At 41.8% G+C, this 57,671-nt stretch carries 54 protein-coding genes and 1 pseudogene (1 of these 55 running past the window's edge); 47 read left to right on the plus strand and 8 right to left on the minus strand.

Annotated features, from left to right (window positions below; genetic code table 11):
- The 33 genes and pseudogenes from QR40_RS25685 to QR40_RS25830 form a co-directional block, all read left to right on the plus strand.
- Positions 1-337 (plus strand): annotated as a pseudogene (locus QR40_RS25685) (IS1634 family transposase); the annotation flags it as partial.
- A 309-nt stretch (positions 338-646) separates the two neighbouring features.
- Positions 647-826, plus strand: a complete 180-nt coding sequence (locus tag QR40_RS25690; protein ID WP_044297446.1) for a hypothetical protein — start codon at positions 647-649, stop codon at positions 824-826.
- A gap of 236 nt (positions 827-1,062) precedes the next feature.
- Complete coding sequence (locus QR40_RS25695) at positions 1,063-1,254, plus strand: hypothetical protein (RefSeq protein ID WP_160295875.1); 192 nt, start codon at positions 1,063-1,065, stop codon at positions 1,252-1,254.
- A 281-nt stretch (positions 1,255-1,535) separates the two neighbouring features.
- Positions 1,536-1,748: a helix-turn-helix domain-containing protein gene (locus tag QR40_RS25700; protein WP_044297448.1), complete on the plus strand. Its 213-nt coding sequence runs from the start codon at positions 1,536-1,538 to the stop codon at positions 1,746-1,748.
- Positions 1,749-1,812: 64 nt separating this feature from the next.
- Positions 1,813-2,004, plus strand: coding sequence for a hypothetical protein (locus QR40_RS25705; RefSeq protein WP_044297449.1), 192 nt, complete (start codon positions 1,813-1,815; stop codon positions 2,002-2,004).
- Positions 1,985-3,037 carry a virulence RhuM family protein gene (locus QR40_RS25710; protein WP_044297450.1) on the plus strand — a complete coding sequence of 351 codons (1,053 nt, stop codon included), beginning with the start codon at positions 1,985-1,987 and terminating at the stop codon, positions 3,035-3,037. Before QR40_RS25705 ends, QR40_RS25710 begins: the two co-directional genes overlap by 20 nt.
- Positions 3,038-4,113: 1,076 nt before the next feature.
- Positions 4,114-4,317, plus strand: a complete 204-nt coding sequence (locus QR40_RS25715; protein ID WP_044297451.1) for a hypothetical protein — start codon at positions 4,114-4,116, stop codon at positions 4,315-4,317.
- A 134-nt stretch (positions 4,318-4,451) separates the two neighbouring features.
- Positions 4,452-5,603, plus strand: coding sequence for an HNH endonuclease domain-containing protein (locus QR40_RS25720; RefSeq protein WP_044297452.1), 1,152 nt, complete (start codon positions 4,452-4,454; stop codon positions 5,601-5,603).
- Between the two features lie 42 nt (positions 5,604-5,645).
- The gene (locus QR40_RS32725) at positions 5,646-6,068 is read left to right on the plus strand and encodes an oxidoreductase (RefSeq protein ID WP_276325464.1); all 423 of its coding nucleotides are present in this window, start codon (positions 5,646-5,648) and stop codon (positions 6,066-6,068) included.
- Positions 6,046-6,717, plus strand: a complete 672-nt coding sequence (locus tag QR40_RS32730) for an oxidoreductase (protein WP_276325465.1) — start codon at positions 6,046-6,048, stop codon at positions 6,715-6,717. Before QR40_RS32725 ends, QR40_RS32730 begins: the two co-directional genes overlap by 23 nt.
- 262 nt (positions 6,718-6,979) lie before the next feature.
- Complete coding sequence (locus tag QR40_RS31120; protein WP_052431060.1) at positions 6,980-8,869, plus strand: sensor histidine kinase; 1,890 nt, start codon at positions 6,980-6,982, stop codon at positions 8,867-8,869.
- Positions 8,870-9,087: 218 nt separating this feature from the next.
- A complete protein-coding gene (locus QR40_RS25735) occupies positions 9,088-10,227 on the plus strand; it encodes a PP-loop family protein (protein ID WP_027294408.1) in 1,140 nt (379 codons plus the stop codon).
- 148 nt (positions 10,228-10,375) lie between these two features.
- Complete coding sequence (locus QR40_RS25740; protein ID WP_044297453.1) at positions 10,376-11,359, plus strand: 1-aminocyclopropane-1-carboxylate deaminase/D-cysteine desulfhydrase; 984 nt, start codon at positions 10,376-10,378, stop codon at positions 11,357-11,359.
- 133 nt (positions 11,360-11,492) lie between these two features.
- Positions 11,493-11,969 carry a GNAT family N-acetyltransferase gene (locus QR40_RS25745; protein WP_044289408.1) on the plus strand — a complete coding sequence of 159 codons (477 nt, stop codon included), beginning with the start codon at positions 11,493-11,495 and terminating at the stop codon, positions 11,967-11,969.
- Between the two features lie 298 nt (positions 11,970-12,267).
- Positions 12,268-13,032: a Fe-S cluster assembly ATPase SufC gene (sufC, locus tag QR40_RS25750; RefSeq protein WP_044297454.1), complete on the plus strand. Its 765-nt coding sequence runs from the start codon at positions 12,268-12,270 to the stop codon at positions 13,030-13,032.
- A complete protein-coding gene (gene sufB / locus QR40_RS25755) occupies positions 13,029-14,435 on the plus strand; it encodes a Fe-S cluster assembly protein SufB (protein ID WP_044297455.1) in 1,407 nt (468 codons plus the stop codon). The genes sufC and sufB overlap by 4 nt, the downstream gene beginning before the upstream one ends.
- A gap of 15 nt (positions 14,436-14,450) precedes the next feature.
- Positions 14,451-15,548: a SufB/SufD family protein gene (locus QR40_RS25760; protein ID WP_044297456.1), complete on the plus strand. Its 1,098-nt coding sequence runs from the start codon at positions 14,451-14,453 to the stop codon at positions 15,546-15,548.
- Complete coding sequence (locus QR40_RS25765; RefSeq protein ID WP_044297457.1) at positions 15,538-16,752, plus strand: aminotransferase class V-fold PLP-dependent enzyme; 1,215 nt, start codon at positions 15,538-15,540, stop codon at positions 16,750-16,752. The genes QR40_RS25760 and QR40_RS25765 overlap by 11 nt, the downstream gene beginning before the upstream one ends.
- Complete coding sequence (sufU, locus tag QR40_RS25770; RefSeq protein WP_044297458.1) at positions 16,742-17,161, plus strand: Fe-S cluster assembly sulfur transfer protein SufU; 420 nt, start codon at positions 16,742-16,744, stop codon at positions 17,159-17,161. The genes QR40_RS25765 and sufU overlap by 11 nt, the downstream gene beginning before the upstream one ends.
- A 241-nt stretch (positions 17,162-17,402) precedes the next feature.
- The gene (locus QR40_RS25775) at positions 17,403-17,735 is read left to right on the plus strand and encodes an MmcQ/YjbR family DNA-binding protein (RefSeq protein WP_044297459.1); all 333 of its coding nucleotides are present in this window, start codon (positions 17,403-17,405) and stop codon (positions 17,733-17,735) included.
- 72 nt (positions 17,736-17,807) lie between these two features.
- Positions 17,808-17,954, plus strand: coding sequence for a hypothetical protein (locus QR40_RS32120; RefSeq protein WP_176731142.1), 147 nt, complete (start codon positions 17,808-17,810; stop codon positions 17,952-17,954).
- A gap of 41 nt (positions 17,955-17,995) precedes the next feature.
- Entirely contained in the window at positions 17,996-18,670 is a 675-nt protein-coding gene (locus tag QR40_RS25780; protein WP_200889771.1) for a uracil-DNA glycosylase family protein, read from the plus strand.
- Between the two features lie 21 nt (positions 18,671-18,691).
- Positions 18,692-19,456 carry an alpha/beta fold hydrolase gene (locus QR40_RS25785; protein WP_044297460.1) on the plus strand — a complete coding sequence of 255 codons (765 nt, stop codon included), beginning with the start codon at positions 18,692-18,694 and terminating at the stop codon, positions 19,454-19,456.
- 21 nt (positions 19,457-19,477) lie between these two features.
- Positions 19,478-20,344: an AraC family transcriptional regulator gene (locus QR40_RS25790; protein ID WP_044297461.1), complete on the plus strand. Its 867-nt coding sequence runs from the start codon at positions 19,478-19,480 to the stop codon at positions 20,342-20,344.
- Between the two features lie 119 nt (positions 20,345-20,463).
- Complete coding sequence (locus QR40_RS25795; protein ID WP_044297462.1) at positions 20,464-21,807, plus strand: glycoside hydrolase family 30 protein; 1,344 nt, start codon at positions 20,464-20,466, stop codon at positions 21,805-21,807.
- A 97-nt stretch (positions 21,808-21,904) separates the two neighbouring features.
- On the plus strand, positions 21,905-22,903 hold the full coding sequence (locus tag QR40_RS25800) for a LacI family DNA-binding transcriptional regulator (RefSeq protein ID WP_027294395.1): 999 nt from the start codon (positions 21,905-21,907) through the stop codon (positions 22,901-22,903).
- 117 nt (positions 22,904-23,020) lie between these two features.
- Positions 23,021-23,143 (plus strand): hypothetical protein, encoded by a 123-nt coding sequence (locus QR40_RS32735; RefSeq protein ID WP_255348045.1) that lies wholly within the window; start codon positions 23,021-23,023, stop codon positions 23,141-23,143.
- A 1,135-nt stretch (positions 23,144-24,278) separates the two neighbouring features.
- The gene (locus QR40_RS25805) at positions 24,279-26,210 is read left to right on the plus strand and encodes an alpha-glucuronidase family glycosyl hydrolase (RefSeq protein ID WP_044297463.1); all 1,932 of its coding nucleotides are present in this window, start codon (positions 24,279-24,281) and stop codon (positions 26,208-26,210) included.
- A 44-nt stretch (positions 26,211-26,254) separates the two neighbouring features.
- Complete coding sequence (locus tag QR40_RS25810; protein WP_242858583.1) at positions 26,255-27,232, plus strand: ABC transporter permease; 978 nt, start codon at positions 26,255-26,257, stop codon at positions 27,230-27,232.
- A gap of 14 nt (positions 27,233-27,246) precedes the next feature.
- Positions 27,247-28,119, plus strand: a complete 873-nt coding sequence (locus QR40_RS25815) for a carbohydrate ABC transporter permease (RefSeq protein ID WP_044289514.1) — start codon at positions 27,247-27,249, stop codon at positions 28,117-28,119.
- A 120-nt stretch (positions 28,120-28,239) separates the two neighbouring features.
- On the plus strand, positions 28,240-28,497 hold the full coding sequence (locus QR40_RS25820; protein ID WP_276325466.1) for a group II intron maturase-specific domain-containing protein: 258 nt from the start codon (positions 28,240-28,242) through the stop codon (positions 28,495-28,497).
- A gap of 150 nt (positions 28,498-28,647) precedes the next feature.
- Positions 28,648-30,345 (plus strand): type 2 periplasmic-binding domain-containing protein, encoded by a 1,698-nt coding sequence (locus QR40_RS25825; protein ID WP_044297464.1) that lies wholly within the window; start codon positions 28,648-28,650, stop codon positions 30,343-30,345.
- A 97-nt stretch (positions 30,346-30,442) separates the two neighbouring features.
- The gene (locus QR40_RS25830) at positions 30,443-31,333 is read left to right on the plus strand and encodes a helix-turn-helix domain-containing protein (protein ID WP_044297465.1); all 891 of its coding nucleotides are present in this window, start codon (positions 30,443-30,445) and stop codon (positions 31,331-31,333) included.
- A 4-nt stretch (positions 31,334-31,337) separates the two neighbouring features.
- Here the strand turns inward: QR40_RS25830 and QR40_RS25835 are convergent, their stop codons facing one another.
- Entirely contained in the window at positions 31,338-32,249 is a 912-nt protein-coding gene (locus QR40_RS25835; RefSeq protein WP_044297466.1) for a helix-turn-helix domain-containing protein, read from the minus strand.
- Positions 32,250-32,564: 315 nt separating this feature from the next.
- Here QR40_RS25835 and QR40_RS25840 point away from each other — a divergent pair, with 315 nt between their 5' ends.
- The 10 genes from QR40_RS25840 to QR40_RS25885 all read left to right on the plus strand — a co-directional run bounded on the left by QR40_RS25840 (position 32,565) and on the right by QR40_RS25885 (position 45,548).
- Positions 32,565-33,314, plus strand: a complete 750-nt coding sequence (locus tag QR40_RS25840) for an ABC transporter ATP-binding protein (protein WP_027295043.1) — start codon at positions 32,565-32,567, stop codon at positions 33,312-33,314.
- A 123-nt stretch (positions 33,315-33,437) separates the two neighbouring features.
- The gene (locus tag QR40_RS25845; RefSeq protein ID WP_044297467.1) at positions 33,438-34,970 is read left to right on the plus strand and encodes an AMP-binding protein; all 1,533 of its coding nucleotides are present in this window, start codon (positions 33,438-33,440) and stop codon (positions 34,968-34,970) included.
- Positions 34,967-36,055 (plus strand): ABC transporter substrate-binding protein, encoded by a 1,089-nt coding sequence (locus QR40_RS25850; RefSeq protein WP_052431062.1) that lies wholly within the window; start codon positions 34,967-34,969, stop codon positions 36,053-36,055. Before QR40_RS25845 ends, QR40_RS25850 begins: the two co-directional genes overlap by 4 nt.
- Before the next feature lie 18 nt (positions 36,056-36,073).
- On the plus strand, positions 36,074-36,859 hold the full coding sequence (locus QR40_RS25855; protein ID WP_044297468.1) for an ABC transporter permease: 786 nt from the start codon (positions 36,074-36,076) through the stop codon (positions 36,857-36,859).
- A gap of 36 nt (positions 36,860-36,895) precedes the next feature.
- Positions 36,896-38,329 (plus strand): MBOAT family O-acyltransferase, encoded by a 1,434-nt coding sequence (locus QR40_RS25860; RefSeq protein ID WP_044297469.1) that lies wholly within the window; start codon positions 36,896-36,898, stop codon positions 38,327-38,329.
- 11 nt (positions 38,330-38,340) lie between these two features.
- A complete protein-coding gene (locus tag QR40_RS32125; RefSeq protein ID WP_027295041.1) occupies positions 38,341-39,486 on the plus strand; it encodes a hypothetical protein in 1,146 nt (381 codons plus the stop codon).
- Positions 39,487-39,498: 12 nt separating this feature from the next.
- A complete protein-coding gene (locus QR40_RS25870) occupies positions 39,499-40,182 on the plus strand; it encodes a response regulator transcription factor (RefSeq protein ID WP_027295040.1) in 684 nt (227 codons plus the stop codon).
- Complete coding sequence (locus tag QR40_RS25875) at positions 40,175-41,698, plus strand: sensor histidine kinase (RefSeq protein ID WP_044297470.1); 1,524 nt, start codon at positions 40,175-40,177, stop codon at positions 41,696-41,698. The genes QR40_RS25870 and QR40_RS25875 overlap by 8 nt, the downstream gene beginning before the upstream one ends.
- Before the next feature lie 251 nt (positions 41,699-41,949).
- Positions 41,950-42,741: a ZIP family metal transporter gene (locus tag QR40_RS25880; protein ID WP_027295038.1), complete on the plus strand. Its 792-nt coding sequence runs from the start codon at positions 41,950-41,952 to the stop codon at positions 42,739-42,741.
- A gap of 188 nt (positions 42,742-42,929) precedes the next feature.
- Complete coding sequence (locus tag QR40_RS25885) at positions 42,930-45,548, plus strand: sensor domain-containing diguanylate cyclase (protein ID WP_052431063.1); 2,619 nt, start codon at positions 42,930-42,932, stop codon at positions 45,546-45,548.
- A gap of 82 nt (positions 45,549-45,630) precedes the next feature.
- Here QR40_RS25885 and QR40_RS25890 read toward each other — a convergent pair whose 3' ends face one another.
- From QR40_RS25890 to QR40_RS25910, 5 genes are all read right to left on the minus strand, one after another.
- Positions 45,631-46,842, minus strand: a complete 1,212-nt coding sequence (locus QR40_RS25890; RefSeq protein WP_027295036.1) for an ABC transporter permease — start codon at positions 46,840-46,842, stop codon at positions 45,631-45,633.
- A 2-nt stretch (positions 46,843-46,844) separates the two neighbouring features.
- On the minus strand, positions 46,845-47,618 hold the full coding sequence (locus QR40_RS25895; RefSeq protein WP_027295035.1) for an ABC transporter ATP-binding protein: 774 nt from the start codon (positions 47,616-47,618) through the stop codon (positions 46,845-46,847).
- An 18-nt stretch (positions 47,619-47,636) separates the two neighbouring features.
- Positions 47,637-48,389: a DUF3169 family protein gene (locus QR40_RS30340; RefSeq protein ID WP_027295034.1), complete on the minus strand. Its 753-nt coding sequence runs from the start codon at positions 48,387-48,389 to the stop codon at positions 47,637-47,639.
- The gene (locus QR40_RS25905; RefSeq protein WP_027295033.1) at positions 48,376-48,594 is read right to left on the minus strand and encodes a helix-turn-helix transcriptional regulator; all 219 of its coding nucleotides are present in this window, start codon (positions 48,592-48,594) and stop codon (positions 48,376-48,378) included. Before QR40_RS25905 ends, QR40_RS30340 begins: the two co-directional genes overlap by 14 nt.
- 141 nt (positions 48,595-48,735) lie before the next feature.
- The gene (locus QR40_RS25910) at positions 48,736-50,634 is read right to left on the minus strand and encodes a PfkB family carbohydrate kinase (RefSeq protein ID WP_044297471.1); all 1,899 of its coding nucleotides are present in this window, start codon (positions 50,632-50,634) and stop codon (positions 48,736-48,738) included.
- A gap of 439 nt (positions 50,635-51,073) precedes the next feature.
- Between QR40_RS25910 and QR40_RS25915 the strand changes: the two genes are divergently transcribed.
- The 4 genes from QR40_RS25915 to QR40_RS25930 are packed head-to-tail and all read left to right on the plus strand — an operon-like array spanning position 51,074 to position 55,226.
- The gene (locus QR40_RS25915; protein WP_044297505.1) at positions 51,074-51,985 is read left to right on the plus strand and encodes a nucleoside hydrolase; all 912 of its coding nucleotides are present in this window, start codon (positions 51,074-51,076) and stop codon (positions 51,983-51,985) included.
- Positions 51,986-52,016: 31 nt separating this feature from the next.
- Positions 52,017-53,468 (plus strand): sugar ABC transporter substrate-binding protein, encoded by a 1,452-nt coding sequence (locus QR40_RS25920; protein ID WP_044297472.1) that lies wholly within the window; start codon positions 52,017-52,019, stop codon positions 53,466-53,468.
- A 19-nt stretch (positions 53,469-53,487) separates the two neighbouring features.
- Positions 53,488-54,381: a carbohydrate ABC transporter permease gene (locus QR40_RS25925; RefSeq protein WP_052431066.1), complete on the plus strand. Its 894-nt coding sequence runs from the start codon at positions 53,488-53,490 to the stop codon at positions 54,379-54,381.
- Positions 54,378-55,226: a carbohydrate ABC transporter permease gene (locus QR40_RS25930; protein WP_027295029.1), complete on the plus strand. Its 849-nt coding sequence runs from the start codon at positions 54,378-54,380 to the stop codon at positions 55,224-55,226. The genes QR40_RS25925 and QR40_RS25930 overlap by 4 nt, the downstream gene beginning before the upstream one ends.
- A gap of 65 nt (positions 55,227-55,291) precedes the next feature.
- On the opposite strand, the gene QR40_RS25935 is transcribed toward QR40_RS25930, so the two are convergent.
- Together QR40_RS25935 and QR40_RS25940 are read right to left on the minus strand one after the other, a co-directional pair.
- Positions 55,292-57,448 (minus strand): beta-propeller domain-containing protein, encoded by a 2,157-nt coding sequence (locus tag QR40_RS25935; protein WP_044297473.1) that lies wholly within the window; start codon positions 57,446-57,448, stop codon positions 55,292-55,294.
- Between the two features lie 24 nt (positions 57,449-57,472).
- On the minus strand, positions 57,473-57,671 hold the final stretch of the coding sequence (locus QR40_RS25940) for an RNA polymerase sigma factor (RefSeq protein WP_044289507.1). 305 nt of this gene lie beyond the right edge of the window; only the last 199 of its 504 coding nucleotides appear in the window; its start codon lies beyond the right edge, outside the window; its stop codon occupies positions 57,473-57,475.

Below are 57,671 nucleotides of genomic sequence, written 5' to 3' on the forward strand. Positions count from 1 at the left end.
AGACTGCTTCAGAACCATGAAAACAGATTTTGAGGCAAGACCGGTTTACCGTGGAAGTGATGACCGGATAAAGGCCCATTTTCTCACATGCATCCTTGCAGTATTACATTTCAGGCTGCTGAAACGCACCTTAAAGGGTACCTATACCACAGAGCAGCTGCTTCAGGTGTTAAGGAGCATCAATTTTGCTGATATAGAAGAACAAGGCTTTATGCCTGTATATGAACGGCAGGAAATAACAGACGATCTGCACAAGGTCTGTGGTTTCCGAACAGACTATCAATTTTTAACGAAACGTAAGATGAAAGAAATTCAGAAAAAAAGTAAAAACAGATAGAACATTACTATATTTCATGTATGGGGCATAAAGTGCCACAAACCCATTATTTTCAAGGGGTTGTGGCACCTATAAATCCCTACATGTGTCAAAGATGGGATTATAACACTTTTTCTGTGCTTTTGCCAGAGGTAAAGAAGAATAATCGTGCGGATAGAAAGAAAAAATCGCAAGAAAGAAAACTCTCTTTAGAAGTAAAACAAATCATATCTCATCGTCTTAGATGGACATTAGGACGGTGGGATGCATAAAGAAAATCGGAAAACAGCGAGAGCTGTGCGGAAATTCGATGTACCACCGTAATTCGTCATGCCCATTTCAGCATACGGAGCCGGTGCATTGAAATTCATAGGTTCTTTTGCATCCTGCCGGACCTCTCCCTCAGACGGTAAAGGAACGAAGATGCAAAAGAAAGAAAATCTACAGACAAGCAGTGAAAGCAAACAGTATTACATTCCTATGGAGCTAACAGCAGAAACGTGCTATTAAGGTTGCTGTATCAGAGGAGCAGTATTACGAGAATATGCGTTCTCTTTGGCGCAAGGACAAGCGTCAGCAGAGAAAGGAGCCTAAGGCATCGCTGGACAAGATGTACGAGGAAATAGAGTACGAAGCCACCGATACCTCAGACCTTGAAGCTGATATTATGAAGAAATTCAGCAATCAATAAGGTGCTTGGCGGCAAGCAGAGGGCTATCACGGTTCTGAAAACGAATATCTCTGAGGTGCTTGGCAATGCCTACAGTGAGGAACTGGAGCGTATCAAAAAGCAGATTGAAAAGCAGACGCTTCTTGTAAAAATGACGGTGGCATCAGAGGATTATTCAGAGGTAGTGGATAAGATTTACGTCCGGCAGAAGGAGCAGGAAGAATCGGTGGCTAATGTGAATTACAAGGCGGGAAAGGAACGGATTTAGGAAATGATTGAATATTTCAAGTCACCGCCTACGATGAACAGTTGGTGCGTAAGCTGATTGAGAAAATAACGGTGTATGACGATCATTTGGACTTTCTGTTCAAATCAGGGATTTAGATTGAGATTAAAGGATAAACAAATAGAATTACGAAAGTTGGTACTCTGCGGGAAAGCGGGGTGCTTATTTTTTGGGAATGCATTGAAAAAAGCATGGAAATACAGTATAATAAATTATCTGATAAGTATAATTTGTTAAAAACAGTGCAGGCAGTGGAGATTTGAATGTTGAAAAATAATATAGAAGTAGACGTTAAGGTTAAATGCATAGAGAGCGGTATGACACAGGCACAGCTTGCGGAGAAGATTAAAACTACGAGTCCGTATGTCAACCGCATCATCAAAAAGCAGGACGGTGTTGTGAACAAGACTTTTGTGCAGATGCTGGAAGCCCTTGGGTATGATATTGAAATTAGCTATGTGAAGCGAGAAGAATAAAAAGTAAAGTCACGAAAATGAACTGTTGTAAAATATGCAACCGTTCAAAATGAGGATAAGAAATATGAATACTGAAAAATTAGCGAATAAGCCACTCATAGATATCAGCAAACGGAGTGCAGATGATATGAATGCGGTAATTGAAATAGGTTACCAGGATATGTTAGCGGGCAAAATAGTTCCTGCTATAAAGGCATTTGCAGATATAATAAAAGATTATGGACTGGAGGACTACCATGTCAAAGAAGAAAGATGAAATAACAATACACAGCTCGGCAGCTGAATACCTTACCTATGTGGCCGCTGTCGGTGACAATGCAGACAGCATGGAAATGCGCTATGAAGATGAAAATATATGGCTGACGCAGAAGATGATGGCTGCGTTGTATGATGTAGATGTGAGGACTGTCAATGAACATATTAAAAAAATATATTTGGATGGTGAACTTACAGAGGAGGCAACTATCCGGAAATTCCGGATAGTTCAAACCGAAGGTTCAAGGCAGGTGAATCGTGAGGTTATCCACTATAATCTCCAGATGATTATTGCTGTCGGCTTCAAAGTCAACAACGACCGTGCAGTACGTTTCCGTAAGTGGTCAGGGCAAATCGTAAAAGATTACACGATCCAAGGCTGGACAATGGACAAGGAACGGCTGAAAAAAGGTCACATGTTCACAGATGAATATTTTGAGCGACAGTTACAGAATATTCGTGAGATTCGCCTTTCTGAGAGGAAATTTTATCAGAAAATCACTGACCTATATGCTACAGCCTTTGACTATGATAAAGATGCAAAGACTACCAAACGTTTTTTTCAGACCGTGCAGAACAAGATGCACTGGGCGGTTCACAGACATACAGCAGCAGAGTTGATTGTGGAGCGTGCTGATGCTGAGAAAGAACATATGGGATTGACCACTTGGGAAGCTGCTCCGGAGGGAAAAATTGTCAAGTCAGATGTGTCTATTGCAAAGAATTATTTGAGCGATAAGGAAATGTCCTACATGGAAAGAATTGTATCCTTGTACCTTGATTATGCGGAGTTGCAGGCTGAAAGACAGATTCCTATGAGTATGGAGGACTGGGCGAAAAGGTTAGACGGTTTCTTGGAATTTAACGGTAATGAGATACTGACAGACGCAGGTAAGATCAGTGCGGAGCAGGCAAAACTTCATGCAGAAACTGAATTTGAAAAGTATCGTATTGTGCAGGACAGAATGTTCATGTCTGATTATGATAAGTTTTTGCTGGACTTGGAAGAACAAGCAAAAAATGAATCTGATTAAGGATAAAATACAGTAGTTGCAAATTTTGTAACTATTGTGGTTATTAACAACATGATATAGGATTAGTTGTGAAATAGACCAAGAATCTACCTGTCGGAAATTCCGACAGGTTGCTGAAAAGAAATTTTGTAATGCAAATATGATAAAGTGACTGGAAGGATTGAACTGAAAAAACTGGAAGTTTTTTAGAAGAAAAATAGAGGATTGGCAGGAAGCCTATATGGACAGGCTCAATAAGGAATATATAGAATTACTAAGTGAAGATGCAAATCCATCAGATAAATTTTGGAGCCTGGAGGAGCGGATAAAAAAGATAAGAAGAAAAATGGTGATAGAGCGGAAATGAGTCGGTCGAACCTGATTTAAAATATTATTTCGCTTATGAATGAAAGCGCAATTTGTTTTGAAGATCTCGGAGAATTTAGTGATCAGTTAAGGGAAACAGTGAGATCTATTGTTGAAAAATAGTTTGGTTATATGAAATTTAGAGATTGAGTCGGAATTGTAAATAGAGTGAATGCAAAATCTGTAAAGAATGTTATGTTGATAAAAACAGAATAGGAATTGAGTTATGAATTAATTAATAAAACCAATATAAACACAGTATAATGGATATAGATTCAGAAGTAGATTAGAGGCAAGATGGGTTATTTTATTTGACACAATTAATCTTAAATATGAGTATGAAATGAAAGGTTATGAGATGGAAGAAATTCGATATCTTCTGATTTTTACATATCTAGCCTTGATAGATGGTTTGAAATCAAGGGCAAGTCATTGAATAATTATGAAATAAAGAAATGAGAAGGATTTTGTTCTAGAAAGGACAATAAGAATATTAATTTTTTTTTAGTTTTAATTGAGGCATATCCGACTAGTTAAGAAAATGACAATGAAAATTGTTCGCTGGGAACAGAATGTTGCATCAGATTTTGTTGATGATATTACGGAAGATGGTAAAGCGACTGTCAGTGATAACAGATAATGCTCCTACATACGAAGTAAGTGTAGCATGAGAAAAAGTAGATCCTTGGTTTTTGTTTGACAAACTGATTAGAGATTTTTTCCTATATACTATGAACAGTTTTGATTCAATAAGCCAGATAATCAATGCAGGTTTATTGGCAAATAAAAGTAAAAAAGTTGATTCTGTGGATATTCAGATAATGGTTAGGTACTTTGGACAGCAGACATATAGACAGGTATTCCTCAAGGCTCTGATAATGCTATCAAAACTACCTGCTCAGACCATGAAGAGCACGAAGCCGCCAGATGGTTAACCAAAGAAGAATTAGATAAAGTAAACTGGCTTCCAGCAGATGTTGAGATCGTTCATATATTAAAAAGAAACATGTAATTAAAGTATTTGTGTTATATCATTATAGTTTAATTTACAAAGAAAGAAGGGATAAAAATGCCCAATCCGCCCATCCATCAAATCCTCCCAGTATCTACAACCGTGGAATCCGGCTACTTGGAAAGTATGCTGGATAAGTTCTCTTCCAGTTACAAAATTTATTGGTTCAAAGGAATTTTCACAGAAATACGAAAAGGTGAAAGAATTCTGGAATACAAAAGACTTGTAGCCAGAATGATAGCTGCGGCATGGTATCCTGTAGTGTATTATAATTTAAGTCTTGGGCATTCAGATAAATTGGCAGATGCTATTTGGTATATTCACAGAGAATTAAAGGTTCCCAGAGAAGAGCAGGAAGAAAAGATCGTAGAGTTTGTTTATTGTAGTGAAGATAAGCTTTTATTAAAAAAAGTAAAAGACTTTACCAATATGGTACCTTATAGATTAATCCGGCCATTTTATCAACGGGAAATTGAATTTGAAAAGAAAACGGATCATACTTTCAGAGATAAAGATGTAAACGGACTGATTGAAAAGTATAATAAGAATGATCACAATCATGCTTTGTACGTAATGGACCGAATAAATGATACCCTTACGGTTTCGAAAAGCTGGTCTGATTATATCAAGACCAATGCTGCAGTGATAGAAGGGTGGATGCATTACAAATTAATTGAGTATATTCAGGCACGCAATTTGAATGTTCCTGCAATTCCGTTTAAAATATTTCCACCTATACAAAGGAAATTGTCTGAAGCGTCAAAATATTGGGAACTGGTACAGGAGAGAGAACATTTACCGGACTTATACACTGGGCAGCCATTTACGAAAGAAAATAAGGAACGGTTTGGAACGGTTAGCATCGACCATTTTATACCCTGGAGCTTTGTTTTACATAATGAAATATGGAATTTATATCCGGCGTTTAAAAATGTAAACAGTCAGAAGGGAAATAAATTGCCGGACTTGGACCGGTATCTTAATGGCTTTTGTCAGTATCAGTTTCAGGCCTTTCTAGCTGCAAAGAAGATACCGCAGATCAACAAAAAGACTATGGATCAGTTTCTTACAATCAACCGTGATATACGCCACATCGATAATTGCGCAAGGGGACGTGATGCCTTTGTCACATCCCTTAGACAAACAATAGAACCCCTGTATCAGATTGCCAATAACCAGGGCTATGGAATCTGGTGGTACGAGCAGTGACGCATTTATCTCAGTAATTAAAATGAAAGCAGAGGTATCAAGATGGATCAATTATTCCAGCCATTTCATATAAAAAATCTCAAAATTAAAAATCGTATCTGTTTTCCACCTGTAGTATGTTACAGTGCAGGGAGGGAAGATGGTTCTGTTACAGAGCAGCACATTGAACATTACAGGAATATAGCAAAAGGAGGGACTGGCTTAATTATTCAGGAAGCAACCTGCGTAGATGAATTAGGCCGCCTGTCCAGACGACAGCTTGGTATCTGGAAAGATAGTCAGATAGAAGGTCTTTCTGCCATTGTTCAGGCTGTACATCAGGAAGACTGTCCAATATTTATACAGATACATCATGCAGGTGTTGCAGGTGTGGAAAAGGAGCTTTTGTGCCCTAGCAATTATCGCTTTCAGAAAAACGGGGGGCGAAAACGCTGGAAGAGAAATGACGTTGGAGGAAATACATAGGACCCAGCAAGCGTTTGTGGATGCTGCAGTCCGCGCTTACAAAGCGGGATATGACGGAGTGGAATTACATGGCTGCCACCAATATCTGATGTGTGAGTTTTTTAATTGCAGGGTAAATAGAAGAAAAGATGAGTATGGAAGGTATCCCCAGAAATTTGCGGTTGAGATTTTAAGAGCTATTAAAGATAAAGTCCCTTCAGATTTTGTGGTGGGTATTCGTTTGGGAGGATTTGAGCCTGATTTGGAGGCATCACTGAGATTTGCAAAAATACTGGAAGAGGAGGGCATTGACTTCCTGGATATTTCTTATGGATTCTCTGGTGAAGATGAACCGGCTGCACCAGAAGAATTTCCTTTTCAGCCATGCATTTATGCGGCTCAGGAGATTAAAAGGGCGGTATCAGTACCGGTATTTGCAGTTAACAGTATTATGAGCCCGAAAATGGCAAAAGACGTACTTCAGAAAACCAATGTAGATTTAGTAGATATTGCGCGGGGAATCATGGTAAACCCAAACTGGGCAAAAGATGCACTTGAGGGTCGAAATCCTGGTAAATGTCTGCATTGCAAAGAGTGTACCTGGAGCAGGGAAAAGGAGACGTGTAAAGGAAGGATACTGCTTAAAAGGCAGAGGGAAATTGTTCAATAGAATTGTTTGTTACGGATGCCTTTCGTTTAGTAGAAATCTTTATCCATAAAGTTTTTCCTCTAATATAATTGTTGGGCAGTCGGGGGCTGGCTGTCCAGCGTAATAGAGTCAACTTCGGAAGAGAACAATTTACGAGTAACACTCACTTTTAACAAGTTCTGTAGTATGCGTGATTTATAAGAAGAGAATAACACATAAAAGGAAATGCGGGAGACTTTAAGGGGTTTTACTCCATCGATGGCTTTCGCTGAAGGACGGATTGATGAAAAGGAAAGCACTTTTTTGGAGTACGCTGATTGTAATTGTTATATTTTTTCTACTTTATTTGTATAGTTTTACAACTACTAATGCCAGCAATTTGTATTTAACCGTTGACTATGAAAATAACAATGGATGGGAAATCTCAGGTGTTGAAAACGGAGAAGAAAAATCTTTAACTGCCACTCAGGCAATAGACTATACAAAAACAGTTTTTTTACGAAGAACGATATTAGAAAACTGGGCATCGTACAGCAAAATTTATATTGATACTGGCAGAGCCGTTTTAGTTTTTGTAGATGAAAGTTTAGTGTTTAGTAACTATCAAACGGATTTATCCGTACCGGGAGAATTGCCACGGATGCAAAAGCCTCAAAATCAACCTTTTTCTTTGGTATTTTCTTTTAATCCCTCGTGGGTGGGTAAAACCATTACTGTAGTAACGAGGGTGTATGACAATGAGCCATATGGATCTATTGGTTTTGAGCTGGTGAGTGATGATGTTCTTTTGTTTCAGCATGAAGCATGGGTAAATCAACATGCTTTGCCCGGTGCCATTTATGGAATCATTTCGGTGCTGTTGTTTGGCTTGTTTTTGTTTCAGCTTTCAACCTCGAAAAAAGGGTTTCCTATTTTATTACTCGTTTTTGCCTCCTTACTGCAAATGTTTTGCTATATGAGTGTCTTAAATGAAAACCCATTGCCGATGATAGATAGTGGCCTGGCGACGGCATTTTATTTTTTGTTTCCCCTCTTATATTTGGGAACTAAAATGACCAATTTAAGAAAAATGTATTTTATTACGATTCTTTCTGTCTGGAGCATTTATTTTATCCTCTATACAGCCACATTTGTATTACATTTGCCCTTGCCATATTGGTTTGATAAAGTAGAATTGTTATGCTTTATACTCCTTGGGATTATGTTGTATTATTGTTTAAAAGAGCGGCGGACAAATACTTTTTTACGATACTTTTTGTCATTGCTTGTTGTGTTTTTGGCAGGGTATACGATGTTGTTTTTCGCCTCGGCAGCGCTTAATAAGCCTCTAAATCAGTACATGATTATCATATTTAAAGAAGCATTTCGTTTATACTGCAGACCACTTTTGTTTTGGGTGTTTACTACGATATTGTTTGCGCTGTTTATTCTTGCAGTGTGGGAAGTTTTGCAGGATAGAATTTGGGTAGCAAAACAACTAGAACGTATGAAAAGTGAACAAGCTATGCTAGATTTACAAATAGAAGCCGCGAAGGAGCAATTGAATGCCTTGCGTACCGCCAATGAGCAGACAGTCATCTACCGCCATGATATGCGCCACCATTTATCACTGCTTTCCGGTTTTGCCATGGATGGCGATATGCAAAAAATAAAGGAGTACCTTGTGGCAGCTGAGTCTGATATTAACGCAGTAACCCCTGTGCGTTACAGTGAAAATGAAACTGTGAATTTAATTTTATCCTCCTTTGACGCTAAAGCGAATAAAGTGGGTGTATCCCTGTGTGCGAAGGTTCAGCTGCCTGCAGTGCTTGAGGTCAACGATACAGAGATTTGTTCATTACTCTCCAATGGACTGGAAAATGCCATTACTGCCGCTGCAAAGCTGCAGGATGAAACGCTGCGTAAAGTAGATATCCGTGTCTTTGTCAAAGATGGAAAGCTCCTGATTTCCATCAAGAATGCCTATGCGGGTACCCTTGAAATGGAGGGTAAGTTCCCTAAAACACAAAATAGGGAAGAAGGTCATGGCTTTGGTATCAAAAGTATGATTGCCATTGTAGAACGGTATGGTGGATTGCACTCTTTTAAAACTGTAGATGGGGTTTTTGTCATTCAACTCGTACTGCCGATCATACAGCGGTCAAAAGTCAGCCTTGCTGTCAATGAACCTTAAACAGTAAAATATAGTCTGGAAAAATAAAGGGTGATCTTTCCCATAGCCTGTCTTCATACAGACAGGTTACAAATTGACAACCACCCCCAGGAAGTGTATAATATGTTATCCTAGTATTTTAATAGGAAATAACAATATAAATAAACGGCCTTTTATCACATTGCTTAAAATGTTAACCATGAAGCAATGATAAATTGGAACGGTTAAGGATGAGCATAATGGAATCTATAAATATTGAAGAGTTAGAATTAATAAATCAAAATGAACGTATAATTATTGATATAAGAAACAGAGAAGATTATGAAAAAGAAACCATGCCGGGGGCGATCAACATTCCGCTGGACGAATTTGATGCCTCTCTTTTAGATATCAATCAGGCAAAAATGGTTTATGTTCTTTGCCATACGGGAGAACGCAGCAGAGATGTGGTGGATACATTGCAGCTTGCAGGCTATCAGGCATTTAATATAGAAGGCGGCTACCGCTCTTACCTTCGCCTGAATTTAAGCAGACTAGTTCAAAAAGATGATGAGATAAAAGAGCGCAGGTCAGATATTGAGCGAAGTATCATAAAGAAATATAAGAAAACCGTATGGAGACAGTTCACCAAAGGAATCAATGAATATGAAATGATTCAGGACGGTGATAAGATAGCGGTCTGTATTTCGGGTGGTAAGGATTCCATGCTGCTGGCAAAGCTTATGCAGGAATTGAAAAAGCATGGCAGGAATAATTTTGAGGTTGAATTCCTGGTGATGAATCCCGGATATAATGAAGAGAATTGGACGATTATTGAGAATAATGCTAAGCTGCTGGGGATTCCGATTAAGGTGTTTCATACCGAGATTTTTGACATTGTAGCAGGTGTGGATGACAGTCCCTGTTATTTATGTGCACGTATGAGAAGGGGCTATCTGTATTCGAAAGCAAAGGAGCTTGGGTGTAATAAAATTGCTTTGGGACATCACTATGATGATGTGATTGAAACGATATTGATGGGTATGATGTACAATGGGCAGATTGAGACTATGATGCCAAAACTGCATAGCGCTAATTTTGAAGGAATGGAGTTAATTCGTCCTTTATATCTGGTAAAAGAGGCAGCAATCAAGGCATGGCGTGATACAAATGATTTGCATTTTATTCAATGCGCCTGCAGATTTACGGAAAATTGTGCAAGCTGTGGTGGAGCAAAAGGGTCAAAACGGGATGAGATGAAAGAACTTATTCAACAGTTCAGAAAGAAAGATGAAATCATCGAAAAGAATATTTTCCGCAGTGTAGAAAATGTAAATCTTGCAAAAGTGATAGGATACAAAAAAGATAAAAAGAAATACAATTTCCTTGAAAACTATTAAATGAAATGCCTTTACAGGTCCCCGCACAGCATTCGCAATGCAATTTCCCATAATGAGGCTTTTATGACGGATTTTGGTTAGGAGTTATCATTCTATTCCCTGACAGACAGGCATATGATGAACAAATCGTATTTGGAGGTCAGTCAGAATGAGAAAACCGGACAGACTTGAGCTCGCCAATTTACCAACGCCAATATGGTCTCTTGATGGGATGGACTACTGCAGGGAAAATGCCAGACTTTTTATGAAAAGGGATGATTTTACCGGATTTGAGATGGGTGGAAATAAAGTACGTAAGCTGGAATATGCATTAAAACAAGGGATGGATCAGGGGGCAGAGGTATTTATTACCTGCGGAGGGATCCAATCAAACCATGTCAGGGCAGTTGCATCGGCAGCGGCATTGTTTTCCAGAAAGGCGCATCTGGTTTTGAGTGGCAGTGATATGCAGCCGGATGGAAATTATTTTCTGGATCTGCTTTTTGGTGCCAGCGTGCAGTTTGTTTCAGAGGAGGATTATAAATACCGCAGACAGCAGCTTATGGAGGAGATCAGGGCTTCTTATACCCGAAGGGGGATTCAGGCATATATTCTTCCGGAAGGAGCTTCAAACGGAATCGGATTTTTTGGGTATTATCAGGCATATGAAGAAATTATGATGCAGGAACGTCTCTTACGGGAGCCGTTTGACACGATTTGTGTGGCGGTTGGGTCGGGAGGAACATACGCCGGGCTTTATGCGGCAAATGAGATGTATGGATGCCGGAAACGGATTGTGGGATTCAATATCTATGATAAGAATGCAGATGCAGAAATGCAGATAGCCGGAATTATTGAAGAGGGGCTGCGTGTAGGTGGGTGCCGTAACCGGATAAGTTACGACCGCATTCATATAGTGTATGATTATGTGGGAGAAGGTTATGGGATAACTTCATCTCAGGTGATGGATTTTATCCATAAAACGGCGCTTCAGACAGGCATCCTGCTGGATCCTGTGAATACCGGAAAAGCCCTGTACGGGGTGGTCTCCGAGTTATATAAACGAAATCCGCTTTTGACAGGAAATGTGCTCTACATACATACCGGTGGCCAATTTGGCATATTTCCGCAAAAAAACAGATTTTGTTTATAACTTTACTTATAAAACACTAAAAATACCGGAATAATTTGGAAGATTTCAAACGTTACCAGGCTGATTCGGTTGTCCAAAGGACAGGGCAGGTGTTATAATACAGTACAGCTTGAGCTATTAAGGGGGTATAAGTATGATTATCAGAAAGCTTAAACCGAAGGAAAATAATATTTTGGAAGAGATGTTATATAATGCAATCTATCAGCCGGACCAGGAACCAAAGCTGCCCAGAGAGGTTATCTATCAACCTGACTTATACCACTACATAGAGAATTTTGGAAAAAAGGATGATCGATGCCTGGTTGCAGAGACAGAAGGGAAGATTGTCGGGGCAGTATGGACCAGAATTTTAGCAGGAGCGGATCCGGGTTATGGAAATGTTGATGCAGTTACCCCGGAGTTTGCAATTTCCGTAAATAAAAGTTACAGAGGTCAGGGAATCGGAACCCGGCTGATGGAAGAGATGATACAGTTGTTGAGGGAAGATGGTTATGCTCAGGCATCCTTAAGCGTGGACAAAGATAATTATGCTTTGAAGATGTATGAAAAAACGGGATTTCAAATAATAGAAGAAAAAGAAGAAGATTATTTAATGTTATTGAAACTTTAACCAGGTCACAAAACTTAATAAGAATGAGAATAGAAGAACAAAGAATAAAGTACAGGGAATAAAAAATAGAGATTAGCAAATAGAGAATAGAAGAACAGAGAGCAGTGTATAAAAAACAGAGAACAGGCAGCGGGGATTCCATATACCTCAGCTTCTGTTCTCTATTTTTGTCCACGATCTTTAAATTTTTAGAAGTTGCCTATTGCTAATTTTAAAGAAGGGGATTATAATGTAAGTAAATTAATTCCCAGTAAAATACTCGGAATTAAAATATACACAAATACAGGAGGTTTTTAAAATGTCTAAAGAGTTACTACAAATAAATGATTTATCCGTAAGTATAGATAACGGTCTGATTTTACAGCATGTGGACCTGAAAATGAAAAAGGGGGAAACACATGTCTTAATGGGCCCAAACGGCGCCGGAAAATCTACTCTGGGAAATATCCTGATGGGGAATCCACAGTATCAGGTTGATCAGGGTTCCATCTTATTTGAAGGCAGGGACATTACAGAGGAGTCCACAGATAAACGGGCAAAGATGGGAATGTTTCTTTCTTTCCAGAATCCGCTGGAGGTTCCGGGAATTTCACTTCAGAGTTTTATCCGCAATGCCATTCATCAGCAGACCGGGGAGAAGTTAAAGCTGTTATCCTTTCAGCGTTCCATGAATAAAGCTATGGAATTGCTCCAGATGGATCCTTCCTATGCCGAAAGAGATCTGAATGTAGGATTTTCCGGCGGAGAGAAGAAAAAATCGGAGATCTTACAAATGCTGATGTTAAAGCCCAAACTGGCAATCTTAGATGAAACGGACTCCGGACTTGATGTGGATGCGGTCCGGACTGTATCTAAAGGGATTGAGGAATACCAGAAGCAGAAGGATGGTGCACTTTTGATTATTACCCATAGTACGAAAATTCTGGAATATCTGCATGTGGATTATACCCATGTTATGTTGAAAGGGAGACTTGTGAAAATCGGCGGACCAGAACTGGTAGAAAAAATTAATAAGCATGGATTTGAACAGTTCTATGAGGAGATGGGAGATGAGCCAGCATGAAAGAAAAGACCTATGTAGATGATATCGACAGAAGTATATATGATGTAAAAGATGATGAAAAGGACTTTTACCGGGTACGGGAAGGTCTGACACCGGAAATTGTGGAGCAGATATCAAGAGAGAAGAAAGATCCTGCATGGATGGAGTTGTTCCGCCTGCGCTCTCTTCAGATCTATAACCAGATGGAAGTGCCCCAGTGGGGACCTGCACTGGATGGCTTACATATGGATCAGATTGTTACCTATGTAAGGCCTAATACTGCTATGAGCGGTAAATGGTCTGATGTTCCCAAGGAGATTAAAGAGACCTTTGAAAGACTGGGGATTCCAAAAGCGGAGAGGAAATCCCTTGCAGGAGTGGGAGCCCAGTATGATTCAGAACTGGTCTATCATAATGTGAGACAGGAAGTGCTGGAACAGGGCGTCATCTATACGGATATGGAAAGTGCGCTGAAAGGTGAATACGCAGATATGGTGAGAAGGCATTTTATGAAGCTGGTAACACCGAGAGACCATAAATTTGCAGCGCTCCATGGAGCAGTGTGGTCAGGGGGATCCTTTGTTTATGTTCCACCGGGCGTATCCGTAACCATACCGCTGCAGTCCTATTTCCGTTTAAATGCACCGGGTGCCGGACAATTTGAACATACACTGATTATTGTGGATGAGGGCGCAGACCTGCATTTTATCGAAGGCTGTTCTGCACCGAAATACAATATAGCAAATTTACATGCAGGCTGTGTGGAGTTATTTGTAAAGAAGAACGCTAAGCTTCGCTACTCTACTATTGAAAACTGGTCAAAGAATATGTTTAATCTGAATACCAAACGTGCCATGGTAGAAGAAGGAGGAACCATTGAATGGATTTCCGGTTCTTTTGGTTCACACGTGTCTTACCTGTATCCTATGAGCATTCTGAATGGTGAAGGGGCAAGGGCAGAATTCACAGGGATTACCTTCGCGGGAAATGGACAGAACCTGGATACGGGAGCTAAAATGGTGCATAAAGCGCCCCATACATCTTCTGTTATCAATACCAAATCAATTTCTAAATCGGGTGGAAACAGCACTTACCGCAGTTCGGTAACGGTGACGAAAGAAGCAAAGCACAGCAAAGCCTCGGTATCCTGCCAGTCTCTGATGCTGGACAGCGAGTCCAGGTCAGATACTATACCGGCAATGGATATCCGGACTTCGGATACGGATATCGGACATGAAGCAAGAATTGGTCGGATCAGTGATGATGCTGTATTTTACCTCATGTCCCGAGGTATCAGCGAAGAAGAAGCAAAAGCAATGATTGTCAGTGGTTTTGCCAATCCGGTATCCAAGGAACTTCCACTGGAATATGCAGTGGAAATGAATAATCTGATCCGCCTTGAGATGAGCGGATGTATCGGATAGAACGGAGGATTAAAAATGCAGATAGTATGTAATAAAAAGGTGAACAGACTTCCGGTTCCCACCTGGAACTGGTTAAAAATAAATGATAGTCAAATGGATTTTAATATCGATGCGGTACAGGAAAAAATGGAGTGCAGTTTTGAGATTCCAACTGGAATACGTGTTATGGAAACAGAGGAACTGCAGCGTTTCATGCCTGCTATGGAAGGCATAGAAACAGGAATGGGTGAGGAAACCGGTGAATTTCTTCAGGAGATGCAGACAGAGATTACCGGATATCTGGCTGAAAAGGAATGTCGGGTGGCGGACCCCCTGTTTTTACATTATACCAGCCAGGATCATGGCGCAGCTTTTGAAGATCAGCTGATATATGCCCGGGAAGGCAGCGAAATGACGATTATTATGGATTACCATTCCCGAAGTGACAGCGAAGCACTGTTTGGGATTCGTACCAGGATTTATGCGGAGAAAAATGCGGTAGTGCGTATCATTAAGCTGCAGCTTCTGGGGCGGGACGTTATACATTTCGATGATATGGGAGCCGTTTGTGAGGAACAGGCAAGGGTTGAGGTAGTTCAACTGGAGATCGGAGGAAACAGGGGATGGTCAGGCTGCCATACCCGGCTAAAGGGATATAAAAGCAGTTTTGAAAGCGGAACCGGATATCTTTGCAGAGCGCAGCAAAAGCTGGATATGAATTATGTGGCAGTGCATGAAGGAAAGAAGACTGACAGCCGAATGGAGGTAAAAGGAGCACTGCTAGACCAGGCAGAAAAGGTGTTCCGGGGTACGATTGATTTTAGAAGTGGTGCAAAAGGCAGTGCAGGTGAAGAGCAGGAAGAGACTTTGCTATTTGGCAGGGACGTAGTTAATAAGACAATTCCCCTGATCCTGTGCCAGGAAGAAGAGGTTGATGGAAATCATGGGGCAACCATAGGGAAAATTGATGAATCACTTCTATTTTATATGCAGACCAGAGGAATTACGGAAGATGAGGCTAAGGAAATGATTATTCGTGCCGGTATAGATGCAATCTGCCGCCGGATACCCGATGAAGCTTCCGTAAAAAAGGTTCAGTCCTATATAGAGGAGGTGTTTCAATATGAAACATAATTACAGAGAAGATTTCCCTATCCTGCAAAACAGGGAACTGATTTATCTGGACAGTGCAGCAACTTCTCAAAAGCCCCGTCAGGTAATGGATGCGATGACCCGTTTTTATGAAGCAGAGAATGCGAATCCAATGCGGGGACTGTATGGACTTAGCATACGGGCGACGGAGACCTATGAAAGGGCCAGGCATACGATAAAAGAATTTATCGGTGCCAGGCATGACTGTGAAATAATATTCACCAGAAATACAACAGAATCCATTAATCTGGCGGCATACAGCTATGGGCTCTCTAATATAATGAAAGGAGATGAGATCGTGGTGACCATTATGGAACACCACAGTAATCTCCTTCCATGGCAGATGGTGGCTAAGCAGACCGGTGCGAAACTGATTTATCTGTATTGCAGCGAGAATGGAAGTATCCCCTGGTCTGAGGTGCAAACTAAAATCGGCAGCCGCACAAAACTAGTGGGGATTGCCCATGTATCGAATGTAATCGGATGTACGAACCCAGTGAGGGAAATCATCGCATATGCACATAAAATGGGTGCCGTTGTATTAGTGGACGGTGCCCAGGCAGTTCCTCACATGGCAGTAGATGTACAGGATCTGGATGCTGATTTCTACGCTTTTTCCGGGCATAAATTACTGGGGCCCATGGGGATCGGTGTACTGTATGGCAAAAAGCAGTTGTTAGAAGAAATGCCTCCATTTTTGACCGGTGGTGAGATGATCGATACGGTTAGCCAGCAGGATGCTTCATTTGCACCGCTTCCCCATAAGTTTGAAGCCGGAACGGTAAATGCACAGGGAGCAGCAGGATTAGAGGCAGCGGTCTGTTATCTGAAGGAAGTGGGATATAAGGAAATTCAAAAACGGGAAGAGATTTTAGTAGAAAGAGCAATGGAAGGAATCCGTAAAATTCCCCATGTGCATCTCATCGGTTCCGGAAATCCAAAGGAACATAGCGGTATTCTGACATTTACCATAGACGGCGTACATCCTCATGACATAGCGTCTATAATGGATTCTGCACATATTGCAATTCGGGCAGGGCACCACTGTGCAGAACCGCTGATGAAATTCCTAAATGTGAATGCCACGGCGAGAGCCAGCGTATACTTTTACAATACGGAAGAAGAAATCGATATTTTTCTGGAAAATTTAAGACAGGTAAGGAGGTGGCTTGGATATGGGGCTTAGAGAATTATATACCGAAATTTTAAATGAACATAATCTCCATCCAACCCATAAAGAAGAGATGGAACACCCTACAAAGGTATTAAGAGGTGTGAATCCTAGCTGTGGGGACGATATTCTATTGCAATTAAAAATCGAAGACGGTGTAATTACAGACGGGACTTTTACCGGAACAGGATGTGCCATTTCCCAGGCATCCGCAGATATGATGCTGGATTTAATCATAGGAAGAGAGGAGCAGGAAGCCCTGGAACTGGCGGAGTTGTTTGGGAAAATGATAAAAGGAGAAGCAAAGGAAGAAGAGCTGGAGGTATTGGACGAAGCTGCGGCGCTGAAAGATATTTCCCATATGCCGGCACGTGTAAAGTGTGCGGTACTTGGATGGCATACTATGAAAGAAATGATTTCCTAGTCGGACAGTATCATATGTGCCAACGGTGTACCAGATTACTTGTCTCTCGTGTCATTCGCCGAATGAACATGCAAGCATTCCGCTTGGTTGTCCGGGGAAATAAAGTATTTGAAATATTTGTCAAAATGTGCGAAAATAGGATTGTCAGAAAAGGCAGGAAGAATTTCTGTGTAAGTAGTTGAGCTTGTCTGTAAGCAATTCTAACAGGCTTTAGAACAGATACGCGATCTAAAGGAGAAAAATGGAGACAAGAGAAGAGGTTATCCGGTTTTGCCAGACATTTCCCGGTGTCTATGAAGATTATCCATTTCATGATGATAACTGGACTGTTATGAGGTGTGGAAAAAATAAAAGAAGTTTTGCATACATCTATGAGAGAAACCAGCGAATCTGGGTAAATATTAAATGCAGTCCTGAATGGGTTACATTCTGGCAAAATGCATTTCCATCCGTAGTGCCGGCATATCATATGAATAAAAAGCATTGGAATTCACTGATTCTGGATGGAACGATACCTGATAAGGAAATCAAAAGGATGCTGGCTGAAAGCTATGACCTGGTAAAAGACAGGTAACGGACTATGATTTTTCTAAAATATCTGAATAAATATGCTTCACTTCAGCCATAGTAATACTGAGGTGATGATATGAATAAAAAAGAGTTGGAACATCAGAATAAAAAGAAGAATCTGGAAGAATTCAACAGTGTAACCCAGAAGGTGAAACCAGAAAATCAAAATCAGACGCACAATGTAAGAGAAGAAGCAGTAAATCCAAAAATCAGGCAGGTATAAGCACCCGAAAGGGTGCTTTTATCAGGAAAGGGGTGGGAGACATGACGGATCATAAAGGCCGGATATCAGATAATAAATGCTGGACAGCAGATCATAAAAGCCAGATATCAGATCATAAAAGCCGGATTATCAGAGAAATAAAATACCGGGAACTTCGCAGACAGATACGGGAATGCCGTGCCTGTGAGGAATTGTTTGGTTATGAACCCCGTCCTATCCTGTTTGGAAACGCAGATGCCAGAATCATGCAGATCAGCCAGGCTCCGTCCAGGCGGGTCCATGAAACGGGTAAGCCTTTTAACGATGCCAGCGGACAGAAGCTGCGTCATGATTGGTATGGCATTACGGATGAAGAATTTTATAATCCGGACTTCTTTTATATTGTTTCAGTTGCCCACTGTTTCCCAGGAAAAGCTTCTGGAGGAGGAGACAGGAAGCCTCCGAAGGTATGTGCCGGAAAGTGGCTTTTGCAGGAAATGGAACTGGTCAATAATGAGATTTATATCCTGGTTGGCAAATATGCAGCGGACTTTTTCTTCCCTAAAAGCAATTTCACGGATTTGATTTTTGAGGATCAGAGGCTGAATGGGAAACCGGCATACGTTCTCCCCCATCCATCTCCACTGAATGTAAAATGGTTTTTAGACCATCCTGCATTTGAAGAAAAAAGAATAAAAGAAATACGTTATGAGATTCACCGGATTTTAAATAAGTAATCAGAAAATGAGGCATAAAGAATGAAGTCCAAAATGAAGATGAGTTTATGGAAAAAAATAGCCATAATAACGGCAAGTGTGCTGGTAGTTATGGCGGGAGCATTTTTTATTTATACAGGGAGTTACTATCATGCGGAACATCCTGTTTTAACAGAAGCGCTGGCGCAGGCTGACGGCAGCAAGGGTGTGGACATTACAAGTAAGGGAAACAGTTATTTTTTTACTCCATCCGATCAAAAACCGGAAACGGCGCTGATCTTTTATCCAGGAGGAAAGGTAGAGTATACTGCATATGCAGATCTTATGCAGATCATAGCGAAAGAAGGATACCTTTGCATATTAGTGAAAATGCCGTTTAATCTGGCTGTCTTTGATATGAATGCTGCCAAGGATTATATGGATACATATGATACAATTAAAAACTGGTATGTGGGAGGCCATTCTCTGGGCGGTGCCATGGCTGCAGAATTTGCAGCAAAGTATAGCAGCCGGCTGGCGGGGCTTATCCTATTGGGCGCTTATCCAGCATCCGATCTTAGCAGCAGCAGTCTGAAAGTACTCAGTATGTATGGAAGCATGGATCAGGTCATGAACCGGGAGAAGTTCAAAGAAGGTCTGAAAATGATGCCAAAAGTGCATGAAGAAATCGTGATAGAGGGAGGAAATCATGCCCAGTTTGGCAGTTACGGAAAACAAAAAGGAGACGGCGAAGCTGCAGTTTCCCAGGAAGAACAGCAGAATACAGCAGCAAAAGAGATTACCGGATTTATGAGTGATAATCCGTAACACAACAAAGGAGAAATGATTGTGGAGTCCTATACACATGAATTTATAGAACCGAATGATGCGATTGACATTAATCTGAATTATTCTATTGACGAGGGAAGTGTAGTTCCCAAACACTTTCATGACTGGATTGAGATTGTTTATCTGGTGAAAGGCAGTTTGGAAGTGTATGACAACAACCGGATGATTCCTTTGAAAGAAAATGATTTCGTGATAATTAATACAATGAGCATCCACTCCACCAGATGCATTGGCGGGAATCAGGCTATTTTACTGCAGATTCCCATTGCATTTCTGAAAAAGTTTATGCCGGATGTGGTAAATTACAGCTTTGAAATAGACCTCGATACGGAGGATGAGCGAGTGAAAACCAGACTTAACAGAATCCGAATGCTTATGCAGGACCTGCTTCTTGCATATGAAATAAAAGCAGAAGGATATATATTTCGCTGTTATAGCCTGGTCTTTGAACTGCTCTATATCTGTATACATTCTTTTTCGCGGCGGATAGATGAAGTGACCATGATGAAATCACAGAAAAACCAGCTTCGGATGCGGCAGATTATGGACTATGTGAACCGGCATTATAACGAAGAAGTTACGCTGCATGATATCGCGGATACAGTAGGGTTAAATCAGATATATTTCTCCAGATTTTTTAAACAGCAGACAGGGATCACATTTCTGGAATATCTGAATACAGTTCGAATGGAGAAAATCCACAAAGAGTTGCTGTATACCGATTATTGTATCAAAGATATCCTGGAAAAAAATCATTTTTACAATTACAAACTCTTTATGAGAATGTTTAAAAATGCCTATGGCTGTACGCCAAAAGAGCTTAGAAAACGTATCTCAGCCGGAAATCCGGAAACAGGCCGATTTTAAAAGTTAAAATCGACCTGTTTTTTCGTTTGATTTGAACCTACACAAAACGGAGGATAATTGTTATATTAGGACTAACAAAAACAATTAACCGGATAGATATTAGAAGGGAGAAGCAATATATGAAAACTGTGACCCATGTAATGAGCAGGGAAAGTGATTATTGGAAAGAAGTGGAGGTGCAAAGCGGGGGAGAAAGTAAAGATACCCTTTTGCTTACAACAGATTACCGCCAGAAAGTACTTGGATTCGGAGGCTGTTTTAATGAACTGGGATGGGATGCACTGCAAAAAACAGATGAAGATACAAGGGAAGCTTTTATCAAAGAATTATACGGAGAAGAAGGCTGTGCTTTTTGTATGGGAAGGGTTCCCATTGGCGCCAACGATTTCAGTCTGGAATGGTATAGCTGTGATGATACCGATGGGGATTATGAACTGAAGGATTTCAATATTGAAAGAGATAAAAAATATACACTGCCCTTTATTAATGCCGCCCGTAAGTATTGTCCGGATTTAAGTCTTTTTGCATCGCCCTGGAGTCCGCCCATCTGGATGAAGACAAAGAAAGCTTATAATTTTGGAAGAATCCGTATGGAAGAAAAAGTATTGGATGCCTATGCCAGATATTTTGTGAAATTTGTGGAAGCATACAGGGAGCAGGGGATACCTGTGGATATGGTTCATGTTCAGAATGAGCCGATGGCGGATCAGAAGTTCCCTTCCTGCCTCTGGTATGGTTCTGATATGCGGGACTTTATCAAAGGATATCTGGGGCCGGAATTCGATAAGAGCGGACTGGACACCCAGATCTGGCTTGGAACTATTAACGGGCCTTTTGTAGATTTCAGATGGCCGGGAAACGGTGCCCCTTATCATGAATTCTATGATCAATTTGCCAATACCATACTGTCAGATAAGGATGCTAGAAAATATATCACTGGTGTGGGTGTGCAGTGGGGCGGCAAACATCAGCTGGAGCAGATCGAAGCAAGTTTTCCTGAAATGCATATCATGCAGACTGAGAGTGAGTGTGGAGACGGCTTAAATGAGTGGGAACAGGCGGAATATATTTTTATGCAGATGTGGTATTATTTCCGCCATGGTGCAGAGCGTTATACATACTGGAATATGGCATTGCCGGAAGGGGGTATCTCTACATGGGGCTGGTGCCAGAATTCCCTTGCAACCGTAGATCCCGAAACAGGAAAATTAACCCTGCAGCCGGAGTTCTATCTGATGAAGCATTTTTCCCATTTTGTGAAACCGGGAGCCAGAATAATCCGTACGACCGGATACTGGACCTCCAATGCTATTGTATTTGAAAATCCAAATGGGGAAGTGGTCATAACCCTGATGAATAGTATGGACCGTGACCGGGAATTTACCTGTGAATATCCGCAGGGGCAATTTACGGCTGAGATTCCGGCACACTCTATTCATACCTTTGTTGTTAAGCCGGAATAATGTAAGGGGCGCTTTGGCGCCTCTTTTAAAATCTGTTTACATATTTTCCAGCCCGTGCTAAAATGAATGAAACATATTTCATAAGGAGTTGGTAATTATGGCAAGTATTCGTGATGTGGCTAAAAAGGCCAATGTGGCAGCCTGTACAGTTTCCAGAGTATTAAACGGTACAGCCCATGTGGCACCGGAGACGAAAATGAAGATAGAGCAGGCGATGAAAGAATTAAATTATATTCCAAATGAGCTTGCCAGGGGAATGTTTCGGCAGCGGGCAGGGATCATTGCTATGTTAGTGCCGAATATCCGGCATCCGTTTTTTTCGAGTCTGGCTGGATATATGGAGAAAGAGCTTTATGAATGCGGATATAAGCTGATGCTTTGCAGTACAGATGATGATTTGGAACGGGAACAGGAATACATGAATATGCTGAAATCCAATATTGTGGATGGCGTAATTATGGGAGTGAACAGTCTGGACGACAGTGAATACGAGTCTTTTCAAAAGCCTTTGGTCATGTTGGATTATCAGGTAAATCAACAGATTCCGGTAGTTGCTTCCAATCATGGACTGGGCGGCAGGCTTGCAGCTGAAGAATTTATCAGAAGCGGATGCAAATCAGTGATTCATATCTGCGGAGAGTCGAAGAAAAAGGTTCTTTCTTATGAATCACATGAAGAATTGGAGCGGGTACTTCAGGAGCACAAAATTGCATGCAGGAGAGTTACTATCCCCTGGAACGATTTTGATTTTGACGGATATCTGGGCCTGGCGAAAACAATTTTGCAGGAATCTCCGGAGATAGACGGTCTGATGTCAGCAGACATGCCCTGTACGGCGTTTTTGAAAGCAGCAGTGCAGTTAGGAAAACGAATCCCGGAAGATTTCTGTGCAGTGAGCTATGACGGAACCTATGTAGTAAATATGAATCTTATAGATATCACAACAATAAAACAGCCGGTAAAAGAGATAGCAAAGCAGACGATTGCCGTATTGAAATCCTTGCTTGAGGGAAAAGCCCCCAGGCAGAACAGGTATGCATTAAAGGTATCTCTGGTAAAAGGCAGTACCACTAGGACTGCAACGAACAGTTTATAGTGGCTTATGGCTCATGATTCAATACAATTTTATGGGTTATTACTTGGATTTGAGACTCCTGCTGGTTTATTATATTTGGGTTTTGCTGAGGAAGGGGACGCTTTGTAGATGTAGGTAGTGTACGGAAAGATGGGTGTGGGAAACTGGCATGGGCTCCGTCAGCTGGCCGCAGAACTGGTATTTTCTAACCTTTCCGAAGCGCTTTTTGGCGGCACGCGGGTATTCACCGAGAAATCCTGATGCATTTCTCGGTTCAGTACCCGCTTAGTATCCGATGGGAGCCAGTCGAATACTATCCGCCAAAAAACACTTCGAAAAGGTAAGTAAATACTCAGCTTTGCTCTACGCTTCCTACGCCCATACCAGTTTCCCACACCCATCTTTCCGAGATAGCATCCGTTGATACAAAGCTGGTTTTCTCAGCCTGGTGGAGACCCTTGGGTTGTGACTGTCTGTTCGTTTTTGGATGCGGCAGAGTGTGTTACGGCAGTTCAGTGTGAAAGGGGGATGATAAGACGAAATTTTACCTGCTTTCCTGATCACAGACTTAACTGGATGTAGGTTCTATAACCACAAATATACTGTAGTAGAATTTAGAGACAGTTCACAGTGATAACATCCAGCTGGTTTATTGGTTTTTAAGTGTTCTATGCCAATAGCGTACAGCATGCCACAACCCCAGGGTCCCATCATGTTGAGAAAACCAGCTTTGTATCAACGAATGCTATCTCGGAAAGAGAAGGGGGCGGRCCAGGACATTGGTTTGGAATGCGTATAGCAGAGCTGAGCATTTACTTACCTTCCCGGAGTGCTTTTTGGCGGATACAATTCGACTGGCTCCCATCGGATTGTAAGCGGGCAGTGAGCTGCGAAATGCATCAGGATTTCGSAGCGAATGCCCGCGGGCCGCCAAAAAGTGCTCCGGGAAGGTTAGAAAATGCCAGTTCTGCGGTAAGCCTTCCAAACCAATGTCCTGGTCCGCCCCCTTCTCTTTCCGTACACTACCTACATCTACAAAGCGTCCCCTTACTCAGCTAAACCCCAATATATATAAAAAAAAAGCCCGGTGCCCCCGGGTTTTTTTATTTAAAAGAATTAGGAATCTATTTTACAAAACATATTGAAAATTCACATTGCAAAAAACCTGTTTCAAATCCATATTTTAAGAAAAGAAACCGTTTTATATGCAATGATTTTAAGCTTAAAAATGAATATATTGCAAAAAGAAAGCAATATGTGGGTAGTGTTTGGCAAAAAATGCAATGCATTGAAAAATAATCTGCCCTATAATTAAGAAAAACCATAGGAAAAATTGTACAATCTATCCAAAGTAAAACAGACATTGGATGTACGGAATATCAGAAAGGAGCTTGGAATGAGTTATGACAATGCATGGCTGAATTACAGGATGAGGCAGGATTGCCGTGATAAAAAGTATTTTAGTAAGGTGTATGCCGGGGATAACTGCCTGTATACGCAGACAGCAGTCAGGGAGCTGGAAATAGCGGCACGTGGGATACTGGATATTAAGACAGAGCGTGTGGGGAATTGTGAGACAGCAGGTATCTGGCTGAAGCTGGATCAGAATTCAGAGGCTGGAGAAGAGGGATACCATATCCGGGAAAAGGATGGGAGGATTATCATCAGCTCTGCAGGAGACAGAGGACTTTTATATGGGAGTTTCGCCCTGATCCGACGCTTGCAGCTGGAGCAGACGCTGGAAGGAATCTGCATTGAGCAGGTACCATCCAACCCTTACCGTATGTTAAACCATTGGGATAACATGGATGGCAGCATAGAAAGAGGATATTCCGGCAATTCATTCTTTTTTCAGGACGAGAAGGTCCTTGTAAATGAACGTACCCGTGCATATGCCAGGCTGGCAGCATCGGCAGGGATCAATGCATCCGTAATCAACAACGTGAATGTAAGAGGAAATGCAACAAAACTTATAACGGATGTGTATGGGGAAGAACTCAGACAGATGTCGGAAATATTTGCACAATACGGTATCCGCCTGTTTCTGAGCCTGAATTTTGCAGCCCCTATGGAACTTGGTGATCTTGATACGGCAGATCCTTTGGACGATAGGGTGAAAGCCTGGTGGAAAGAGGCTATGGCAGATATTTTTGGAAGAATCCCCAATCTGGGAGGATTTCTGGTAAAGGCGGATTCCGAAGGACGTCCGGGACCTTTTACCTATGGCAGAGACCATGCGGACGGAGCAAATACACTGGCGGAGGCAGCAGCGCCTCATGGAGGAGTGATTATCTGGAGGTGTTTTGTATATAACTGCCAGCAGGACTGGAGAGACAGGAAGACGGACAGGGCTAAGGCAGGATATGAAAATTTTATGCCGCTAGATGGAAAGTTTAAGGAAAATGTAATCCTGCAGATTAAGAACGGTCCTATGGATTTCCAGGTCAGAGAACCGTTATCCCCCCTATTGGACGGGCTTCAGGATACAAATCAGATACTGGAGGTTCAGATTGCACAGGAATATACCGGGCAGCAGAGGCATACCTGCTATCTGATCCCTATGTTTAAAGAAATTTTAGATGGATCCTTCCGGAAAAATAACTGGGGCATGGCTGCAATATCCAATACCGGAAATGACGAAAACTGGACGGGGCATGATCTGGCGGCAGCAAATCTATATGGCTTTGGAAGACTGAGTTTTGATTCTAAGGTTACCGCAGAAGAGATAGCAGAGGAATGGGCAGTATGTACTTTTGGAAAGAATGAAAAAGTAACAAAAACAGTTGTGAAGATGCTGCTTATGTCCTGGCCTGCATACGAGAAGTATACATCCCCTCTGGGAATTGGGTGGATGGTAAATCCAAATCACCATTACGGTCCCAATGTAGACGGATATGAGTATGACCGATGGGGAACATACCACAGGGCTGATCATTTGGGAATCGGTGTGGACAGAAGCTCCCGGGGTACGGGATATGCCCGGCAGTACCGGGAACCGCTTGCATCCATCTATGAGAATATCCTGACGTGCCCGGAAGAACTGCTCTTATTTTTCCACCATGTTCCTTATACCTACCGTTTGAGATCGGGAAAGACGCTGATCCAGCACATCTACGATACGCATTTCGAAGGAGCGCAAGATGCGGCTGAACTGGCAGTCCTGTGGGATTCACTGGAGGGATGCATTTCAGAAAAGGTATTTGAGCGGGTAAAAAAACGACTGGAACATCAGAAGGAACATGCAGGAGAATGGAGGGATCAGATTAATACCTATTTTTTCAGAAAAAGTATGATCCCGGATGAAAAAGGACGGCATATTTATGAATAAGTTAGAAAGGAAATCGCCCAAGCCAGCTTGCGCTATTCAGAGGTATGAAGATGAAAAAAAGTAGTGGTGATATGTTAAAACCAAAAGTATCCGGGAAGACAGTGACGTTTGGTAAAAAAGAGTCTCTGCTTCGCCATATAAAAAAGGAATGGAAGCTGTATACTTTCCTTATACTTCCAATCCTGTACTACATATTATTTAAATATGTTCCGGTCATCGGAAATGTGATTGCTTTTCGCCGGTATAAAGGAGGACCAAACATTTTAGGCCAGGATTGGATTGGACTGCGCTATTTCAAACAGTTTCTGACCGATCCCTCGTTCTGGAATGCGTTCTTTAATACCCTGAGGCTTAGCATCGGTTATCTGCTGATCCGGTTTCCGGCGACGCTGATATTTGCCCTGCTGATCAATGAGATCCGGAAAAAAAGGTGGAAAAAGACGGTACAGACCATTTCCTACCTGCCACATTTTATCTCACTGGTTGTAGTATGCGGTATGGTTAAGGAATTACTGGCAACGAATGGTCCGGTTAACTCCCTGATTGCTTCTCTGGGATTAGACAAGATTCCTTTCCTCTCCGAACCGGGCTGGTTTGATGCTGTCTATATCGGTTCCGGTGTCTGGCAGGCATTGGGGTGGGGAACCATCCTCTATCTGACCGCCATGACAAACATAAATACAGAGCTGTATGAGGCGGCGGCAATAGACGGGGGCGGAAGGTTCAAACAGGCAATACACGTGACAATTCCCGGAATTCTGCCAACCATTATGACACTGTTGATTATGGATATCGGGGGTATCGTAACTTCCAGCAATATGCAGAAAATATTGCTGCTGTATAATCCATTGACCCAGGAACGCGCGGATATCATTGGAACACTGGTGTATCGAATGGGTATTGCAGGAGGAAATTTCAGCTATGCGGCGGCAGTCGGATTATTTGAGGCTTTAATTGGGCTGATCCTGGTAACCAGTGCAAACTTCCTCTCGAAGAAATTTACGGATACATCACTGTGGTAGAAAGGAGCAGAATTATGAATAGGAAGCCAACAAAAGGATATCTGGCATTTCAGGCGGTAAATACGGTTGTCATGGTGCTTGTGATCATCATCACCCTTTATCCGTTTATCTATCTGATTGCGCAGTCCTTAAGCAGCGACGCTGCAGTCAGCGCCGGACAGGTTACGCTGTTCCCCATTGATTTCAGCCTGGAGACATACAAGTATATATTAAGAGATGATTCATTTTTTAAATTTTACGGCAACACCATATTCTATTCCATAGCCGGAACGGCAATTTCCGTATTCGGAACCGCTATCCTGGCATATCCCCTGTCAAAACCCAGGCTGCGTATGAATAAATTTTTTATTCCGTTTGTGGTGTTCACCATGTATTTTACAGGAGGCATGATCCCTAACTACATACTGGTAACACAGTGGCTGAAGCTGGGAGATTCCATATGGGCAATCGTACTTCCAGGAGCGATAAGTACCTTCAATCTGCTGTTGATGAAATCATTTTTTACAGGACTTCCGGAGGAACTGGAAGAAGCGGCGGCAATGGACGGCATGGGAGTCTACGGTGTATTCGCAAAAATTATTCTGCCTCTTTCCAAGCCGATCCTGGCTACGATGACATTGTTTTATCTGGTAGGGATGTGGAATGAATGGTTTGGACCGTTCCTGTATCTGGAATCCAGGAACAAATGGCCTATCGCGTTATGGGTAAGACAACTGGTAGAGGGGGCGAATCAGGTGGACATCGGTTCCACCGCAGAGGCAAGCAGCGTGCAGGCAACATTAAAATCAGCAACAATGGTACTCACTTCATTACCCATTATCTGTGTATACCCATTTGTACAGAAATATTTCGTGCAGGGTATGACAATGGGAGCGGTGAAGGGATAGGCGCGTCCAGGAAAGGGCGATTGGTTTAATGGGTGGAAGTCCCATACGGTAAGGCGTAGCGAGCCACCGTTAGCGAGTCTTGGGTGCTGACTGGTAACAGGCAGGGCTAAGCGTAAGTGGCTGAAATGCAATCGTGAGATGCCATTGAAGGTATTGATGCCAGCACTAAACCGAAAGCTGGTGGGACACTACCGATACTACGGATTAACGTATAACGTACAGTCGTTGGTGAAGTACCATTATTACACTACGCAACTGCTGTTTCAGTGGATGAACCGCAGAAGTCAGAAGAAAAGCTACAACTGGGAGGGATTCAAGCAGATGTTGGATTATTATCCGATGGTATATCCCAAGAGATATTTTAATCTCTATGCGTAGCTTGCAACTGTAAATGTTATTATGAAGAGCCGTATGCGGGAAAGCCGCACGTACGGTTCTGGAGAGGATTTCATATGGTGACATATGATTTTACTAAACCATCCGGAACTTAGTTGTGTAATAAAAATTATTATTCAAGGAGGAATTAATATGAAGAAGAGATGGACCGCACTAATGATGGCACTTGTTTTGGCAGGGACACTGACTGCATGCCAGGGAGGAGAAAAGGAATCAGCGTCAGGCAGCAAATCTGATCTGTCAGAATCTGCATCAGCCGGAGCACAGCAGGATTTGGATTACGAATTTGGAGAAGACGTAACCTTCCATTCAGATGAACCGGTTGAATATACCATGATGTATTCGGATCATGAAAACTACCCGGTTAAGGATGACTGGAGGCTGTGGAGTGCAATTAAGGAAAAGTCAAATACAACTTTTAAACTGACCTCGGTAGCCCGGTCAGACTACAATGATAAGGTGACTGCAGCCATAAACAGCGGAAGCGCGCCGTATATTGTTCCGAAAATCTATGATTCAAAGCCATTTGAGGACAGCGGACAGATCGTCGCTGTCAGTGACTGGGTGCAGTATATGCCCAACTTCCAGAAACAGGTAAAAGAATGGGGAATGGAAGAAGATTTAAAACAGATACTTGCGGCAGATGGCAAATATTACCGGCTTCCGGGCATGTGGGAATCAGTGGCAGGCGGATACTCCTTCATTATCCGTAAAGATATCTTCGAGGCTGCGGGAGTAGACATGAGTAAGGAAGCGCAGTGGACCTGGGAAGATTTCTATACGGCGCTTATGAAGGTGAAAGAATATACCGGCAAAGACAATATCTGGTCTGATCAGTTTCAGCTGGGGTGTGCAATGAACATAGCAGCTAATGTGTATGGCGTTAAGGCCGGAAATTCTGCTGACGGCGGAGACTGGGGGCTGCAGGATGGAATGAAATTTGATTTTGACAAGAACGAATTTTATTTTGCAGATACTACGGAGGACTATAAGGAATTTCTGAGATACTTTAATAAGGTCTATCAGGAAAAAATTCTGGATCCTGAGACCTTCACTCAGGACAGCACCCAGGCACAGGCTAAATTCTTCCGAGGTGATTCTTACGTCCTGACAGCAAATTACCAGATATTATCTGATATTCAGGCGCAGAACAAAATGCAGGTGGATGGTGCAGAGCTGTATTTTATGACAACCCCGTCAGGTCCAAAAGGAAATCTGAAAGTATCCAGCGCTTCCGGTCGTTTTGAGAATGGAATTGTGATTACGAAAAATGCATTGGACGATCTGGGAGAAGATGGGTTTATCAAAATGCTCCGCTTTATTGACTGGCTATGGTATTCTGATGAAGGGCACGAACTGACTCAATGGGGTGTTGAGGGAGAGACCTATACAAAGGACGACCAGGGAAATATTACCCTGAATTCAGATATTTATTACAATGGTTTTAACCCGGATGCAAAAAAACAGTTGAATGTGGAATATGGTTTTGGAGGCGGTGTTTTTGCATACGGAGGTAATGTACAGATTCAGCTTTCCAAATTCACAGAATCCGAAAAAGAGTGGAATGAGAGGATTAACGCAAATAAAACAGATCAGAAACTGGCGCCGCCTGTACTTGCTTCGGAGATGCAGAAGGAGGAACTGAATCTGATTAAAGTACCACTGATGGATTATGTTAATACTGCGGCACTGGAATTTATCACAGGTAAGAGAGATATTGACAAAGACTGGGCTTCTTATGTAGCTGACTGTGAATCCAAAGGGAGTACGAAATATACGGAAGAGGTCAACCAGATATTTTTAGACACAAAGGACATTCTGGGAATGTAAATCGTAAATATGCACATATATACCGTGTGCAGGAAAGAGGGCTGGCATACCGCACAGCCCTCTTATTTGGCAGAGCAGACGATACGGAGGAAAACTTATGAAGCAAAGGAATACACATATAATGAAACCCGAAGATGAACGCCAGTATATGCTGAATGATAAATTTGAAATCATGGAAAAGTATGGGGTGCCTACGGGTGCCCTGCAGATTCATTTTCACAATTTTTATGAGATATTGTATATAGTGGACGGAACTTTTAACTGCCTTATTGATAACACCACATATTACCTGAAGCGCGGAGACTTCCTCCTGATAGACAGAAATCATATGCATCATTACCAGTATGTGGAGAAACAGCATGAGGATTCCAAGCGGATACTGCTGTGGATTACAAAAGAATTCTTAAATGAGCTGTCGGGACCGGAAGTGGATCTGACCGGCTGTTTTACTATGGAAGGGGCACCGGCTTACCATTTTCCGGCACATCACGAAGATAAACTGGCAGATTACCTGTTTCAGATCCTGTTTGGTATTTCCACAGAAGAGGGGATAGACGCAGAACAGATGCTGATAGAAAAATCCTTTCTGACTTTATTTTTTGTTTATTTAAACCGGCTGTGTGCCCGACAGAGGTTTCAGTTTACGGAAGAGGAAACCACAACCAGTGAAATGATGAAAAGAGTAATTGAATATATTGACCGGCATATCGCGGAAACCATTGCAATCGAGGATCTGGTAAACCTTACCAGCATGACAAGGTATCAGTTTCTGCGCACCTTTAAATCCATTACGAGTATGTCCATCCATGATTTTATTATAAAAAAGAGACTGCTTGCCGCCTGTGAGCAGATCTGGCAGGGGAGCCAGATCTCTGATGTGTACAAACGGTGCGGCTTTGCAGATTACTCCTCTTTTTTTCGGAATTTTAAAAAGGCATATGACATGTCACCCCGGGAGTTTAAAACCTATTTTGAACAGGCTGAGTAGCAGTTTAAAGTGTTTTGCTTTCCGGAATCGACCAATGCTCCAGATAGGCAGCCTCCGCCGACGGTGGATAATACATCTCAACCCCAAAGGCGGCTGTACGGATCTGCTGTTGTTTTAACCAGCGTTCCATGAACTTATCCGCTTTGAACACCGCATCTCCGTACAGCTGGGAGATATTTTCCGCTTCAAAACCACAGACCAGATATTCACAGGCAGGCATTTCGAAGGTCTGATAGCCATGGACTGTTGTACCTGGAATGATTTCTGCACCGGCCATGTAGATGCAGTTCCCTTCTTTTGCATTCCCCAGATACAGGGCACCAAGTTCATTGCCCTCCGGCAGCAGATTGGGAATGAGAGGCTTGATTTTATGAAAATCCTCCCAGAGTTTCGCACCTGCGGCAACTCCGGTAGTTTCGCCGCCCATAAGCTGGGCAATTGGAATCTCACCTTCAATGCCGGCAAATGTTCTCGGCTGATCCAGCTTCCGGCGGAAGATTTCAAGTACCATTCCGTCTGTGATTAACGGAACATTCTCGTCTACCATTACATAGTTTAATATGAGATCCGGTTTGATAAAATGATTTAAAACCACTGGATCAGCGCGATACTGTTCCGGAGTGATGCCAAAGGTTTCTTTAAATGCCCTTGTAAAATTTGAGTGGCTGGAAAATCCGTACTCCATTGCAATATCTACAATGCGGCTGCTGCTGGATTTAAGAATTTCCGAGGCTTTTGACAGTTTACGCATTTTTATATAATCATAAACTGTTTTATTAACGAGGCGGCTAAAAAGCCTCTGGAAATAGAATGGAGATAAAGCTGCGATTTTTGCCAGGGTTTCGATTTGTAATTCTTCATTTAAGTGTTCTTCTATATAATCGATCGTGAATTGTATTGATTCCCATGCGTGCATAATCTGCACCTCCTTTATTATTGTTGGCAATGAGCCAAGGCAGACATGCTTGCATGTCCATTTGGCGGCTGCCGCGATGGCTGGAGCGAGCGTGTCTTAAAATTGTTTTCTGGTTGCTGAATAGAATATACCATATCTCAAGTAAATTATGCTTATCAAAGAGTGCTCTTTTTTCCTTTCTTTTTTCTTTCCTCAAATTTCTATCAATAATGTTAAGAAATATTAAGTAAATGTTACAATTGTGAGGATATTACAAACTTATATCACAATATTTCGTTAAAATATTCCTATTCTGGAATGATTGGGGAGAAATAAATGGCGATCTTAATTAAAAATATTACAAAATCTTTTACAAAGAATGATGACACAAAAATGCTGGCAATTCTTGAGAACCTTTCCCTGAGTATTGAGAAGCAGGAGTTTGTTTCTTTTGTAGGGCCTTCCGGATGCGGAAAGTCCACGCTGCTGAGAATTATGGCAGGACTGCTGGATTCAGAAGAAGGTACAGTGGAGATTGGCGGAGAAGTAGTAAAAGGACCCAGCAAAGAAAGAATGATGGTATTTCAGGATTATGTACTTTTTCCGTGGATGACTGTTTACCACAATATAGCAATGGGTCTTAAAATTGGAAAAAATGATAAGGAAAGAATTCAGAAAAAAGTGGACTGGGCAATTGATCTGGTAGGGCTGAATGGATTTGAAAAATCCTATCCTAACCAGTTATCAGGAGGCATGAAGCAGAGAGTGGCAATTGCCAGGGCACTGGTTATGAATCCAAAAATATTGTTGATGGATGAACCCTTCGGGGCGCTGGATTCATTTACCCGTATGAAATTACAGGATGAGCTGGTCCGCCTTTGTGACAGAAAAGAGTTTACCACCTGTTTTGTAACCCACGATTGTGAAGAAGCTGTATACTTATCTGACAAGATAGTTGTATTTACAAACTCTCCTGCAGAAATTAAGGAAATCATTACGGTGGACCTGCCAAAGCCCAGAAACAGGACAAGTCCGGAATTCCAGGCGATCAGGAACAGGATTCTGGAACTGGGTATCGGTGCATGAAAGTATGGGGGATATTCCGGTACAGCGTGATGCGCAGCTGTCAGAAAGCAATTTTCAGACACGCTCAAGTACCTATTAATATAGGAGTATATAATTAAAATATTAACAATGAGGAGCACAGAAATGCAAACAGCAACGTTTAGAACATTGATTGGAGACATGGCGGAAAAATACCAGGATCGATGCTTTGTCACCTGCGCGAGAACACTTCGGTCCCTTACCTATATAGAATTGCGTGATAAGATTGATGCAATGAGCCTTCATCTTCGGGCATTGGGACTTCGGAAAGAAGATAAAGTCTTACTTATGATGGAAAACAGTATTGAGTTTGCCATAACCTATTTTGGAGTTACCGACACCGGAGCGGTGGTAATTCCAGTCAATACATATTTAAAGGAAGCGGAGCTTTCTTATCTCATCACGGATTCTCAGGCGAAAGCAATCATTACAACTGAGAAGTTCGTTGAAAATATCCCAAAAAAATATAGAATGAAACAATTGTCTATGGCAGATGGGCATATCTTCCTGAGCATTGGACTGAAAGCTGCCAGTACACCGGGAGCACCGGAAATTCCCGAAACAAAGCCAGAGCCGGATGACGTGGCAATGCTGCTTTATACATCAGGAACTACGGGGCATCCCAAGGGAGTAATTTTAAGTTACCGGAATCTGCTGGCGAAAGCAGAGCATATCGCGGCGGCCCATAAGCTGACAGAAAAGGATGTGGCGCTGTGTGTACTTCCCTGGTTTCATATTAATGGACTGGTAATCACCCTGATTACACCTTTATTTTCAGGCGGAAGTATTGTGATAGGCGGCAAATTCAGCGTGCGCAGCTTCTGGAAGGATATTGAGAAATATAAGACTACCTGGTTTAGCGGGGTTCCTACGATGTATTCCCACTTGCTGGCGAAAGGAATCCCGGAAGACGTGGATTTCAGTTCCATGCGTTTTGCAAGATCCGCTTCTTCGCCTCTGCCGGTAGCAGTTCTGGAGGAGTTTGAACAGAAATGCGGTATGCCCATAATAGAATCCTATGGTATAACGGAAGGCTGCAGCCAGATTACCACAAATCCCATGCCTCCCCTTGCAAGAAAACCCGGTTCTGTGGGACTGACCTTTGGAAATGATATTAAAATCGTGGATACAGAGATGAATGAACTGCCAATAGGATGTCTGGGAGAGGTTCTGATTAAGGGAAATAATATAACCAGAGGATACTATCATAAGGAGGAAGAGACGAAGAAAGCTTTTACGGGAGAGTGGTTCCACTCGGGAGACCTTGGATATCTGGATGAGGACGGATATCTGTTCTTAGATGGCAGAATTAAAGAACTGATTAACCGTGCAGGAGAAAAGTTCTCACCCAGAGAAGTAGATGAGATTATTTATCAGATGGATGGGGTAGAACTTGCCGCTACCGTAGGCGTTCCGGATGCAGTGTATGGGGAAGAAGTAGCTGCTTATATTAAAGTGAAAGAAGACAGCAGCCTGGAAAAAGAAGATGTAATCACCTACTGCAAAGAAAGGATAGCGAGCTATAAAGTTCCGCGGATGGTATTTTTTGTAGAGGATATTCCCAAAGGAGGAAATGGGAAAATCCAGCGATTAAAATTAGTGGAGATGTTTAAGAAAGGACAAGGGGTAAAGGAATGAGAAAGTGGAAGAAATTAGTAGGAATGGCAGCGGCAGCAGCAATTTTTGTATGTGGATGCGGAGCAGGGGAGACAGCAGCAACATCCGCAGAGACAGCAGGAATGACGGCAGAAGATGCTGCCAGTGACAGCACGTCACAGGAAGTAGCAGACAAAGATACGGAACAGGATACCCAGGGCAGCAGTGAAGCAGCAGGCGGTGACAATGTAATACGGGTTGGCTCCATATTGGCACTGGGGACGGCAACTCCTTTCGTTGCACAGGAGAACGGGTTGTTCGAAGGAAGCGATATCTCTATCGAAGTAACCCAGTTTGCGGATGGTTCTGCTCTGATGGAAGCATTTGCAGCAGGAGAACTGGATGTTGCACTGTCCGGTGTCATACCAGTTGCTACCTGGATTTCAAAAGGTATCGACATGAAGGTAGTTGCTTCTGCCAATGGTGGCGGCCATGTACTAATGACCAGAAAAGATACGGGAATTACATCGGTTGAAGATTTAAAAGGAAAGACAATAGCCGAGCCAAATATCGCTACTGTGACTGATGCATTATTAAGAAGTAAAATTCTGGGGGATGCAGGTCTTGACCCGGATATGGATGTTACCCTGATTCCGGGTATGAAGCCGGCTGATATGGCAACAGTTCTGATGGTTACGAAGGAAGTGGATGCAATGATTACCTGGGAGCCATTTGCTGCCCAGGCTGAGAAGGATTATGAAGACATTACAGTTCTCTATGACACAGCAAAAGAAATTAAGGAAGAGACCGGAAGCAACGCGTTTTATCCTGTTAATGTAGTGGCGGCTAACCAGGATTTCATTGATAACCGACCGGAAGATCTGGACAAGTTCCTGGATATTTACAAGAAGACAGTTGACTATATCAATACAGATCCGGGAGCCAATGCAGTACTGGCAAAGGTTCTGGATATGGACGAAACAACAATCCAGAATGCCCGTGAACGTATTGACTATACATTTGACATAGATCAGGCAGCTACCCTGGAGACTTTACAGTGGGCAGCAGATCTTGGATATATTGACAAAGTGCCGGATAAATCAGAAATTTTTTACGAGAAAAAATAGAGAGGTTTGTAAAGTCTTATGAAATATAAAGCAAAACCGTTTTTACAGGGTTGTATAACCATCATTGTAGTAATTATTATATGGAGCATTGCTTCAAAAACGGGGCTGTTTGGGAAACTGGATCCGGATACCGCAAAGCTGCTTCTGCCTATGCCAAATGAGGTGGCGGCAGAGTTTGCGGACATGATAAAAAGCGGATATCTGCTCAGTAATATCTGGGTCAGTATGCAGCGGGTCCTGATTGGGTTCGGAATTGCAGCTGCAATCGGACTGCCCCTTGGAATCATCATGGGCATCAGCGAAAATGTCCGGAATTTTATTTACCCTCTGGTTCGTTTCTTTTCTCCGATACCGGGAGTTGCGTGGGTTCCACTGGCAATCTTGTGGTTTGGACTTGGAAACAATGCGGCGATCTTTATCATTGTAATGGGTTCGTTGTCACCGATTATTGTAAATTCCCTCCAGGGAGTTCTGAACGTAGACAAGAAGCTCTATGATGTTCTCAGTATTATGGAGGCAAATACCTGGCAGGTTGTAAAATATTGTATCATCCCAAGTATTATCCCCTATATTGTTTCAGGGTTTAAGCTGGGGCTGGGATTTGCCTGGAGGGTAGTGATAGCAGCTGAAATGGTAGGCGTGCCAAAAGGTCTCGGCTACGTATTAAGCGTGGGGCGAAATACGGCAAATACGTCCGTTACGATCATCACGATTATCAGCCTTGGCATTATTATGATGCTCATGGAAGAAGTATTGTTCCGGTTTCTTGAAAGCCGAACGAATCAATGGAAAAAATGGCAGTAAAATAAGCCGCAGAAGATGCGGCGCTGGAGGAATTATATGATTTTTTCATCTTATCAATTTATACTGGTATTCCTGCCGGTAGTGGCGATTGTGTATGGCATACTGAATCGCTTCCATTACTATTACCTGTCTAAAGTATGGATGGTTCTAGCATCCATGTATTTTTATGCACAGGGAAGTTCGGATTTCTTTCCGTTCTTTTTGGGAAGTGTCTTTGCAAACTATATTGTAGGAACTACTCTTTGCAGAATGCAAAAAGACAAATACAGGTTAGAGCGTAAGATTCTTATGCTCGCAGGTGTACTGGGAAATGTTGCGTTACTTGGGTATTACAAATATTATGATTTTTTTATAGAAAATATCAATCAGATAGCAGGCACAGACTTTTTACTGAAACGGATAGCGCTGCCGATTGGTATTTCCTTTTTCACATTCCAGTTAATTGCATTTCTGGTTGACTCCTATCGGGGAGAGACAAAAGAATACGGCGTTTTGGAATATCTGTTATTCATAACATTTTTCCCGCAGTTGATTGTAGGACCGATTGTACACCACAAAGAAATTACACCGCAGTTTGAAAATGACGAGAATATGAAACTAAACTACCGCAATATTGCCCTGGGCGTGTTTATCTTCGCCATCGGCTGTGGTAAGAAAATGCTGCTGGCAGATCCGCTGAACAACAGTGCGGCAGATTTTTACAGCTCAATCAAAGACTCGGTAACCATGTGGGAATCTTGGTTTTATACCATAGAATATTCCGTATCCTACTATTTTGACTTGTCCGGCTATACAGATATGGCTATCGGACTGGGACTGTTTTTCAACATAAAGCTGCCGGAGAATTTCAATGCACCATTTCGGGCAAGTAATTTCAAGGTATACTGGCAGAGGCAGCACATGACGCTTTCACGATTTCTTGGGGGATACGTATTTAAGAATGTATTCCGCAAAGGCGTAAAATGGCGGAATTATTACATAGCTACCATGGTGACCTTCTTAGTGTCGGGTATCTGGCATGGGGCAGGATGGAATTTCATAATCTGGGGACTCATGAATGGTGTCCTGGTTTGTATTGGCGCATATCAGAGCTATCACAAAAAAGAACCGCCATACCTGATCGGTGTTATCATAACCTTTTTCTTTATCGTACTTACAAGGGTTATATTCGTGGCATCGAATATGCATGATACCTGGGTGGTATATAAAGGAATGTTTGACTTTAAAGCGCTGATAGATCTGGGAGCTTCCCAGGTATGGCAGGAGATCTCCCATTTTGTGGCGGATCACCAGACGGTGGGACTGATTACCGTAGTTGGGCTTCTGATCTGCTGGTTTGCGCCAACCACAAGGACAATGGCGGAGAGATTTAAGCCGAATGCTTTGCATTTCTTATATGCAGGGACGCTGCTTGCGATTTGTATCTGTAAAATGAATCAGGTAGTACAGTTCCTGTACTTTCAGTTTTAGGAGGACAGCGAATGAAGTATAAAAAATGGGCAGTCGGATTCCTGGTATTTGTGTTAGCGGTATTTGGATTTATCTGCGGAATGAATTATTTTGTAGATCCCTTTGGATATTTTGCATTTCGGGGAGGCGATTATGATGCCCTTGGTACGATTGAAGTGAATGACAATAGTTACAGCAGGTTCTTTAAAGCGGAGCATGTAAAAAACTATCAGGACCAATACGATGGGTATATCATAGGCGGTTCCAAGGCGGGAACCTATCTTGCGGAAAAAATGAGTGAGATTGACGGATACCGTTATTACAATATGTTTTCCACGGTAGGAAACTTTAACGAATATTATCTGAACACAAAATATCTGGTGGAAAATACAAATGTTAAAAAAATTGTGCTGAACATCAGCGGAGGTGAAGTCCGCAGGTTTGAGGCAGAGCATGTGGGAGACCTGTATAAGGTTCCGGCACTTATTTCCGGAAAGTCCCAGGCAATGGAATTTATTGATTTTATGTTAAAAGATGTCACGGTAAGCCTGGATGAGCTGAAAGAAAAATGGAAAGAGAAGGGGACACAGACATTCTATCCGGAAATCGGGGATGGTGCCAGGAACCTGGAAAAGTATTATTTAAGGAGAGATGAGAACCCTCAGAAATTCACAGAGAAGTTTGTTACAAATAAAATCGATAAACATTTAAAAACACTCTTTACAAAACCTAGTGAAAGGCCTTATTATGAAGAGAACCTAAATGCTTTCAAAATGATAAAAGAAGTGTGCGATGAAAATAATGTAGAACTGATGGTGATTATTGCCCCATCCTTTATCGGTGAGATGAGTGAACATGAGAGTGAAGACTACTGGCAGTTCTTATATGACATCATATCAGTATCAGAAGTTTGGGATTTTAGTGGCTATAATGATATTGATCTGAATCCCTATAATTTTTATAATGAAGGCCATTTTTTCTATGAAGTATACGATTTGATGGTTGATACAATAAAAGGCACACGTTCCTATGAAGGGTTTGGTACTTACGTTACAAAGCGCAATGCTTATGAGCATATTGAAGAACGTAAGAATGATTATTACAAATTGAAGAAAGAATATGAAGAAACAGGCACCGTGAAATTAGGTGGATTTGACGATGCCAGCAGAATTCGTTAGGAGTAGTGTGAAATGAGGAAAAACCGTATTTTAGTTGTTGAGGATGAATTAAAACTGGCAAGGACGCTGTCGGATTTTTTGAATATCAATGGATATGAGGTAATAGTTGCTTATGACGGTCAGCAGGCTGTAGAACTTTTTTATCAGAACATGCATAAATTAGATCTGGTGTTGCTGGATATTATGCTGCCGCATCTAAATGGATTTGAGGTACTGGGAGAGATTCGTCAGAAATCTGAGGTGCCTGTTATTCTGCTCACGGCTAAAAATGCGATTACAGACCAGTTGAATGGTTTTAATAAAGGTGCGGATGACTATATTACCAAACCTTATACACTGGCAATTATCAAAGCCCATGTAGAGGCAGTCTTAAAGCGTGCAGGAAAACTTAAGGATGTTTTATTTGCAGGAGAGCTTAAGATAGAGATTGCAAGCCAGAAGGTTTATTTAAAAGAAGAATTTTTGGAAACTACGCCAAAGGAATTTGAACTTTTGGTGTATTTCCTGGAAAATGAAAACGTTGTACTTTCCAGAGAAGCTATTTTGAATTCAGTCTGGGGTTACGATTATAACGGAGATACCAGGACGGTCGACACCATCGTGAAGCAGCTTCGGAAAAAATTGACGGATCAATGTCCTTATATTAAATCTGTCTATGGCGTAGGGTATCTGTTTGGAGTAGGAGAACATGATTAAAAAAATAAAAGGCAATATGATTATAATGCAGTGGGCATTCCTTTTGATCGTTGTTGGGGGAAGCAGTCTTGTATTCAGTCTTTTTGCAACAGATTACTATGTTGGACAGAAGAGCAAAATGATGGAAGAAGCATTTGAAGAAATAAAATCGGTGGATTTAAAAAAGATAGACAGCGACGATAAAAATTTGTTTAAAAGTTATGAAAATGAGAACTTTTCGTTCGTCATTGCAAATGCTAATTACGAACCTGTTTATACAACAAGGAAATCAGGACCGAAAGCCCAGGTTTATAAAAATGTGAACCTTCATATTGAAGATTTTACGGAACAGCCCAAAATTCGAAGGAATATGTCAAAGGTTATGGGATTGATTCGATTTCCGGGAATTATCAAACAGGATGGAAATCTGTATTATGTGAGTATTAAGGAAGAGATTAAGTCAGCATACAGCTCCTTTAAATATACCCAGACCTTCCTGGCAGTAGTAATTGTTATCTCCCTTTTGATAGGCAGTATCATAATGTATATACTGTCGAACCGTATTGCAAAACCGATTGAAGAAATTGGTGAGGTCGCGAAGCGGGTTGCCAAACGGGATTTTACCAGAAAGGCAAGAACGGATACATCCTTTCAGGAAATTAACAGCCTCGCGGCAAATATCAACTCCATGTCCGAGCAGATTCAGGAATATGTGCAGAGCCTGGAGGGTGATAAGGACCGGTTAGAGATTGAAAATGTGCAGCAGGGCAAGATTGATGAAGTCCGTAAAGAGTTCATGGCAAATATTTCACATGAGTTAAAGACACCGCTGACGGTTATTTCCAGTCAGGTAGAAATGCTTCAATGTATGGGAGATGAGATTGACCGGGAATATTATTACAATTCAATTGTAGAAGAAGTGTCAAAGATGTCGGATATGATTGGGAATATGCTCAATCTCACTGTGATAGAGCATCATATGGATACGATGCAGATGGGTAAAGTAAATTTAAGTGAAATGATGCAGTACCTGATGTTTAAATACGATGCCCTGTTCAGGCAGAGCCAAATCAAATGTAGTTTCCATATTGAACCGGAATGTACTGTATTGGGAAATCGGGTATACCTGGAACAGGCAGTTGGGAACTTTATGATGAATGCTTTTAATCATACGCTGCAGGGCGGTCTGATTGAGGTCAGCCTGACCCGAAAAGAAGGAGATGTCTATATAGAAGTATACAATGAAGGAGAACCGATTCCGGCAGAGGATATAGATAAGATCTGGAGGAGTTTTTACATGAAAGGTGACAATGATATATCACCGCAGGAAGATAGATCCATGCATGCAGGGCTTGGGCTATATATTGTCAGAAGCATTGTAGGTTTACACCATGGTGAATGCGGTGCTGTCAACGTAGATAATGGTGTGGAATTCTGGATGAGGCTTCCTGGTAATTTGTCCGGAAATGAAATAAATGAAGACGTAAACCGCAGTAAAAAAGTGATTGGCAGAGACTTGGATACGCAAACTAAGTAGTAACATATCCCAGAAAAATATTTAAAACAGGATTAAGCCATAAGAAAAGTACAATCTGAAGAAAGTCCGGAACCCGGTAAAATGGGGAATGGAGAATTCGGACTGTACTTTTTTTGGGTACTTTTTTGATAAAAAATATTAAACAATTTCTTCTTGAAATGTATTATAATAAAGGATATCCGGGTTTAGAGAATGAGAACGGGTAATACTAAGAAAAGTAATTTTTATAAAGAGAGAAAAGAGGTGTATCTATGAATTCAGTAATTTGGGCAGCAGGAGGTACCGGATTCACATTTTTGATGACGACTCTGGGAGCTGCCATGGTATTCTTTTTCCGTGGGAAAGTAAATGATGGAATCCAGCGTATTTTTCTGGGATTTGCAGCAGGTGTTATGATTGCCGCATCCGTATGGTCATTGCTTATACCGGCAATTGATGAGGCGCAGGCACAGGGACAGATTGGGTGGCTTCCGGCAGCAGGAGGATTTTTACTGGGAGGCGCATTTCTTTTGATTCTGGATTCACTGCTTCCCCATCTGCATCCGGGAAGTAAAGAGCAGGAGGGAGTATCTGCATCCTGGAAAAGAACTACCTTGTTGGTTTTTGCTGTGACCCTTCATAATATTCCGGAAGGAATGGCAGTTGGACTGTCTTTTGCGTTAGCAGCCCAGCATGGCGGTGATACAGCATTATATGCCGGTGCCTTTGCTTTGGCGATTGGTATCGGAATACAGAACTTCCCGGAAGGCGCAGCTATATCACTGCCCCTGAAGCAGGAAGGCGTCAGTACGGGGAAATCATTTTTGTATGGAAGTATGTCGGGAATAGTAGAGCCGATTTTTGGTGTACTGACTGTTCTGGTGGCAAAAAATATAGAGCCTTATATGCCATGGCTGCTCTCATTTGCAGCAGGTGCCATGATCTATGTTGTAGTAGAAGAATTAATACCGGAGGCACATTTAGGAGAACATTCAAATGTAGGTACGATGGGCGTTATGGCTGGATTTTTGATTATGATGATATTAGATGTGGCATTGGGGTAGTATGGCAGCGAACAGTTTGTGAACGGTCCGCCCCCTTCTCTTTCCAGAATGAAAAAGATAAATTTTTGATGAAAAATAGAAAATAAATATATTTTACTATTGTTTCCGTATCAGTGTCTGTTATAATAGAAAATATTGATAATGATGGCAGTTGTGTTGTAATTATATAACAGAGGAGCTTTGAGAGCATGGATATTGGAAATCAAGGTGTAAGTTTTGTAGAAAAGTTTCTTTATTATTATTATAAAGAGTGGAATCCTGAAAAAATAACAGATATGATGGATTGTGAAATCCTTTGGTTCGAGACGGGGATTGATACGTTCTATTCTGGTCAGGATGCAGTGCTAAAATTGGCAGAAGAAAAACGGACAGCAAATTTCCATAGCTATGAGATTACAGAGCCGTTATATAAAACTAAACGTCTGGGAAGAGACTATTGCCTGGTGTTGCTAAAGGCGCGGCTGAAAGAGAAGTCAGCCGATAAGTTATGTAAAAGCAATGAAATACTGATTACAGCAATCTGCAGGTTAACAGATACGGAAGAAAAATTATGCTATTTTCATGTTTCTGCACCGGCAGCTGATATTGAGGCAAGGAATTTGGAACTACTGATGTTAACCAATAATGTTCCGGGTGCAATATTTTGCTGTAAATATGACGAATGCCTAACTCTGACGCAGATGAGTGAATCATTTTTGGAAATGTTCGGCTATACACAAAAAGAGATAGAGGAAAAGTTCGCGAATAGTTTTTGGGAAATGATAGACGCAAGGGATCGTGAGGCAACTCTGGAAGAGGTAAAAAAGCAGCTTGCCCTCAGCGATACCAAAGAAATAGAGTATCGTATCCGAAAAAAAGACGGCAGCGTTGCCTGGATTTTGGATAAGGGAAGATTGATCACAGCCAGTGATGGGAGTGGTATCTTTTATTGTGTATTGGTTGACATTACGAAAGGGAGACTTGCTCAGGAAGAACTGGCAATGAGTCTGGAACGCCATCAGATTATTATGGATCAGACAAATGATATAGTATTTGAATGGGATATTGAGAGGGACAGTTTAAGTTTTTCTTCTAATTGGGAAAAGAAATTCCATTATGAGCCTGTAAAAGAGCGGTTTTTCGCGTCGCTATCCTATAATTCTCATGTTTTTCGGGAAGATCTGCCCGCTTTTAGAAATGCATTTGATCAGATTCGAAGCGGTAAAGGTTACATGGAGATAGAAGCCAGGGTTAAAAAGACGAAAGAAGAATACATCTGGTGCAGATTTCGGCTTACTTCCCAGTTAAATAAAGATGGGATTCCCATTAAAGCGGTCGGGGTAATCATTGATATAGATAACGAAAAAAAGAATTCCCAGCAGCTTTTGGAAAAGGCTGAGCGTGACCCGCTGACGAAACTCTATAATAAAGGTACGGCGCATGCTTTGATTGATAACTACTTGCAGAGCAGTAATATGGGAAAGCAGTCTGCGCTGATGATTATTGATATTGATGATTTTAAAATGGTGAATGATACTCTGGGGCATTTATTTGGGGATGCATTTCTTGTAGAGATCACATCAGATGTGCGGAAACTGTTTCGTGAGTCTGATATTGTAGGACGTATAGGCGGAGATGAATTTATTGCTTTTATTAAGGATATTCCTGGCAATGCACTGGTGTTTGAGAAAGCACGTCAGGTGGTTGAGGCATTTCGCAATCTGCCTATGCAGGAGAGCTGGGATAAATCCATATCCTGCAGCATAGGAATCTCTGTATTTCCGAATGACGGTCAGCATTTCCAGGAGCTTTATAAGAAGGCAGATTATGCTTTGTATCAGGCGAAAAAGCAGGGTAAGAATCAGTATGTACATTATGACGATTCAATTGGCGACGGATTTCCGGGAATACCTGTCTCGATGCCAACGGCAGTAAATGAAAAAATTGACTCTAATGAAGGCATGGGGAACACCCTGAACAGTAAGCTGGTTGAGTATATATTTAAAATACTTTATAAATCCATTGATGTGGAAGCTGCGGTAAGCGCGATTCTGGAAATTGTAGGGCATCAGTTTAATGTAAGCCGCGCATACATATTTGAAAATACAGAGGATGACCGGTATTGCAGCAATACCTTTGAGTGGTGTAATACCGGCGTGAAGGAAGAAATCGATAATCTGAAGCATGTGTCTTATGATTTTGATCTGGGAGGAAACTATGTAGCAAATTTTAACGAAGATGGAATCTTCTACTGCAGGGATATTATGGAATTACCGCCGAAACAAAAGGCTATTCTGGAACCACAGGGGATTAAGTCTATGCTTCAGTGTGCCATAACAGACAATGGAGAGTTCAAAGGATATGTTGGTTTCGATGAATGCAGGATGAACAGGTTCTGGACCCAGGAGCAGATCACGACACTAATTTTTACCAGTGAAATACTAAGTACTTTTCTGTTAAAGAAACGTGCACAGGACAGTGTGGTTCAGACATTGGAGGGGATGCAGAATATCCTGGATAATCAGAATTCCTGGATTTATGTAATCGGTGCAGAATCTTATGAGATGTATTATATCAACCAAAAGACAAAATCGCTGGTGCCTGATGTAAGAGAAGGCATGTGCTGTTACCGTAAATTTTTTGACAGGGAGGAACCTTGTGAAAACTGTCCGGTAAAGGATCTGGATGATACTGTAAAAAACTGTACCAAAGAATTCTATAATCCGATACTAAATGTCTGGTCCAGCGCTGATGCTTCAAGGATCCGCTGGAAAGGGAAGGATGCAGTCCTTCTTTGCTGTCATGATATAACGAAATATAAAATATGAAAGTATCCATGAAAGCATTTATGATAAGGTTAATGAAAACAGCGCGGAACATATCGTCCGCGCTGTTGCTGTCTGTATTTATTTAAGCATTAAACATGATGCGTTCGCTGCTGAATGCTTTTGCAATGATTGCAGTTACTGCACCGCCCACCAGAACGGTAATTCCAAGAGTCATGGCAAAGTGAAGTACAGTTAATTCTCTGGTAAAGATTTCGCCAAGTGCTATACTGCAGTTATAGATTGGTATCAGGTATTCGTAAGTTGCGTGACCTGAGGATGGAGAAATCATGGTAAAAAGTCCTGCAACAATAACAATGATGTATAAAGGAGTTACATAAGATGCTGCTTCTTTCACAGTGCGGGCGAATACCGATACAATTCCAACCAGTGCCACATATAAAAATGCAAGAGCTATGATAATTGCAGCAATCATAATAATCTGCCCCGCAGTAAAGGTAACCGTCATATTTTCCGCACCCATAGATGCCATGGACTTGGGAAGAGAAACAGTTAAAGCAATAATATATACGGAAGCGGACATAATGGACAGCGTCATTAGTGCCAGAAGCTTGCCAAGGGCTATTTCAAAACGGCTGATTGGTGTTACTAACATGCTGGCCAGAGTACCGCGTTCTTTTTCGCCGGTAATCGAGTCGGTACCCAGTGACATCGTTCCTGCAAATAAAAGGATAGTTACCAGGTAAGGCAGCAGCATGGCAAGGAATTGACCGGAAGCTTTAGCATCATCCTGAATAATGGAATTCTGATTCGTGTTGTCAATTGTAAATATGGTTATCATATCCAGGTTACCCAGCCGGTCAGCCAATAATGCCTTCTGATATCCGTTCAGGGATGTTGTGAATTCGTCGTGGGCATGTTGGGAATAATTTTCTGACGGATTATAAAAAGTCTGAATGTCAGGAATCGGATCCCCCTCTTTATAATTTGCAATCTGCTGGCTGAAATCCTGAGGAAAGACTACCAGAAGATCGAGCTTACCGTTATAAATGTCATCTTTTGCAGCATCCAGAGTTTCGTCTGCTTTCAGATAGGAAACATTTGCTTTACCGATAAAATCCGCCATATGTCCGGCCATATCTTCCGGCGCATTCTGGATAGAAACCGTTGCAACATGCTCTTTGGTATTCTGTGATTCCTTATTGCCCAAATAACCCATAAGGCTGTAAATTCCAACCATAAGTACAACGGGAAGGATAAATAGTGAGAAGATCATTTTTGAATCTTTGAAGACACGCTTTAATTCTTTGCAATAAATTGCTTTTGTTCCGTTCATGTTTATACCGCCTTTCCATAAGTCTGGTACAGTTTAAAGAAAGCATCCTCCAGATCGTCACATCCTGTCTGGTTTAAGATATCTTCCAGTGTACCTTCTATTGTTAATTCTCCGTCAATAATAATCGCAATACGGTCACAGAGCTTCTCTGCTTCGGACATGATATGCGTAGACATGATAATTAATTTACCTTCTTTTTTCAGCTTCTGCAGATAATCAGTAACTGCACGTGCCGTAATGATATCCAGTCCTGTTGTGGGTTCATCGAAGATGATTACCTTGGGATCGTGAATTAAGCTTACTGCAATGGCGGCTTTCTGCTTCATACCGGTGGACAGTTCTTCTATTTTCTTGTTTTCAAATTCCTTTATTCCGAAATGTTTGAAAAGCTCATCCCTGCGCTGGTTGATGGTTTCTTCTGAGAGCCCGTGCAGTTTTCCGAAAAATCCCATGAGGTATTTTGGTGAAAACTGAGGATCCAGTTTGATCTCATTTGTTAAAAATCCTATATTTTCACGAACTTTGGCGGAATCCTTTATAGTGTCATATCCACATACGGATATGCTTCCGCTGGAAGGCTTCAGGAGCGTAGCCATACAACGAAGGGTAGTGGTTTTGCCGGCGCCGTTTGTACCCAGAAGGCCGAAGATCTCTCCTTCATGAGCCTCCAGATTAAGATCGGAAACTGCTGTTTTTTTAGTGTTCTTTGCTTTTTGTTCTTTTTGCTGCTTCTTGTTCAGGTGATAAATTTTAGAAAGATTTTTAATTTCAACCATAATATGTCCTTTCTGTTGCTAATGATTTTTGGGTTTTGAAAGTTTTAAAGAGGTAATGGAGTATACCATAACCTGTAATAACCATATTGCACCAACGATTAAAAAGGGAAGGGTTCCAATTTCAAATGATGGACCCAGCAGGATTAAAAAAATCAGGATGAACACATAAAAGATCTGTGAAATGCGAAACGCTTTGTAAGCTGACTTATAAGCAACTTGCTTTTCCTGTTCATCACAACTTTTCAACCATTGTTTCTGAAAGTTGAAATCCAGAGGATCCCCTTTCTTTTCCGGATTAATTTCCTGATCCAGCCCGATAATCTTCCGCTGAAGGAGTGCTAATGCAAGTGACAACGTGATAAATGCCAGCATGCAGATCAGCTGGGTGGCTGCGCCCCCTTTGTGAATGTCTATAATTCCGATACAGAAAGCGATCATTGCCAGAATAGGACCGATTTCACTTGCCATCAGGGAAATGGAAAGCTTTCGTTCCGTCTGAATGATGGAATCGGAATCTTCCTGATCCCACAACTTGAATTCCTTTTTAGAGATACGGTATAAAACGTAGGAAATCAAAAGGGCTATGGCATCAAACACAACACTCATATAAATGGAGTATCGAATCAAGATGCCGGATACCGTATTCCCCACACTGGTTAAACTAGCTTCAGTTGAAGCAAAAAGATAACCCGCGATTCCTCCGAGTACACCTGCCAGAAAAATGACTAGAAAAAAGCGGATTAAGACAATCCTTTTTCTATTCTTCATCATCTTCTCCCTCCTCATAACTAAATATTTCTTCAACACCAACCCCGCAGACTTTGGCTATTTTAAGTGCTAAAGTTACTGAGGGGGAATAATCGCCCCGTTCAATCAAACTGATTGTCTGCCTGGATGCACCTACCAGGCTTCCCAGTTGCTGCTGGTTAATTCCCAGCTTTGCGCGGAATTCTTTCAAGCGATTGTATAAGGGCATATGATCATCCCCTTTCTTATAACAATTTTTATAATCCATGGAGTGACAAAGAATTAAGTCAAAATGACAATTATTCTTGTCAAAGACAGTATAGCAATGACAAGAATAGTTGTCAAGAAGAAAATTACAAGAATTGTAAATTCATCGATGTATCAGATCTGGTTCCACCTTTTTTATATAAGTTTCCAATGAGCTCCGGTCAATCAGCGCAGGTACAACCCCTTGCCTGGAAGTACAGAACCCTGCGGCATAACTGGCAATCCGTATGGCTTCATCCAGGCTGTAACCATACAGAAGATAAGAGGCAAGAGCAGATATGAAGGCATCTGCGGCGCCTGTGTTGTCAACAGATACAAAACCAACAGCCGGATAATAACGCTCAAGACCGTTTGATTTAACGTAGCATCCCCGGTGTCCAAGGGTGATAATCACGGTGCTTACGCCTTTACTTAGAAAACAGTCTGCCTGTTCGGGAAGTGTACGGATGCCCGGACAGAGAGAAATTATTTCGATCTGGTTTGGTATAAAAATATCAATATTTTTAAGAATAGAATCGGGTATCCGATCCAGAAGTGTCGGCTTTAGGATAGTCCTGGCGCCGTACTTTTTTGCGGTTTGTGCTGCTGTCTCAATAGTAAAATCCGGTATTTCGGTTGGCAGCAGGCAATAACCCGCATTTTCAAATAGCCGTTCATTATTTATAATATCCTGGGCTGTCACATTCTGGTTTGCCCCGGTAAGGATAGAAATCGTACTTTCCCCGTCATTTTGTACATGTATGTAAGCTTTTCCCGTGCTGGCGCTAAGATCCCTTCCGATTCCCTGTATATCTACACCATTTTCCTTCATAGCACTGTAAATCAGAGCGGAATCATAGTCAGTTCCAACTTTGCCGATCAGGGAGACGGGATGACCCAGGCGGGCAGCGCCGATTGCCTGATTTACCCCTTTCCCTCCCGGGAAAGTAGTGGAACGGCTTGTACTGACGGCTTTACCGGAATGAGGCAGCTCATCTAGATTTAATGTGACATCGATATTGATGCCTCCGACCACTACGATTTTCGGGGAACGGTTTGGATAGGGAACATCCAGGCTGGCAGTGTGGTCCAGTAGGGATGTCTGGTAAAAGCTGAGATCAGAGAATTCTCTTTTTTCACATTCTTCAATCAAGTGTCTGCAAATAAATTTTCCAAATTCATAGTAAGGAACCGGAATACCGGAAATTCCAGGGTATTGAATCTCCCCCGGGACATCATCCTTCAGCGTAATGAGAGAAATATCATATGGAATCCGATAATGGAATTTGTCCAGCTGTTCGTAGAGAGCAAGGCATAATGAAAAGTGCGAACATAAAATGCCGGTGAGTTTCCGCGCGACAATATCTGAATACCAGCTTTCAGAATCTGTTGATAGAACCATGCTGTCGGTAAACGGAATCTGATTGTCGTACAGGCATTTTTTGAACCCTTCCAGAATGAGCTGTGAGCGGTGTGTGCCGGGTGACAGGAGACAGGCAATTTTATGATGTTTATATTCAACCAGAATCCTGGCGGCCTGGTACCCCAGAGAGGAAAAATCAATGCAATAGCTGTTATCCGGCGCTGATGATCCACAAACAGCATATGTAATATTCAATTTTGCAAAATGGTGCCCGTGACAGAGGCTTTGGCTGCTTACCGGATCCCAGATAACGCCGTCTACCTTGTTTTTACAGAGTGCAGTTATATTTTTCAACTCTTCCTGCGCGCTGTTAATACTGTCACAGATTAAAATATGATAGCCGTTTTCCCGTGCGGTGGACATTATTCCATCCAGCAGAAGACGGGATTTTGAGGCAGATTTTAATAATACACCCAATACAAAAGTTTTAGCAGTAGATGCAATTTTTGCCGAGGAATAGGGGGTATAATTATATTCTTTAACGATTTTCAAAACACGGTTTCTGGTTTCGGCATTGATGTTCTCATCCTTGCTGTTTACGATCTTAGAAACGGTGGAAATGGATACACCGGCTAAACCGGCAATTTCTTTAATTGTCATATCACTATTACTCCAAGTTTAAAAAAGGTTGTCAGGTGTGTTTGCAATGACATAATTATCATATATGAACTGTATTTTGTCAATTGCTATTTGACTTAAATTGTATAAATAGCACAAAAAACAATTTTCTGAAATAGTTATATCTAACAAAGTATGAGGAATAGTATTGACATAAAACGAAAACGTGATAAGATAACATCAAGAAATTGATTTAAGAAAATTATTTTCCTAAACTAGCAATTATATTTTGAAAGGAGGAGCAGAGGAACTTAATTGATGTTGCAGCTTATATTCTTGATGCAAAGTATAGAACTGCAATTGTATACTAAATCTATCATCTTATATACACAAGAAAAATACGCATGTGATCTGCAGGACAGAATTTGCAGAAATTGAGAAGATGCGTAAAATAAAAATTCTCTTACAGGAGGAAGTTGAAATGACAGACCAGGAATTAATCAGAAAATTAGAAAGACCGGCAGGTCCGGTAGACGTTGTAATCGATACGGACACTTACAATGAGATTGATGACCAGTATGCTTTGGCTTATTTGATTAAGTCAGGGGAGAAGTTAAGGCTGAAAGCAATCTATGCGGCACCTTTTCACAATGAAAAGTCTGCTGGACCCGGAGATGGAATGGAGAAGAGTTATCAGGAGATTATGAATGTGCTGGAGCTGATGGAACGGGAGGATTTAAAGGAAAATGTCTTTAAGGGGGCGGTTAAATATCTGCCGGATGAATCGCAGCCGGTAGAATCAGCTGCAGTAAGAGATCTTGTGGAAAGAGCTATGGAGAGAAAAGAGGATAATCCTCTTTATATTATTGCCATAGGTGCAATTACCAACATTGCTTCTGCAATTATAATGGAACCGGAAATTGTAAACAGGGTGGTAGTGATCTGGCTGGGGGGACATGCCTATGACTGGCACGATAACAGGGAGTTTAATTTATTCCAGGATGTTGCGGCAGCCAGAGTAGTGTTTGATTCAAAAGTACCGCTGGTACAGCTGCCCTGTATGGGAGTTGTTTCCCATTTTGCGACTACTGGTCCGGAACTTAAGTATTGGCTGTCCGGCAAGAACAAGCTTTGTGACTATCTGGTAGATGTAACGACCGCGGAGGCGGACAAATATGAAGAAAGCGCCTGCTGGAGCAGGGCAATCTGGGATGTTGCGGCGGTAGCATGGCTGCTGGATGAGTCCTTTATGCTGGATCGTTATGAACACAGCCCGGTTCCGGAGTACGATGACCGGTATGCCTTTGACCGGACACGGCATCTGATTAAATATGTTTATGCCATTAACAGAGACCGGCTGTTTGAAGACTTATTTCATAAACTGACAAGTTAAATATAAGAAGAAAATGATGGAGGAAATTACGATGAAAAAAAGAGTTGCAGCAATATTATTAACGGTAACGATGACAGTATCTGCATTGACCGGTTGTGCAGGAACAGGTCAGGAGAAAGAGACGCAGGCGTCAGGAACAGGGGAAACAGCAGGCAGTGAAAAGAGAAGCAGTGATACCGGCAAGGAAGCTGAGTCTCAGAGCAGCGACGGCAAAGCCGGGGATTCTAACAAAGCAGATGCAAAGTCAGATACTGCCCAAAAGCCCTTTGAAGGGCAGACAATTACCTGGGTATCACAGGGAGTAGGTGACAATGCATGGGAAGGGCAGACAAAACCTCTGATAGAAAAATTTGAGGAAGAGACCGGAGCAACGGTAAAGACAGAGTGGTATTCATTTAAGGATTTATTTGAAGTAATAGAAGTGAAAGTGGGGTCAGGCTCCTCTGATTATGACGTATTAAGCGTGGATGTTCCAATGGTGGCAGGTTATGCTGACAGGGGCTATCTGGCGCCTATGGATGAATATTTTACCGAGGAAGAAAAAGGGCAGTTTATAGACTCGGCAGTGACAGCAGGCAGTTGGAATGGGAAATTCTATGCTCCTGCAATGAATACTTCTTCCCAGCTTCTCTGGTACAATAAGGCGCTGCTTCAAGAGGCGGGTATAGAAATGCCGGAGTCGGATACTGAGAACCGCCTGACCTGGGAACAGGTAGAAAAAATGGCGAAAGACACCCTTGCTGCAGTTGATCCGGATGGAACTATGGGAATTGCCGGGCTTATGTTTCAGCAGGTAAGCAGAACTTACCAGATGAATCCTCTTGCAAACAGTCTGGGAGGAAAAAATATCGGAGATGACGGATACGGGGTAGATGGTGTCATTAATGATGAAAGCTGGGTAAAAGCTTGTACCTGGTATCAGAATCTCTACCAGGAAGGAGTTTCGCTCAGAGGGATTACAGCAGATGAGGTTACGGATACCTTCACGGCTGGCAAAGTGGTATTTATGGTCGGCGGCACCTGGACGGAGGCAAATTGTGCACAGAAGAGTTTTGAAGACTATGGTTACTGCCCGGTTCCGGCTTTTGAAGGACATGAAGATCAGGTGGGAACTTCAACAGGAAGCTGGCATTTTGGTATCCCGGCTAATTCCCAGAACAAAGATCTGGCAGCTTATTTTATCAAATGGTTGTCTTTAGGAGAAGGAAATGACATGTGGCTTGATATTAACCATGACGTTCCATCCACGAAGGCAGCAGTAGATGCAATTCTGAATGATGACAATGCCGATGGTATTATGAAAATAGCAGCATATGAAGCAGCAAATACAGCTGTTCCAAGGGCACTTACCCCAGGTTACACCGAGTATGATACGGTAATCACAAATACCTGGGAAGATATTCGCAACGGTACTGATGTGAAGACGGCACTTGACAATGCAGTATCTCAAATCAACACTGCAATGGAAAAATACAAAAAATAGAAGGCACAGAGGTGATATCGTGTTTAATCTGACTAAAAAATACTGGTTTATTCCTTACCTTATGATACTGCCTGCATTTGTGCTTATACTTATATTTAAAATATCTCCGATTATAAGTACGCTGTTGGAGGGAATTATCATTGATTCAAAATTCACCTTACATACATATCTGACCCTATTTCAGGATCCTGTATTCTGGAATGCTTTATGGGTTACTATTGAAATTAATATTGTGATGATTCCACTTCAGGTACTGCTGGCATTCCTCATAGCTATGCTTGCCAATACTACCATTAAGGGCATTGGGATTTTCCGCACAATATTTTATCTGCCGGTAACCATTTCACTGACAGTAGCCACTATTTTATGGAACATGATGTTTAATCCTAATAACGGTATTATCAACAGTTTATTAAGTGTATTTGGAATCCCTGCCCAGGGATTCCTGATCAGCAAGAGCCAGGCACTTTGGTGTATTGTTATTATTGCAACCTGGAAGGGTGTGGGCTACTGGATGATGTTTATCCTGGCAGGGCTTAAAAACATCGATACATCCATTTATGAGTCGGCCAGAATTGATGGTGCTGGTTGGATAAAGACAACAACCCGGATTACACTTCCTCTTATCAAGCGTGTTTTACTATTTGTATTTATTGCAAATACCACTGCAAACGTACTTCTGTTTGTACCGATGCAGATGATTACAAATGGAGGGCCTGAAAATAGTACAAACGTGCTGATGTTTGAGGCATACAAATCTGCATTCAAGTTTATCGACCGTCCCAGATCTTCTGCAATCGTAACTGTGCTGCTGCTTATCATCGTATTGATCTGCTGCCTGCAGTCCTTTATTTTATCAGATAAGGATGATGATACAAACGGGAAGAAAAAGAAAGGGAGGAAGAGGGCATGAGCAGAAGACAAAAAAAGATTATAAAAAATGTGGCAATATATTTTGGACTTGCCTGTGTGGTACTGGTTACGCTTTTTCCTTTACTGTGGGGAATATCCGCATCTTTTCGAAATGATAGTGAGTTATATAAATATGCGCTTCCGTTTTCCATACACACACTGCTTCCGGTTAACTTTACGGCAGAGGCTTATGTGAAGATCTTTACGGACTTTAATTTTCTGCAGCCGATTCTAAACACGCTGTTCGTAACGGTAGTATCTATATTCTTAGGCTGCATTGTTAACAGCGTTGCAGCTTTTGCATTTGCAGCATTTGATTTCAGGTTTAAGAAGATATTATTTGGTATCATATTGCTTTCATTTATGATACCTTTTGAGGCAATCGCGCTTCCGTTATATTCCATAGCAGATAAGTTCGGACTGGTGAATAGCCGGATGGGAATTATTCTCCCCGGAATTGCCAGCGGTCTGGTACTGTTTCTGTTTGTACAATTTTTTAAGGAGATTCCCGGAAGTCTGGTAGAAGCGGCAAGAGTGGATGGTGCAGCTTTGCCTGCGATCTTCTTTAAAATCATTATACCACTGTCTGTTCCGGTATTTATAACCGCAGGGCTGATGATTTTTATGGATCAATGGAATTCCTATCTTTGGCCCCTGCTGATAGCCAGAACCAGAGAAATACGAACCATACAGATCTCATTGTCTTCTTTTCAACAGGAACGTTCCACGTTGTGGTCGTGCCTGTATGCAGGCTCCATGATATCTGCATTAATACCGCTGTTTTTATTCCTGCCCTTTCAAAAGTACTTTGTGCAGGGTATCACCAGCAGTGGTGTAAAAGGATAATTAACATCAGTTAGAAAAAAGCCCCTGCTTCTTACCTGGAAGCAGGGGTAATATAATGCAGTTTTCTATTTCGTTTTAAAGGATTCCAGCTGGGTAAAGTTATTATTTATATCAAAGCTTAAGATATGGTTTTGGGTATCCTGCCCGTATGACAGATAAAAGGTATCATTGATGTATAAGCCACGGGCGTTGTTAATGGCAAGGCTGTAATCTTCGGTGCCTTTAAAGGTATATACAAGTTTATTCTGAAACCCATCCCCAGGATCGTAAGAAAATACCATATAATTATCAGCATCGGTACGACAGTGAAAACCAAACAGGTTTTTATCAGGATTAATCATAATAGCTTTGTAATTAATGAGACCTTGGGAATCATTTGCATCCTTAATAATGTATTTGTGAAGCTCTTTGACATTGGAGGGGTCCGAGAGATCAAACATTGACATTTTCATTCCTTTATAAGCACCGCTTTCCGGATCTACTTCATACCCGATCCCCAAAAGTTTATCTTTGCCATAAAAATGAAGGTAGGATGAAAAGCCTGTAATCTTCAGTTCCCCAAGGAGTTTCGGATGATTTGGGTCAGACAAATCTACAGAAAATAAGGGATCCATTTGTCTGAATGTGACAAAATATCCGGTATCACCCAGGAAACGTGCGGATTGAATAGTTTCACCCGGTGCCAGGTTCTCCAGTTTTCCACAGGGGTTCAGAGATTCGTCATAAATATACAGGTTATTTACACTTCCGGTATTCTCACTATAGGAGGTGGTAACGATCCGCAGATAACCATTGTGTTCATTCAGAGAAAAGGAGTTATTGAGCGCGCCTTTTGCTTCGGCGGCGCTTACTGGTGCGATACTGCCTTTCTCGTATTGAAACTTCATAATCTGTGTAGTATTAGTGGAACCATTCCAGTCATTTGTACAGATATATATATTCTCAGTGCTTACATAGTAAAGATAGGCCGCAGAAACGATTGCTTTCTTTGACAGTATTTTATCCGGCGATTTGATATTAATTGCAGTAATGATCAGATAGGCAGGAGAATTTAAAAACTCCGGGATATAAATATCTGAAGAAGAAAGATTTATGCCGTTTATTTTGGGAATAATGGTACTGTCTTCCCTGGTTTGTTTTAAAACCGGTGAATATTCAGAAAACAGATAAATGTAATCGCCTGTTTTACGGCTGGTCTGATAATGCCCATCCTGCGTGGTGGTTCCGGTCAGTTTGGGAGCACTTCGGTCTGAAATATCATAAGTATATAACTTTGTAATCAGATTTCTGTTAACAGAATAGATGTCTTTTTTTGCATCTGCGGAATCCACCCAGGCTATGTCGTCCTCGATGATACTTCCGTCAGATTCAGTTGATCCGCTCTGCATAGTGGTTGTGGATGCAGTAGTTATAATATTTAAAATATTCTTGCTAATATAAAATTCTTCTATTGTTTCAGAAAAGTCTTTGAAATCAATGGAACTGGATTCGTTTAGCTTGCTGCCGTCAGCGGCGATGATGTGGAGCTTATTATCGTTCCCTAAAATATAGAGGTAATTTCCATCTGTTTTTACCACGTCACCTTCATCCACACCGGTTTCCTGAATATTGGTAGACGAATAATCGCTGCTGTCTTCTGCTCCAGTATCCATTGCCTTTGACTCTGCATTTCCCCCGGCAAGTCCGTCTGCCATTTCTTTGCTGCTTTCCATATCACCGCCCATACCGGCACCTGTGCTGGCCTTCGCTTCATTCGTGATCCCTCCCTCCTGCATCGAAAAGTTTTTAACCAGGGTGTTGTAGAGGACATCATAATTCTGAATAGGTGCGACCTTTCCGTCGGGTGAGGTTTTTGGTTCAGAGATCACGGTATCATTACCGTTATCATCTACAGAGGATTCCTGACCGTTTTCAGGGGCGGTGGCAGCTTCTGTGAAACCTTCCCCCGCCCCCGCATCCTGATTACCGGAAGATCCGGAAGCCATTTCACTTTTAGATTGATTTGGAATCCGATTCACTGTCCATACGGAAATCAGTGCAATTAAAAGTACGGCTGCGGCAGCGCCTAACCGATAAACAGGAAATTTCTTTTTCTTTCCGGCATCCAGAGGCGGTGTATAATGTTCCAACCGGTCTTTGATATGATCCGGATCCAGCGATTCAGGCGGTTCTACAAAATCAGCTGATTTTTTTATTCTATTTAAAAGGTCTTTTTCATCCATAATAAGACACTCCTTTCGTTTCGGTTATCGAGTAAGCATGTTTTCCATTTTCTTCAGTGCCCGGCTTTGTTTGGAACGTACCGTGCCTGGACTTAACAAAAGTGTATTGCCAATCTCTCGGCTGCTGTAACCACCAAATAAATTCAGGGCAAGAATGAGACGTTCTTCATCGTTCAGGGCTGCAAATGCTCTGCGCACGTCCATATCCTCACAGACATCCCGC

This window comes from Robinsoniella peoriensis (genome assembly GCF_000797495.1).
In the GTDB taxonomy this organism is placed as follows: Bacteria; Bacillota; Clostridia; order Lachnospirales; family Lachnospiraceae; genus Robinsoniella; species Robinsoniella peoriensis.

Bases quoted from the DNA above. Each gene is read 5' to 3' on its own strand.
- QR40_RS25905 (WP_027295033.1), bottom strand. From the start codon at position 48,594: ATGCCCTTATACAATCGCTTGAAAGAATTCCGCGCAAAGCTGGGAATT.
- QR40_RS25775 (WP_044297459.1), top strand. From the start codon at position 17,403: ATGGAGACAAGAGAAGAGGTTATCCGGTTTTGCCAGACATTTCCCGGT.
- sufC (WP_044297454.1), top strand. From the start codon at position 12,268: ATGTCTAAAGAGTTACTACAAATAAATGATTTATCCGTAAGTATAGAT.
- QR40_RS25875 (WP_044297470.1), top strand. From the start codon at position 40,175: ATGATTAAAAAAATAAAAGGCAATATGATTATAATGCAGTGGGCATTC.
- QR40_RS25845 (WP_044297467.1), top strand. From the start codon at position 33,438: ATGCAAACAGCAACGTTTAGAACATTGATTGGAGACATGGCGGAAAAA.
- QR40_RS25815 (WP_044289514.1), top strand. From the start codon at position 27,247: ATGAATAGGAAGCCAACAAAAGGATATCTGGCATTTCAGGCGGTAAAT.
- QR40_RS25890 (WP_027295036.1), bottom strand. From the start codon at position 46,842: ATGAACGGAACAAAAGCAATTTATTGCAAAGAATTAAAGCGTGTCTTC.
- QR40_RS25740 (WP_044297453.1), top strand. From the start codon at position 10,376: ATGAGAAAACCGGACAGACTTGAGCTCGCCAATTTACCAACGCCAATA.
- QR40_RS25850 (WP_052431062.1), top strand. From the start codon at position 34,967: ATGAGAAAGTGGAAGAAATTAGTAGGAATGGCAGCGGCAGCAGCAATT.
- QR40_RS25720 (WP_044297452.1), top strand. From the start codon at position 4,452: ATGCCCAATCCGCCCATCCATCAAATCCTCCCAGTATCTACAACCGTG.
- QR40_RS31120 (WP_052431060.1), top strand. From the start codon at position 6,980: ATGAAAAGGAAAGCACTTTTTTGGAGTACGCTGATTGTAATTGTTATA.
- QR40_RS25760 (WP_044297456.1), top strand. From the start codon at position 14,451: ATGCAGATAGTATGTAATAAAAAGGTGAACAGACTTCCGGTTCCCACC.
- sufU (WP_044297458.1), top strand. From the start codon at position 16,742: ATGGGGCTTAGAGAATTATATACCGAAATTTTAAATGAACATAATCTC.
- QR40_RS32120 (WP_176731142.1), top strand. From the start codon at position 17,808: ATGAATAAAAAAGAGTTGGAACATCAGAATAAAAAGAAGAATCTGGAA.
- sufB (WP_044297455.1), top strand. From the start codon at position 13,029: ATGAAAGAAAAGACCTATGTAGATGATATCGACAGAAGTATATATGAT.
- QR40_RS25885 (WP_052431063.1), top strand. From the start codon at position 42,930: ATGGATATTGGAAATCAAGGTGTAAGTTTTGTAGAAAAGTTTCTTTAT.
- QR40_RS25910 (WP_044297471.1), bottom strand. From the start codon at position 50,634: ATGACAATTAAAGAAATTGCCGGTTTAGCCGGTGTATCCATTTCCACC.
- QR40_RS32725 (WP_276325464.1), top strand. From the start codon at position 5,646: ATGGATCAATTATTCCAGCCATTTCATATAAAAAATCTCAAAATTAAA.
- QR40_RS25700 (WP_044297448.1), top strand. From the start codon at position 1,536: ATGTTGAAAAATAATATAGAAGTAGACGTTAAGGTTAAATGCATAGAG.
- QR40_RS25830 (WP_044297465.1), top strand. From the start codon at position 30,443: ATGAAGCAAAGGAATACACATATAATGAAACCCGAAGATGAACGCCAG.
- QR40_RS25785 (WP_044297460.1), top strand. From the start codon at position 18,692: ATGAAGTCCAAAATGAAGATGAGTTTATGGAAAAAAATAGCCATAATA.
- QR40_RS25855 (WP_044297468.1), top strand. From the start codon at position 36,074: ATGAAATATAAAGCAAAACCGTTTTTACAGGGTTGTATAACCATCATT.
- QR40_RS25810 (WP_242858583.1), top strand. From the start codon at position 26,255: ATGAAGATGAAAAAAAGTAGTGGTGATATGTTAAAACCAAAAGTATCC.
- QR40_RS25860 (WP_044297469.1), top strand. From the start codon at position 36,896: ATGATTTTTTCATCTTATCAATTTATACTGGTATTCCTGCCGGTAGTG.
- QR40_RS25895 (WP_027295035.1), bottom strand. From the start codon at position 47,618: ATGGTTGAAATTAAAAATCTTTCTAAAATTTATCACCTGAACAAGAAG.
- QR40_RS25710 (WP_044297450.1), top strand. From the start codon at position 1,985: ATGTCAAAGAAGAAAGATGAAATAACAATACACAGCTCGGCAGCTGAA.
- QR40_RS25935 (WP_044297473.1), bottom strand. From the start codon at position 57,448: ATGGATGAAAAAGACCTTTTAAATAGAATAAAAAAATCAGCTGATTTT.
- QR40_RS25800 (WP_027294395.1), top strand. From the start codon at position 21,905: ATGGCAAGTATTCGTGATGTGGCTAAAAAGGCCAATGTGGCAGCCTGT.
- QR40_RS25780 (WP_200889771.1), top strand. From the start codon at position 17,996: ATGACGGATCATAAAGGCCGGATATCAGATAATAAATGCTGGACAGCA.
- QR40_RS25735 (WP_027294408.1), top strand. From the start codon at position 9,088: ATGGAATCTATAAATATTGAAGAGTTAGAATTAATAAATCAAAATGAA.
- QR40_RS25835 (WP_044297466.1), bottom strand. From the start codon at position 32,249: ATGCACGCATGGGAATCAATACAATTCACGATCGATTATATAGAAGAA.
- QR40_RS32730 (WP_276325465.1), top strand. From the start codon at position 6,046: ATGACGTTGGAGGAAATACATAGGACCCAGCAAGCGTTTGTGGATGCT.
- QR40_RS25715 (WP_044297451.1), top strand. From the start codon at position 4,114: ATGAACAGTTTTGATTCAATAAGCCAGATAATCAATGCAGGTTTATTG.
- QR40_RS25920 (WP_044297472.1), top strand. From the start codon at position 52,017: ATGAAAAAAAGAGTTGCAGCAATATTATTAACGGTAACGATGACAGTA.
- QR40_RS25745 (WP_044289408.1), top strand. From the start codon at position 11,493: ATGATTATCAGAAAGCTTAAACCGAAGGAAAATAATATTTTGGAAGAG.
- QR40_RS25915 (WP_044297505.1), top strand. From the start codon at position 51,074: ATGACAGACCAGGAATTAATCAGAAAATTAGAAAGACCGGCAGGTCCG.
- QR40_RS25825 (WP_044297464.1), top strand. From the start codon at position 28,648: ATGAAGAAGAGATGGACCGCACTAATGATGGCACTTGTTTTGGCAGGG.
- QR40_RS25795 (WP_044297462.1), top strand. From the start codon at position 20,464: ATGAAAACTGTGACCCATGTAATGAGCAGGGAAAGTGATTATTGGAAA.
- QR40_RS30340 (WP_027295034.1), bottom strand. From the start codon at position 48,389: ATGATGAAGAATAGAAAAAGGATTGTCTTAATCCGCTTTTTTCTAGTC.
- QR40_RS25840 (WP_027295043.1), top strand. From the start codon at position 32,565: ATGGCGATCTTAATTAAAAATATTACAAAATCTTTTACAAAGAATGAT.
- QR40_RS25930 (WP_027295029.1), top strand. From the start codon at position 54,378: ATGAGCAGAAGACAAAAAAAGATTATAAAAAATGTGGCAATATATTTT.
- QR40_RS25690 (WP_044297446.1), top strand. From the start codon at position 647: ATGCCCATTTCAGCATACGGAGCCGGTGCATTGAAATTCATAGGTTCT.
- QR40_RS25870 (WP_027295040.1), top strand. From the start codon at position 39,499: ATGAGGAAAAACCGTATTTTAGTTGTTGAGGATGAATTAAAACTGGCA.
- QR40_RS32125 (WP_027295041.1), top strand. From the start codon at position 38,341: ATGAAGTATAAAAAATGGGCAGTCGGATTCCTGGTATTTGTGTTAGCG.
- QR40_RS25765 (WP_044297457.1), top strand. From the start codon at position 15,538: ATGAAACATAATTACAGAGAAGATTTCCCTATCCTGCAAAACAGGGAA.
- QR40_RS25880 (WP_027295038.1), top strand. From the start codon at position 41,950: ATGAATTCAGTAATTTGGGCAGCAGGAGGTACCGGATTCACATTTTTG.
- QR40_RS25805 (WP_044297463.1), top strand. From the start codon at position 24,279: ATGAGTTATGACAATGCATGGCTGAATTACAGGATGAGGCAGGATTGC.
- QR40_RS25705 (WP_044297449.1), top strand. From the start codon at position 1,813: ATGAATACTGAAAAATTAGCGAATAAGCCACTCATAGATATCAGCAAA.